At 55.0% G+C, this 45,556-nt stretch carries 33 protein-coding genes and 1 pseudogene; 18 read left to right on the plus strand and 16 right to left on the minus strand.

Translation table 11 applies throughout. The features are described 5' to 3' along the window. Positions 1-143: 143 nt before the first annotated feature. Positions 144-347, plus strand: a pseudogene (locus E1H13_RS17700) (DNA-3-methyladenine glycosylase I); the annotation flags it as partial. A 184-nt stretch (positions 348-531) separates the two neighbouring features. Here E1H13_RS17700 and E1H13_RS17705 read toward each other — a convergent pair. Together E1H13_RS17705 and E1H13_RS17710 are read right to left on the minus strand one after the other, a co-directional pair. Next, a complete protein-coding gene (locus E1H13_RS17705; protein WP_169615096.1) occupies positions 532-945 on the minus strand; it encodes a hypothetical protein in 414 nt (137 codons plus the stop codon). 390 nt (positions 946-1,335) lie between these two features. Then, positions 1,336-2,034: a Ycf66 family protein gene (locus E1H13_RS17710; protein ID WP_169615098.1), complete on the minus strand. Its 699-nt coding sequence runs from the start codon at positions 2,032-2,034 to the stop codon at positions 1,336-1,338. A 464-nt stretch (positions 2,035-2,498) separates the two neighbouring features. On the opposite strand from E1H13_RS17710, the gene E1H13_RS17715 reads away from it, so the two are divergent. Beyond that, a complete protein-coding gene (locus tag E1H13_RS17715; protein WP_169615101.1) occupies positions 2,499-5,378 on the plus strand; it encodes a tetratricopeptide repeat protein in 2,880 nt (959 codons plus the stop codon). Between the two features lie 153 nt (positions 5,379-5,531). Then, positions 5,532-6,440, plus strand: a complete 909-nt coding sequence (locus E1H13_RS17720; RefSeq protein ID WP_169615103.1) for an acyl-CoA desaturase — start codon at positions 5,532-5,534, stop codon at positions 6,438-6,440. Between the two features lie 198 nt (positions 6,441-6,638). On the opposite strand, the gene E1H13_RS17725 is transcribed toward E1H13_RS17720, so the two are convergent. Continuing rightward, positions 6,639-7,916 carry a class I SAM-dependent methyltransferase gene (locus E1H13_RS17725; RefSeq protein WP_169615105.1) on the minus strand — a complete coding sequence of 426 codons (1,278 nt, stop codon included), beginning with the start codon at positions 7,914-7,916 and terminating at the stop codon, positions 6,639-6,641. 845 nt (positions 7,917-8,761) lie between these two features. Here E1H13_RS17725 and E1H13_RS17730 point away from each other — a divergent pair. From E1H13_RS17730 to E1H13_RS17755, 6 genes are all read left to right on the plus strand, one after another. After that, positions 8,762-9,421 (plus strand): M23 family metallopeptidase, encoded by a 660-nt coding sequence (locus tag E1H13_RS17730; RefSeq protein ID WP_347404182.1) that lies wholly within the window; start codon positions 8,762-8,764, stop codon positions 9,419-9,421. Positions 9,422-9,426: 5 nt separating this feature from the next. Next, positions 9,427-11,598 carry a pentapeptide repeat-containing protein gene (locus tag E1H13_RS17735; RefSeq protein WP_347404183.1) on the plus strand — a complete coding sequence of 724 codons (2,172 nt, stop codon included), beginning with the start codon at positions 9,427-9,429 and terminating at the stop codon, positions 11,596-11,598. A 9-nt stretch (positions 11,599-11,607) separates the two neighbouring features. Next, positions 11,608-12,204, plus strand: a complete 597-nt coding sequence (locus E1H13_RS17740; RefSeq protein ID WP_169615109.1) for a 5-formyltetrahydrofolate cyclo-ligase — start codon at positions 11,608-11,610, stop codon at positions 12,202-12,204. Between the two features lie 356 nt (positions 12,205-12,560). Beyond that, positions 12,561-13,727 carry a serine hydrolase gene (locus E1H13_RS17745; RefSeq protein ID WP_240966707.1) on the plus strand — a complete coding sequence of 389 codons (1,167 nt, stop codon included), beginning with the start codon at positions 12,561-12,563 and terminating at the stop codon, positions 13,725-13,727. Between the two features lie 324 nt (positions 13,728-14,051). Next, positions 14,052-14,999, plus strand: a complete 948-nt coding sequence (locus E1H13_RS17750; RefSeq protein WP_169615111.1) for a glycosyltransferase family 2 protein — start codon at positions 14,052-14,054, stop codon at positions 14,997-14,999. A gap of 207 nt (positions 15,000-15,206) precedes the next feature. Next, positions 15,207-16,403 (plus strand): polysaccharide biosynthesis/export family protein, encoded by a 1,197-nt coding sequence (locus E1H13_RS17755; RefSeq protein ID WP_169615112.1) that lies wholly within the window; start codon positions 15,207-15,209, stop codon positions 16,401-16,403. Between the two features lie 112 nt (positions 16,404-16,515). Here the strand turns inward: E1H13_RS17755 and E1H13_RS17760 are convergent, their stop codons facing one another. Together E1H13_RS17760 and E1H13_RS17765 are read right to left on the minus strand one after the other, a co-directional pair. Beyond that, positions 16,516-17,625, minus strand: a complete 1,110-nt coding sequence (locus E1H13_RS17760) for a Gfo/Idh/MocA family oxidoreductase (RefSeq protein ID WP_169615114.1) — start codon at positions 17,623-17,625, stop codon at positions 16,516-16,518. A gap of 27 nt (positions 17,626-17,652) precedes the next feature. After that, on the minus strand, positions 17,653-18,789 hold the full coding sequence (locus E1H13_RS17765; RefSeq protein WP_169615116.1) for a Gfo/Idh/MocA family oxidoreductase: 1,137 nt from the start codon (positions 18,787-18,789) through the stop codon (positions 17,653-17,655). Positions 18,790-18,982: 193 nt separating this feature from the next. Between E1H13_RS17765 and cofH the strand changes: the two genes are divergently transcribed. Beyond that, positions 18,983-20,173 carry a 7,8-didemethyl-8-hydroxy-5-deazariboflavin synthase subunit CofH gene (gene cofH, locus E1H13_RS17770; protein WP_169615117.1) on the plus strand — a complete coding sequence of 397 codons (1,191 nt, stop codon included), beginning with the start codon at positions 18,983-18,985 and terminating at the stop codon, positions 20,171-20,173. Here the strand turns inward: cofH and E1H13_RS17775 are convergent. The 4 genes from E1H13_RS17775 to efp form a co-directional block, all read right to left on the minus strand. Beyond that, positions 20,095-20,679, minus strand: a complete 585-nt coding sequence (locus E1H13_RS17775) for a hypothetical protein (RefSeq protein WP_206070652.1) — start codon at positions 20,677-20,679, stop codon at positions 20,095-20,097. The genes cofH and E1H13_RS17775 overlap by 79 nt on opposite strands. Positions 20,680-20,868: 189 nt before the next feature. Next, the gene (gene pyrF, locus E1H13_RS17780) at positions 20,869-21,594 is read right to left on the minus strand and encodes an orotidine-5'-phosphate decarboxylase (RefSeq protein ID WP_169615119.1); all 726 of its coding nucleotides are present in this window, start codon (positions 21,592-21,594) and stop codon (positions 20,869-20,871) included. Between the two features lie 10 nt (positions 21,595-21,604). After that, on the minus strand, positions 21,605-22,108 hold the full coding sequence (accB, locus tag E1H13_RS17785) for an acetyl-CoA carboxylase biotin carboxyl carrier protein (RefSeq protein WP_169615121.1): 504 nt from the start codon (positions 22,106-22,108) through the stop codon (positions 21,605-21,607). Positions 22,109-22,220: 112 nt separating this feature from the next. Further along, on the minus strand, positions 22,221-22,778 hold the full coding sequence (gene efp / locus E1H13_RS17790; RefSeq protein ID WP_169615123.1) for an elongation factor P: 558 nt from the start codon (positions 22,776-22,778) through the stop codon (positions 22,221-22,223). Between the two features lie 279 nt (positions 22,779-23,057). Between efp and E1H13_RS17795 the strand changes: the two genes are divergently transcribed. Both E1H13_RS17795 and thiL read left to right on the plus strand, forming a co-directional pair. Further along, positions 23,058-24,206: a peptidylprolyl isomerase gene (locus tag E1H13_RS17795; protein WP_240966708.1), complete on the plus strand. Its 1,149-nt coding sequence runs from the start codon at positions 23,058-23,060 to the stop codon at positions 24,204-24,206. A 7-nt stretch (positions 24,207-24,213) separates the two neighbouring features. Then, positions 24,214-25,224, plus strand: a complete 1,011-nt coding sequence (thiL, locus tag E1H13_RS17800; protein WP_169615125.1) for a thiamine-phosphate kinase — start codon at positions 24,214-24,216, stop codon at positions 25,222-25,224. Here thiL and E1H13_RS17805 read toward each other — a convergent pair. Then, positions 25,211-26,677, minus strand: coding sequence for an FAD-dependent oxidoreductase (locus E1H13_RS17805; RefSeq protein WP_169615127.1), 1,467 nt, complete (start codon positions 26,675-26,677; stop codon positions 25,211-25,213). The genes thiL and E1H13_RS17805 overlap by 14 nt on opposite strands. 304 nt (positions 26,678-26,981) lie before the next feature. On the opposite strand from E1H13_RS17805, the gene E1H13_RS17810 reads away from it, so the two are divergent. Beyond that, entirely contained in the window at positions 26,982-28,637 is a 1,656-nt protein-coding gene (locus tag E1H13_RS17810) for a Ppx/GppA phosphatase family protein (protein ID WP_169615129.1), read from the plus strand. Positions 28,638-28,647: 10 nt separating this feature from the next. On the opposite strand, the gene E1H13_RS17815 is transcribed toward E1H13_RS17810, so the two are convergent. The 3 genes from E1H13_RS17815 to glgP form a co-directional block, all read right to left on the minus strand. Continuing rightward, positions 28,648-30,078: a glycosyltransferase gene (locus E1H13_RS17815; protein ID WP_278002527.1), complete on the minus strand. Its 1,431-nt coding sequence runs from the start codon at positions 30,076-30,078 to the stop codon at positions 28,648-28,650. A 481-nt stretch (positions 30,079-30,559) separates the two neighbouring features. Next, complete coding sequence (locus E1H13_RS17820) at positions 30,560-31,414, minus strand: Tab2/Atab2 family RNA-binding protein (protein ID WP_169615131.1); 855 nt, start codon at positions 31,412-31,414, stop codon at positions 30,560-30,562. A gap of 3 nt (positions 31,415-31,417) precedes the next feature. Next, positions 31,418-33,604, minus strand: coding sequence for an alpha-glucan family phosphorylase (gene glgP / locus E1H13_RS17825; protein WP_169615133.1), 2,187 nt, complete (start codon positions 33,602-33,604; stop codon positions 31,418-31,420). Between the two features lie 313 nt (positions 33,605-33,917). Here glgP and E1H13_RS17830 point away from each other — a divergent pair, with 313 nt between their 5' ends. From E1H13_RS17830 to E1H13_RS17850, 5 genes are all read left to right on the plus strand, one after another. Next, the gene (locus E1H13_RS17830) at positions 33,918-34,172 is read left to right on the plus strand and encodes a hypothetical protein (protein WP_169615135.1); all 255 of its coding nucleotides are present in this window, start codon (positions 33,918-33,920) and stop codon (positions 34,170-34,172) included. Between the two features lie 50 nt (positions 34,173-34,222). Then, entirely contained in the window at positions 34,223-35,440 is a 1,218-nt protein-coding gene (locus tag E1H13_RS17835) for an MltA domain-containing protein (RefSeq protein WP_169615137.1), read from the plus strand. Positions 35,441-35,484: 44 nt separating this feature from the next. Next, positions 35,485-37,491, plus strand: a complete 2,007-nt coding sequence (locus E1H13_RS17840) for a sodium:proton antiporter (RefSeq protein ID WP_169615139.1) — start codon at positions 35,485-35,487, stop codon at positions 37,489-37,491. Between the two features lie 280 nt (positions 37,492-37,771). Next, a complete protein-coding gene (locus E1H13_RS17845; RefSeq protein ID WP_169615141.1) occupies positions 37,772-38,929 on the plus strand; it encodes a hypothetical protein in 1,158 nt (385 codons plus the stop codon). A gap of 109 nt (positions 38,930-39,038) precedes the next feature. Next, on the plus strand, positions 39,039-39,788 hold the full coding sequence (locus E1H13_RS17850) for a DUF561 domain-containing protein (RefSeq protein ID WP_169615161.1): 750 nt from the start codon (positions 39,039-39,041) through the stop codon (positions 39,786-39,788). A 378-nt stretch (positions 39,789-40,166) separates the two neighbouring features. Here E1H13_RS17850 and E1H13_RS17855 read toward each other — a convergent pair whose 3' ends face one another. The 3 genes from E1H13_RS17855 to glyS form a co-directional block, all read right to left on the minus strand. After that, positions 40,167-41,126, minus strand: a complete 960-nt coding sequence (locus E1H13_RS17855) for a polysaccharide biosynthesis/export family protein (protein WP_169615143.1) — start codon at positions 41,124-41,126, stop codon at positions 40,167-40,169. 567 nt (positions 41,127-41,693) lie between these two features. Continuing rightward, positions 41,694-43,040, minus strand: coding sequence for a UDP-N-acetylmuramoyl-L-alanine--D-glutamate ligase (gene murD, locus E1H13_RS17860; RefSeq protein WP_169615145.1), 1,347 nt, complete (start codon positions 43,038-43,040; stop codon positions 41,694-41,696). 7 nt (positions 43,041-43,047) lie between these two features. Continuing rightward, entirely contained in the window at positions 43,048-45,204 is a 2,157-nt protein-coding gene (gene glyS / locus E1H13_RS17865; protein WP_169615148.1) for a glycine--tRNA ligase subunit beta, read from the minus strand. Positions 45,205-45,556: the final 352 nt, after the last annotated feature.

Genomic DNA, 45,556 nt, shown 5'->3' on the forward strand with positions numbered 1-45,556 from the left:
AGACTTCAACAATCTTTTTTCGAAAATCAAGAGAGTAAGCTTTCATGCTCAGCCATCACAAGGAAAATTCATTACAGACATGAATAATTCCCAGAGCCTCCTATAGTTCAATTGTACCTCACTCAACAAGGAACCGCTATAAACCGATTCAAAATGCCTGGGCGACCTTAGCCGAAGTCCCTACCCAGACTGCTATATCCGACGCCATCAGCCAAGACTTAAAACGGCGCGGTTTTAGATTCGTGGGCTCAACCATCTGCTACGCCTACATGCAGGCGGCAGGACTGGTGAATGATCACACTGTGGATTGCTTTCGCCACCAGGAGATCAAGGCCATGTCTGGATAGCAAAATATCGCCGTAGGAAGCATCTTTCTAACGATTCCCTGATCCCAGACTCTCTGAATCAGGTCAACACAATGCCTGGGGACGGTATGTCAAGATCCCAAGGTTCTTGGACTCACGGACCGCGAGTTTTAGCACACTCTAAGGCAAGCCTCTGGGGCAGAACCCTGGGATCTGTATCGGGGTTCTAGTCAGAGGCCTGACCCGCCTGGCGGCCTAATTCATAGACACCACAACCAACGCAGCTAATCAGCCCCAGGCTGACCGCCCAACTGGCCCCCAGGCTAATGGTCAGACCATAGTAGATCAAACCACCCACCAGTAGAAAAGGCACCACACTCACCAGGGAAGCTAACGCGGCAGTCTGGGCTTCACGCCCCTCTCCGGTGCGCTCAACCTCTGTCTCTGGCCTGTTTTCGGCCTCCTGGTCTTGTGATCCGCTTAAAGAGCTCTCGACCCGATGCAGCCAACCGTCAACGCGATCGATCGTCCATTGGGCCAGGGGAGAAAAGCCGAGGTACAGAGCCAATGCCCACAGGGCGGTACCAGCAATGACAGCCGTATCAAGGAAAACAGGGAAGGACAAAGATGCGATCGCCATACTAGTACCGCTACGCGGAATTCAAAATGCAAAGTTCAAGGTGAAAAATTGTTGCTGCGCAAGGATTTTAAGCGTTCTGAACAGTAGGTTGATTTCTGCCTTGGTGTACTAGTACCAGTCAGGATAGAAAAGAACGCTTACAGTCCCCCAGTAAAACCCCAGTACACCTTGACATCAAGTGACTTCTAGAGCATCGGTATAGTACGCCAAGATCCCAGGGTTCTGCCCTCGGATCCCCAAAAAATCCTGGCTAAGGTGATCTCTGGAAAACAATCTCCCAGTGGTGGGCCGAGCCCACCCTACCTTAGTGCTGGTCGGTGGATAACGTTGGGAACTTCCTTCCTAGAGATCTCCTAATACCTTCTGCCTTCTGCCTTCTGCCTTTCTATTCTAGTCTCGCTCAGGTCGGTAGTCAGGTCGGGGAGGCGCAGGCGGTGGGCCGGGGTCAAGGCGGTAGCGATCGTTATACTCGCTGCGACTTCTGGGGGGGCGTCGCCGCCGCACACGGTCGTCAGGGCGAGGGGTGGGGCCATAGTAGGGAGGCTCGTCGGGCCGTCCGCCCCGGTTATCTGGGGCGGCATCACTGCGGTAGCGATCGTCGTAGGTATCCCGGGGGTAGGGAGGCCGAGGCGGCACAGGTTCATCCCGCCCCCCTAGCATGGGTCGTGGGCGAGCATAGGGGTCGCTGGGTCCCATGTCCCGCATGTCTAGTTCGGCCCGCAGGTTTGTCCGAGCATCGGGAGTGTAGACTGGCCGACTGGGCCGACTAGGGCGGTAGCCACCCCCACCACCGTAACCATCCCAGCCATCGGTCTGGGTAGCGGGGCGATTCTGGGTTGGGGTGCGAGAATTGATGTTCTGAATGATGAGCGAGGTGAGTACACCTACCATGATCGACTGTTGCAGGGAGGACAACAGGGGCATGGTCCATTCAGACAGCAGAATCACCCCAGAAACGAGCAATAAAACTGAATAGATTTTGTCAGAATCGCGGCCATACCCAGGCTTCAGCCGATCCAGAAAAAATAGTGTAACGGCACCGAGGATCGTGGCAATACCAAGGAGTAGGGGGACAGGGGTAAAATTCACAGTGGATTCCTCGTTAGGATGGCGACTCTGCGCTTAGCCGCAAACGGCTAGAACCGATGCGTGGGAGATTATCGAGACCGCTTTACTCTAATACATATCCAGGCAGTTATACCACGTCTAGCTTCAGGTTAAGCGGCCTTCATGGGGACAGCGCTAGATCTGGTTTTAGACGAGGGGGCACCATATCTGGGGATTTCAGCCATAGCTATTAATTATCTTAACGAACTGTCAAGGATTCCATGGGTTACCTGGGCGGTAACGCTGGGCAGATAACCCGAAGGAAAGTTCCCAACCCTGCCCAATCCCTATGAAGTATCAGGTATCCTAGGCATATTCTGTCTGTCCTTCATGGTTCTGTCCTGACATGATCCGGTGGTCCGCTGGGGCCATTATTCTGTTAGGACTGAAAAATTACTCTTGTCGGCAGGAGTGTCGTCTTAAAAATTCCTTCTAGGATCGTCCTGATGAGGCAATCTATCCGTTCCCTGGCCACTGTTCCCCGCCCAATTTTGCTGCTGGTCCTGTGTGGGCTAAGTAGTGGTGGGGTCTTGATGGCTAACCCAGGGCAAGCCAATCAGGTAGAACAGAGGAGCGCTGATCAACCGGGGGCGGATCAGCCGGTGCTGATGGCCCAGGGGGCAACCACCGCCGAGCTAGAGCGGTTGCAGCGGGAAGCGGATTTGGCGTTTAGCCGGGCAACCACCCTATTTTTTGTGTTGCTAGGCACCCTAATCGTGTTGTTAGGGGTAGGGGTGGCCATGCTGTGGCTGATGCGGCGATCGGTGATTCAGGAAGTGTCGGAGGTGGTGCGTCAGCAAATCAACGCCATCACCGACCTGGAAACCAAGATCCAATCGGCGACCCGTGACCTTGACCACATCCTGGGCCAGGCCCAGGAACGGGCTACCGCGATTGAAAGCCGCACCAACCGGTTCCAGGAAGATGCGGTGACCAAGAAGCAGGTGCTTAACCGGCTGGTGGATGATCTAGCGGAGTTCAAGGCTCGTACCATCAACGACTGGCAGTCTACCCTGGCGGACCTACAGGTGAAGCTAGAGTCCACAGAGGCCAATTTTGTCGGCCATCTATCAGGGCTGCGGCAAACCGCAGATGACCAGGTCACCACCCTGCGCAAAGAAACCCAAATGCAGCGGGATGTGGTGTTTCGCACCCTGGAGGACAACCAGAGCAGTTTTTTACGGGACGTGAATCGGCTGCGCAGTGATGTGGAGGTGCAGCAGGATGCCGTACTGCAAAAGCTGAACAATACAGAGACCGCCTTTGTCGACCAGGTGGGGACCTTAACCCAGAGTGTGCAAGATGAGCGCGATCGCGTTATGGCCTCCTTAGTTGACCTGCGCCAGCAGTTGACTACCCAGGCCAGCGACCAGGTGGAGCGCCAGGCTACGGCCATTGCCGCTGCCCTGGAGGCCCAGGAGCAAGCCAGTCTGGACCAGCTCAGGGCTCAAGAGCAGGCGATGCGGCGTCAATTGGAAGAGTTGCAGGTGGCGGCCCTGGGGCAAAAGGATCTGGCCATTCAGAACATTGAGCGCTCGATCGATGAATTTACCCAGCGGTTTGCCAACCTGCGCAGCGAGGTAGAATCTCAACGCAATCGGATTTTGCAAGACCTGCGGCGCCAGGCGGATGAATTCTTGGCCCAGTTTACCGGGCTGCGAGGGGATATCGAGCAACGGCAAGAGGTGCTGCTCGCCGATCTGCGCCGGGCCGCTGACGATGCTCTGGATCGCTTTGCCACAGTGCGCACCGAGGTGGATGGCCGTCAGCGCAGTACCCTGGATGAGTTCCAGCAGATGGCCCAGGAGCTGCAAACCCAGTTGACCCAACTGGCCCTGGAGGCAGAGAGTCAAAAGTCAACCTTGCTCAGTGACCTGGATGAGTCAGCCAATGCCTTTGGTCAGCAGGTGCGATCGCTGCAAGATACCGCCGGGGAACAGCAGATTCAGGTACTAGATAGCCTGCGAGCCATGGAAGCCGCCTTTACCGAACAACTGGGACAGGTGCGGCAGGTGGTGTTTGCTAAGCGCGATCGCGTGCTCGACAAAATTGATAGCTTTGACCGCCGCCTGAGTGAAGACCTGGCCAACCTGGAAGCCACCGCCACCGAGCGAGAAACCCAGGTGAAAGCTCGCCTGGATGAGTTGATGACCGAAATGACCGAGCGGTTTAGCCAACTAAAGGCCGACATCGAAGCCGGGCGGGAGGTCACCCTGGGAAATCTCAACGACCTGAAACAAAGTTATCAGGTGCGTCTGGACGCGATTCAGGCCGAGGCCCAGCATCAAAAGGCCGACATTATGCAGCGGCTGGGAGAAGTCACCCCTCAATATCTGGCCGATTCGTTCATGAGTGAGGCCCGCCAGCAGTTTGCCACCATTGACGATAAGCTCCATCGCTTAGAGACCAACCGCCCTCAACTGTTCCTCACCGCCGACGAGTATATCGAACGGGGCGATCGCTACCTGGCTGATGCTGACTATCAGCTGGCCATCGGCGAATACGACAAAGCCCTGGAGATTCAGCCGATCAATACTCAAGTGTGGCTAAACCGGGCCAAGGCTCAGCAAGAACTGGAGCAGCTAGAAGCCGCCATTGACTCCCTTAATCGACTGCTCGGCCTGGAGCCCAAACACACCATCGCCCTGAGCCAAAAGGGGATGCTGCTGCGAGAGCTGCGCCGCCACGAAGAAGCCCTCACCGTGTTTGAGCGGTTAACCGAGTTGGCGGCTGACGATCCAAAAGCCTGGTTGAATCGGGGCATGGTACTCAGCCGTCTGAAGCGTCGAGAAGAGGCGATCGAAGCCTTTGACAAGGCCCTGGAACTCAACCCCGAATACCACGAAGCCTGGGTCAACCGGGGGGTCTCCTACGGTATCTTGCAGCAGCATGAGGAAGCTTTTAAGTCCTTTGATAAGGCAGTGGAGTACCAGGCCAATGACGCGATCGCCTGGCTGAATCGCGGCCTTTCCCTAATTGAGTTAGAACAATATGACGATGCCTTAGCCAGCTTCGACAAAGCTACTCGCTTTAACCCTGACTCTCCCAAAGCCTGGGACAATCGTGGACTGGCCCTGGTTAAGCTGGGCCGCGACGACGCAGCCATCAAAAGCTTCGACACCGCCATTTCCCTCGACCCCGACTATCCCAAAGCCCACTACCATAAAGCTCTCTGCTATGCCCTGCAACGTCAGTTTGATCCTGCCATGGAAGCCCTACAACAGGCGGTGCGCCTCGACCCTGACTATAAAGAAGAAGCCCGCACCGAACCGGCTTTCGACGAACTATGGAGCGATAACTGGTTTCGCGAACTAGTAGAAAAGTAAAATTACCTGTTAGTGCTCTGAGTCAGAAATAACCCACCTATTTCCGTCAGCTCAAACCTTTGCATGGAGCAGGATTTCCTTTCTACCTCCTGTCTTCTGACCTCTGACTGTCTGTACTAGTCCATTACAAAAAACCACTTGGAAGAAAACGAAATGAGGCAGTATTCTCAACTCACCTTAGTTACTTATCGAATTAGTCAAGTACTGCCAATTATTTATCACATTGGTTCATCCATTGTCTTGGTTACAGGTCTATCACTAGGATCAACCTTATGGATTTTTTTACTGTATCTCAGCCGAGTCATGGCAACTACTAGTATTTACCATCGACTACTGACCCATAAATCCTATCAGGCCCCAAAACTAGTTTTATATTTAGGATGTATTGTGGCAGCGTCAGCAGGGCAGATGGGACCAAGCTGGTGGAAAGCCCATCATCTAAATCATCATTACTATACCGAGCAAGAGCTAGATTCTCATTCCCCTCATACCCCTTTTCAAGGATTCTGGGGTTTTCTCTGGTCTCATGTGGGATGGCTATTATCGCCTCGGTTTTTACCGAAAAAACTGCCAAATGATGTTGAAAATGACAAGGTTTTAAGGATTATCGATCGATTACATTTTCTGCCCTTCATAGCGCTTGGGGCAATCTCATACTTTATTGGGGGACTCGAATATCTCGGTGCTTTTTTTCTCAGCACAACGCTTCTGTTTCATGCTACTCAAACAGTCAATTCCCTGGCACATATCTTTGGCGGTCAGCCCTTTGCTACCGAGGACCAGAGTCGGAATAATGGTCTTGTCGCTTTTCTAACGGTGGGTGAAGGCTGGCATAATCTCCATCATGCCTTTCAGGCATCCAGTCGCCATGGTATTACCGTTCAGAACGGTAAGGTTGTTTATTTACCCGATCCTACATTTAGCTTCCTCAAGATACTTGAACTCTTTGGATTAGCCTCAAAGCTTAGGGTCCCGACTGAAACCGAACTGCTGGCACGGGCTAGACACTCAAACAACTTGCAGCCATTAAATTCGGGACTACCGGCTACAGAAGACGCTTAAATTAAGTTACTTGACTCAATAGTCTGGACACTTACTTTTCTGAAAAAGCGCTGAAATTCTTGACTGCTCGCTGACTAAGCCGTTGAGTAAGAGAGTTGAGACTCCCATTCCACCACTGCTGACAAAAACTGTCCGGAGTATTGTTGGCTAAGACTTAATTTTTAAGTTGTTAAAAGCGATCAGTCTACATTTCTTGTCTCATGACAACTTGATAAAGAAATTAGGCCTTGCCGTAATTTGGTAAACCTGAGGGTACGTCCCTGTCGTAAAAGCCCCCATACACATTAGTAGATAAAATTCCCAGTGACGCTTCCACTCATCGACTGTTTGGAAGGGGGTGGAGTCAAGAATACGTTGGATATGGGGTTTGATATTCTCCCAATTTTGTTGAAAGTAGTGATTCCAGGAACGCAACGTTGCCGGGTAGTCTTCGAAAATGTTGTTCTCCTTGATCTTTACAAACTGCCGATTGCTCTCGATCGCCTTACCCAATTGCGATGGTGATCCCAGCGAAGCATGCTGAAATATATATCGATTGATATAAGGATCACAGACCAAAGTAGGGTGATCCGCTCCAATAGTTTGAATACCCAGTAGACCATCGGGACTGATCACCTCGCGCACATTTTTGAGAATGTGAGGTAGGTTTCGGGTACCGCCGTGTTCCAGGGTTTCAAGAAAAATACACTTTGTGATCTGCTCAACCCCCGCTTGAGCCAGAATATCTTGATGGCGATTGTGATAGCTATGGTTGAAGAAGTGGTAGTCCTTCATCCCCTCGAACTTGGCGCGACAGTAGTCGATCTGTACGTCTGAGATTGTGATTCCAATGTAGGTTATGTTGAACTGATGCTTTAAGTAGTCTGGTAGCGTCCCCCATCCGCAACCACAGTCTAGAATGACATCACCATCGCTAATGTTCAGCTCATTAACCCAATAGGCTAAGTTCTGATTCTGAGCAGCGGTCAGGTTTTCGGGTGTTTGAGCCAGACCGGTCCAATCCCCCGTCGTATATTTCATCGACTCTCCCAGAAAACCTTCGTACAATTCAGTTGGAAGGTCGTAGTGGGTCTTTGCGACATCCATTTGTCGAATCAGGGACAAATTAAAAGTTTTGTAAAGCAGCTGCTCTAAAAGCAAGGAAGGCGAATTTGGCAGCTCAAAAATAATAGAATTTGTTTTTGTTTCCAGGTTAAGAGCAAATAAGCGCTCAAACAACAGATCGATCCGTGAACAACGCCATAATCCCTTTATATAGGTATTGCCAAGTCCTAAAGTTTTGAATTTCTTGAACTGATTGATAACATTTCTAAGCTGATTATCTTGGCAAATAATATCCCAAGGATTCGCTCCACCTAAGACATCTTTTTCCTCAATTACTTGGATATTTTTGCTAAGCAAAATCTGGCTTATGGGCTCTTTTATCGCAAAGGCAGTATGAGAATTCGCTTGACTATGTTTTGACAACGAAGACATGATTTTTCTCCCATTTCAGTAGCAGAATAACCTGGCGCTCGATGACGAAAATTACTTACCTACACTTATCTACTTGGTAGAGCAGAAGCCTCCATTTGACAATGATTTTCCTCACCGTTCTGACTTCCTGTCATAGGGATTTTACACCCTAGTATCAACCATGAATGGATTAACAAAACTGATCAATGTCTGTGAAAAGTGACAGACGTTGATCTTAATAAGTCTATCTTTAATCTTTCTATATTAAAACCCCTCCCTTTTACTTAGAATTTCCTTAGAATTTCAGTCAATTTCAAAAAATCAATGAAATCCAAGTTTTATTGGACGTCATTTCTCTCTCACAAAATGATTTTTGCTCCTTTTGTTGTATGCTACCTTGCTTAACCTGCTGGATGGGTCTTGGAGCGTAAGTAAACGTATATTGTTCATGAGTCTTTACCAAACTTGACCACTCCTAAATATGGCTTCCGCTGTAACTCCAGATTTGCAGGGTGTGCGGGCAATATTAATAGCTTGAGAGGCTCATCCTCGATAGACTATTGATTCCGGGCAGGCCGTTATGACCCGCGACAGGGGGACGATGCAGGGCAATCAGTGCTACGCGACTCATGAGGTTGACGTTGCGGGGGGGTGGAACCTGAGGGGGCAAAATTCCCTCAGACAACTCATCTGGCTGGCTATCGCCTCAGGCTTGAACACACCTCCGTGCGGCATTTAAGGAAAATCTGGGAAAAAGTGATTCCAGTTTCTAGATCTGGGATAAGCTAATTGGCGATGTGTGCTGCCTATCAATCGGGCTTCCAGCTATGACTTGGCGACTCCGCAACGTTCCCTCCAGGTTTTCCGTGCGTGCTTTACAGGCTGAGGTATTTAGGGGGAGACAGCGTTGGCGACCAACCTTCAAGCTTTCTCGGCTATTTTGGCTAATGGTACTGGGGCTACTCACCCTCTATGCCACCCTGACGGTCTTTGCCACGCCCAACCTGGTCAAAGCTCAGGAGGTGGCGATCGCTGATACTGGCACAGCCGCCTTCTGGACTCAAGCGTCCTTCCCGGTGGAGGACTTTCAGACCTACACCTCTCCCTTTGGCTACCGCAGAGACCCGGTCAATGGTAACCAACGGTTTCACTATGGGCTTGATCTAGCCGCTCCAAACGGCAGCTACATCCGCAATTGGTGGGCCGGGGAAGTGGTTTGGGTGGAAGACCAGGGGGCTTGTGGCACCTCTGTGGGCATCAAGTCTGGGGATTGGACCCACATTTATTGTCATATGCACGGCCATGTGACTCGTGATTCCCGGGGGCGGGCTATGGTCGATCGCAATGGGGGAATTCAGTTACGAGTTGGTCAGCAGGTTCCAGCAGGAGCCCGCATTGGCCGTGTGGGCATGACCGGGCGCACCACTGGCCCCCACCTCCACTGGGGTATGAAATACCAGGACAACTGGATTGACCCGGCCCTGGTGCTGCAAGCCATGTATCTGGGCCAGCAGGCCGGTCGCTAGGGTTGGTGACCTGGCTTTTAGGGTTGCTGTTGGGGGTATGGCTGGTGGTAGGCCCAGCAGGTCCTGCCCTGGCGGTTTCTGGGGATGGGGATCATCCCCCCTTGACCCTAGAGATTTTGAGGCAACGGCTGGATAATCCTGGCCAACGGGAAGGGCGTCCAGTCATTGATTTGCGTAACTTTACCCTTGATCTGCGGTCCGACAGCGAGCTCAGTCAAGGGTTTTATCGATTGTTGAGCAATGGGTTGCAAAAACCAGCCACACCGCCTGCGCTGGATCTCAGCTATGCGGTGGTGCAGGGGGATCTGGATCTTCAACGATTGGGACAACGGCAGCCCCTATATAGCTCAGCCTTAGATGCCGCTGAGGCTCAGCAGGATGGTTTGGCGGCGTTGCTGAGTGAGGCGGCCAAGGCCCAACTAAAGCGCGATCGCAAGCGCCTATCTCAGCTCAGTCGGCTATCCCAGTCATTTTTGATTCAAGCCGGTGACACCCCCCAGCAGATCTATTTATTTAAAGGGCCGATGGTGGCCCTCCAAACCCACTTTCAGGGTCAGGTGTTGGGGGGCGACACCTTCTTCTTAGGCCGCATTTTGGCCCAGGGGGCCACCTTTGAGCAGGGGCTCTATCTGTCCGGAGCACGTTTTAGCCAGCCAGTAACCGTGTCGGGTGCAGACTTTCGTCAGACTGTCCAGGCCAAAAACGCAATTTTTTTCCAGCCCACCCGATTCGACCAGAGTCAATTTCGCAAAGGACTGAACTTTCAAGGGGCCGAGTTTAAAGCCGACGCCAACTTTAGCCGCAGCCAGTTTACCGGCAACCTGAACCTCAGCCGCATCCAGTGGCAGGGCACCGCTGATTTTGCCCGCACTGACTGGCAAAACACCGCCTTTTTTCTGCGCAATTACTTCGCTAAGGCCGTATTTTTTACCGAATCCCGGTTTGATGCGCCGCTAATCCTCCGCCAGGCCAGGTTTGGCGAGCCCGTGAACTTGCGCAATGTCATTCTGGGGGATGACATGGATTTGGGAGATGCGCTGATTCCTCCCCAGGCCTACATCAATGTGGCCGGGTTAGAGTTCAGTGTCGAGCAAACCAAGATTCTCGGCACCCCTGGGAAAATTGGTCGGGCCTTCTCGGTACCGCAGCTAACTGGCAATGAAACCCTGCTGCGAAATCTAGAGCGTAATTTTCGACAGCTAGAGCAAATTGGGGACGCCAATCACATCGCCTATACCACTGAGCGCTTGCGGCTCAAGGACTGGCATCGTCAGTTGTTGGGAGTCAACCTGAATACGGCCTCAGTTGCAGCCCTGGTCAACGCTGGCTTTACCGAAGCCCAGGCCCAAGCCGTAGTTCAGCAGCGACAGCAGCAGACCTTTATTGGGGTAGATGGCATCCTTAACGTAGAAGGGGTCGATCTGGCCACTTACCTCAAGGTACGAGACCATATTTTTGCCCGCAACACCTTTTCTCTCACCAAGCGTATCGCCCTAGGTTTGCGTTGGCTGATCCTGACTGGGCTGGTGGTCCTTAGCCACTATGGCACTAGTTTTGGCCTCACCTTTGGCCTGGGGTTGGTGGCCATTCCCACCTTTGCCCTGATGTTTTGGTTTATTGATCGCTATCGCCGTCGGCTGCCAACGCCGATCGTGCCCCCCCTGGCGGAAGGGCTATGGCTGGGGGGAGCTTGTGGTCTCTCTGGCAGCCTGGGGTTCAGCAATCTGTGGCGTCTGGCTGACTATCCAGGGCTAGCCTTAATCACTCTGGGGTTACTGATTTTACCCATCCCCGTGGGACTGATTGTTCTACTACTGAAGCGGGGTCGATTCCATGACCTGATGCATGAAAGCTATTTTGTCGAAGACGGTAGCCTGCGCCAATTGCGGCTGTTGATAGCCCGCCTGCCAGTGATTCCTAAATTTCCGTTTTTTCGCGATCGCTATACCCCTATCCTGCTCGACCGTCGCTGGAATTGGCTTAACTATCTAGATTTCAGCCTGAACAACTGGTTGAAATTTGGCTTCAATGACATTCGATTGCGAGATCAACAGGTGCCTGGGTTGATCACAGCTCTGGTGTGGTATCAATGGGGGTTGGGGTTGCTCTACGCTGCGCTATTGTTATGGACCCTGTCGCGCACCATTCCCGGTCTAAACCTACTGCTGTATTTCTAGCAATTCCCTGTGAGTCAACCGTCTTCTTCGTCCTCAGATTTAAACCAAGAGGCCAAAGCTGATCTACGTCGCCGCCTGATCAAAGCCCGCCAAAGCATTCCTCCCCAGTTGTGGCGGCAAAAGTGCGATCGCATCTGCGCTCATCTCCTGGCCTGGAATTACTTTCGCCAGTGTCGGGTAATTTTGGCCTACACCAGCTTTCGCCAAGAACCAGATCTGAGCCCCCTGACCCAGCACCATGCTCACTGGGGCTTACCCCGCTGCGTCGGTAAGCAAATGCAGTGGCACTACTGGTCCCCCCAGAGCAAATGGCCCCTGCGCAAAGGGGCCTACGGCATTACCGAACCCCACCCCAAGTCTCCCCTGGTGGATTTGGCCATGGTGGATTTGATGTTGGTCCCGGCGGTCGCCTGCGATGTGCGGGGCTATCGACTGGGATACGGCGGCGGCTACTACGATCGCCTGTTTAACCAACCCCAGTGGCAGCGGGTCCCCGCCATTGGCGTGGTGTTTGAATATGCCCGCCTGCCTAGCCTGCCCAAAGATGTGTGGGACCGCCCGATGACCGGGGTATGCTCTGAAAGTGGTCTGTTTTTAGCCCAGTAGCCCCTCCTCGATTCGCCTGATGTCATGCATCATGGAACCAGCCCGTGAGCATCGGTACAGATTCCAGGGCTCTATCCTGGGATGTTCCAAAAGTTGTGGCCCAAGACCCCCAAGACCCCCAAGACCCCCAAGACCCCCAAGGCCCCCAAGACCCCTAAGACCCCCAAGACCCTTAGAAGCTTGACATCCTATGCCGATGCTCTAAACCAAATTCAAGTCCAGACCTGGAGTTCTGCCTGTGGGAAAACTTCAGATCCCGAGCTGGACTTGGTATAGCTACATTTCTCGTTGAGTTGAGCGATCGCTTTATCAGACGTTTTTCCCACCAACGCCCAGGCCGCCGCCGTCAACTCGCCATGCTCAAACCCAACCGCCGCCGCTGGTTGATGGTGACCTTGGTGGGGTTACTGGGGCTGGCCTACAGCACCGTAGACTGGCGGCTACTCAGTCGGCCCATCACCTATCCCGACAACCCGATTACTAACGCCGACTGGTATCAACCTCAGCAGCGGGTAGTCGGGGGCCCCCGCGGCAGCGCTCCGATTCCCGCCAGCGATACCACCGTCATCCCCCCAGAGGCCTTGGGAACAGCGGTAGAGTTTGCCGAAGCCCAAAACTCGGTAGCCCTGCTGGTCATGCACCGCGATCGCCTGGTGCTCGAACAGTACTGGCACGATCACGCCGCCGACAGCCCGATCAATGGCATGTCCATGACCAAAACCCTGGTGGCCCTATTGATGGGCATCGCCATAGACGAAGGGCACATTACATCTCTCCAGGATCCGATAGCTACCTACATCGACGAATGGGCTGACGATGATCGGGGCCAAATTACCCTGGCCGATTTACTCTACATGCAGTCGGGGCTGCGCAACGACGACCGCACCACTACCCTCCAGTCTGACCTGGTGCAACTCTATGGGGGCTCTGATGTGCACCGTACCGCCCTGGCCATTCCAGCCGAGGATCCCCCTGGCCAGCAATTTGCCTATAACAATGTCAATTCTCAACTGGCCGCGATCGCCCTCGAACGAGCCACGGGCGAATCCTTCGGCGACTACCTATCAAGCCGGTTATGGCAGCCCTTAGGTAGCGACGATGGATTTCTCTGGCTAGACCGACCAGGGGGCAACGCCAAACCCTTTTGTTGCTTTTTTGCCACCGTCAGAGACTGGCTGCGGGTGGGCCAGATGATCCTGCATCAAGGGCGCGTCAACGACACCCAGGTGGTACCAGCCGCCTGGATCCAGCAAATGCAAGGCGCCTCTCCCCTGGAGCCCACCTTTGGCTTACATCTATGGATTAAAGCCCGAACACCCGCCTATCCCCAGGTTAACCAAGCCGCCTCAGCCCCCTTCGCCGCCCCTGACACCGTTTACCTGGATGGTCGCTATCATCAGCGGGTCTACGTAATTCCCTCCTACGATTTAGTGATTGTGCGCATTGGCGAGTATCCCCCCGCCTGGGATGATGCGGTCATCCCTAATGCCCTGGTCGACGGGCTACAACAAGCCAGTGAATAATATCGGCTGGCAGCAATGTGGCCACCTTTGCTTATGCCGCAGCATAGTAGCACCTGGTGACAACAACTGAGCTACCTCAGAGGCACCTCAATACCTGCTTTTACGTCCTGAGTTTTGTATATCTGCCCAAGGAGAGAGCCGTTAGACAAACCACTTGGGCAAAACTATGGGGCAAAGCCGCTTGCATGGGATAGATGATAAAGCTCTCGAGATGAAGATATCGTAAAGGTATCGTCTTAGGACCATACTTTGATAAAGTCTTCAAGATTGAAGCTTAAAATCAATGTTGTGCGCGCAACTACACCTTAATAATGATAATGAGCTATGCAAACTTGTGAGGATGCTGCCGATACTGATCTACAGCCGTTTGTCTCAGTGATCATTCCGGTTTACAACGATGCTGACAGACTAAACATTTGTTTAACCGCGTTGCATCAGCAAACCTATGATTCGGATCGCTATGAAATCATTATTATCGATAATGGCTCTGATTCAAGCCAGGCCATGGACAACCTTAAGGCTAAGTTTAACAACGTTGTTTATGAGCAGGAATTGATCCCAGGTTCCTATGCAGCTCGCAACAAAGGTATTATTATTGCCAAGGGTGACGTGATTGCGTTCACAGATTCAGATTGTATTCCAGTTAATGATTGGATAGAAAAAGGAGTGAAATACTTAACAAAAATGCCCAACTGTGGGTTGGTGGCAGGCAGAATTGAAATGTTCTTCAAAGATCCTAATCATCCTAATCTCTGCGAGTTGTATGATCGCTTTGTTATGGACTTTCCCCAAAAAGCGTTTCTAGAGAAGCGTGGCGCGGCATTCACAGCAAACATCTTTACATGGAAGCATGTTTTAGACAAGGTTGGCTATTTCTTAACCGATCTTAAATCCTTTGGCGATCAAGAGTGGGGTAAACGGGTTCATGGGGCTGGGTATGGACAGATCTATGCCGATGACGCCTGCGTTTATCATCCCACCCGCTATACCATGGCTGACTTACATCGGCGTACCCTTCGCTTGTCTGGGGGAATTTATGACATGTATGTCGCTAAGGAACCCCTATGGTGGAAGAGATACGGTCGAGTTGTGAAGTTAGTCATCAATGATTTATTCAAACAACCGATTAAAGTGACAAATCAGGTCATACAAGATGACCGAATCAACAATTTCAGCACTAAGCTCAAAATCGTGATGATCACTTACTTCATGCAATTTTTAAGTGCCTATGAAAAAGTCAGGCTTAAAGCGGGTGGTGAATCAGAGCGATGATAGACTTAAACCAGTTTCAAGTCCAGACCTGGAGTTCTGCCTGCGGGAAAACTTTAGATCAGATCCCGAGCTGGACTTGATGTAAATTAGGATTCAAGTGCAGACTTGGACTGTTGTTTATGGCAAAATGCTAGCTCCCAAGCTGGAATCGATCTGATAGAGCTTAGATTATTTTTATTTTTAGTGCTTAAGTATTAGGAGTAGGTTATGGCAAGTCGGTTCATTAAGTTATCGGTAAGTTCAATTACCCTCTCGGGACTACTTTTGTCGTATGTCACCCCCGTGCTTGCCCAGGCAGAAGTGAGGGAAGCCGAACCCAGTGGGGCACCCTCTGAGTCCTTCATTGATTTCTCTGAACCCTCCAGTCCAGGGCAACGAGACCTGCCCGTTCCATCCGATTTTGATGACGATGCCTATGTCCTTAACTCGGGCGACGTTGTGCAATTTGACATTTTTAATGTCCCTGAATTAGGCAACGGTGCTGAAACTTACAACGTTTTGGTGGATGGCACCATCAACCTTCCCTGGATCGGGCGCGTCTATGTCAGAGGGCTAAGTTTGGAGGAGGCCACCAGAGAGGTCGAACAGCGATACTCCCAGATGATTCTTGATCCGGTGGTCACCTTGACCCTAACCACAACTCGACCGTCTACCGTTGCTGTAGTCGGTGAGGTCAACCGACCGGGTTCTTTCACCACTCGTCCTCGGGATGGTGGTGGGGAAGGATTTGATGGAGATGATCCGAACCCCAGGGAAGTGCGGACTGTGGTGCAGGCGATTCGGCTAGCTGGCGGGATTACCCAGATGGCTGATATTCGTAACGTTCAGGTGCGTCGCCCCCAAGCTAACGGTCCGGACAGGGTGACAACAGTCGATTTCTTCGCCTTACTTAAGGATGGCAGCCAAACGCCCAATATACTGGTGCGCGATGGAGATACTATCTTTGTGCCCACGGCAACAGCTTTGCTACCGGAAGAATCCCAAACAATTGCTGCGGCTAACTTTTCCCCAAGTGCTATTGGCGTTGATGTCGTTGGTGAGGTTAAGGATCCAGGCCGTGTGGAAATTAAGCCTAATTCTACGCTGAACCAAGCCATCCTAGCCGCCGGTGGTTTTGATGACCCCCGAGCCCAGTCTGGAGAAGTGGCCTTTATTCGGCTGAACCAAGACGGTACTGTGACGAACCGAGTCATTCCAGTTGATTTATCGGCAGGCCTCAATGACGAAAATAACCCATCGCTGAGGGAAAATGATGTGGTAATCGTCTCCCGATCTGGGGTGACTCGCACCTCTGATTTTCTAGAGTTAATTGGCGGAGCGGCCAGCGCGATTATCAATCCAGTGTTAGGCATTACCAACATCATCAACTTGCTTGACCGCATTGGCAATCCCGATCGTGACTAGAACGCTGGTGCAGATCCCAGGGTTCTATCCTGGGATACTGCGAAATTCATCACCAATGAATCCAAGCACTCTGGACTCTTGACAGACTGTATCGATACTCTAGACATTAATACTAATCCTGTGGGTAATGCAGGCCCCAACTCTGGCGTAAACAATCCATGATTTCAAGCATCTGCACCGATTCATCAAGGGGCATCTTAGGGCTTTCGAGCTGCTGCTGCCTCAGACAGGCCATAACTTCCTCGGCTTCATAGTTAAACCCATTGCCCTGGATGGGGGTTGATAGAGTTTTGGTGTTGTCTCGCAATTTCGCAACCGCTGACTTGGCCAGGGGTATGCGCTTGCCCAGACTCACCAATTGGCGCTTGAAGGCCGATGGAGAAGCTGACGGTTGAGATGATCGGACCACCGGCTGTTCTGAATATGGGGTCACAGACAGGCGATCGGGCCGACAAAAGGGCGGATGCAGCGTAATTTTACCTGTTGTACCCGTAATTACCGCTGTATTGGAGGCGTAACCCCGAAGGGTAGCGGCCAACTGGGCCAGCTGACCATTGGTATAGCCCAGGATGAAGGCCGCTTGCTCATCCACTCCGGTCTCACCAAGACAGGCTTGTCCCACCACTGACTCTGGGACACCCAGCAGCTGGAAAGCCAGAGACAGCGGGTAGCTACCCCGATCTAATAGCGCTCCCCCCCCTAAGTCCAGATTAAAGAAGCGGCTTTTAGGGTCATATTCTGTGGGATAGCCAAAGTCAGCGGTTAAGGTCAACACCTCGCCAATGGTGCCCTCGGCAATTAAGGCTTGGGCTTGCTGTACCAGGGGCATAAACCGCATCCACATGGCTTCCATGCAGAACACCCCCTGACGGCGAGCGGTGTCAGCGATTTCCTTAGCCTCTTTGGCATTGAGGGCCAGGGGTTTCTCGCAAAGTACTGCTTTACCAGCGTTTAAGCACAACAGACAGTCTTGATAATGGCGAAAATGGGGAGTGGCAATGTAGATCACATCAACCGCAGGGTCCTCAGCTAGGGCTTGATAGCTGCCGTGCACCTGGGGAATGGCGTAAGCTTGGGCAAAGGATTGGGCTGAGCCCAAGGTGCGCGATCCCACAGCTACCAGTTTGGCATCGGGTAAACAACTCAGGCCGTAGGCAAACTCGCGGGCGATTGTTCCCGTTCCCAAAATGCCCCAGCGAATTGGGGAACCGGTCTGAACCATAGGAGTCAATTTCCTTATGTGTAACGATTAGGCCATGGCCCAGGGCATAGGCTGAATAGGCTCAAATGAGGTGGTTAGAGGATACGTACATCCTGTTTCTAAGGCATTTTGAATGGCGATCGCCAGTTCATTGTTATGCAATGAAAAATCGGTAGCCAAACGATTAGGACGCCCTTCAGTAATGGCCTCTGCCATTTCAGCTACCCCTCGGCAGAAGTCCATTTGCTGAGCTCCATTGTAGTTAAACTTGGGGGCACGGCGCACTAGCGGATACTTCTTTTTAACGGGGCTCATAAAGACTTTGCGCCGAATTTTGACCATCCGTTGCACATATACTGGATCCCCGTAGTACCAGCAATCATCAATACCGGCGATGCCCTGATCACCGATAATTCGCAGGGAATGGTCATGGGGAGCCACAATACTACAGGTTAAGCGGGCTACTACCCCAGAGACAAATTTGATACAGGCGACTGAGAAGTCTGGTGTATCAGATGGTGACAATGTCACCTCGGGGTGTTTGTCAGCAGCCGGGATCAGACACGAGGAAAATGCCGTGACTGAGGCGGCAGGACCAAAGAACATGGTCAACCAGGTCAGGTAATAGCCAGCATGTTCTAGGGTGCAGCCGACTTCAAACTCATCCTGAAATGGCCAAGGGATGCCTGAAGTACTCACCCATTGTTGGTAAGGCATCTTATGAACCAGGCCATCATCCATTTCGGCATAGACTAATCGCACTGGCCCCACAACCTCCTGCCGCAGCGCTTTCCACAGGGTTTGGGCTGATTCACTCAGACAACTGCACGGGGCACAGGAGAGCTGTAAGTTTTTTTGGTTAGCCAGGTCTGCTAGCTCTTTGGCCTCAGCCATGGTCATGGCGATCGGCTTTTCTGAGTAGACGTGCTTACCTGCCATGAGTGCGGCCTGGGTTATGCTGTAATGGCTGCGAGGATTTGTCAGGTTAACGACGATATCGACATTAGCATCCGCAAGCACGTCATCTAGAGAGTTGTAGGACTTGCTCCAGGTACGCTTAGCCAGGTGATCGGCGCGATCGCAGTCTTGGTCAAAGCAGCCAATCAGCTCCAGGTGAGGATGTAATGGAAGGGTCTTGAGATAGTAATCCGATACAAAGCCACAGCCCACAAAAACAATGCGCACGGGTATGCTCCCTTGGTTTACGAGATATGAGCCATTACAGCTAGAACGCAGGACGGATAAGCCTGACTATGCTAATCCTGATAGGTGATTTCTATTGATAATGACCCAGATCATCCCCCCTAAGAAAAATTACGGACTCAACTTTCGACAATCTTTAAGTTTTCTCAAAGCTATTGCCCAATCGAGGATCACCATGGACACTGCCGTTGGCCACATCTTGCAGCGTGCCTTGCAGGGGGATGATATCTCCCCTGAGCAGGGGTTGCAGCTCTTGCAGCAACGACAGGCATCGACGGTAGCCGCAATTCGGGCTGCCGCTGACCGCCTGCGGCGACAACAGGTGGGCGATGTGGTGACCTATGTGGTCAACCGCAATATCAACTACACCAACATTTGCGAGCAGCACTGTAGTTTTTGTGCCTTTCGCCGCGATCGCGACGACACCGGCGCCTACTGGTTAGACTTTGCCCCAATTCTAGATAAAGCCAAGGAAGCGGTCACCCTAGGGGCTACCGAAATCTGTATGCAGGGCGGCCTTAACCCCTATGCCAAGGTGAATGGCAGCACTTTGCAGTATTACCTGAAGCTGGTGGATACAATCAAGGGCTCCTTCCCAGCATTGCACCTGCATGCTTTTTCCCCCCAGGAGGTGCAGTTCATCGCCCGTGAAGATGACTTGAGTTTCCGCCATGTGCTGCAGGCGTTACGCGATGCCGGGGTGGGGTCTCTACCCGGAACAGCAGCAGAAGTCCTCGACGATCAGGTACGACAGGTGTTGTGTCCAGAGAAAATCAACACTGCCACCTGGCTGGAGATTGTGGGTTTGGCCCACGAGGTGGGCTTACCGACCACTAGCACCCTGCTATCTGGGCATATTGAAACCCCAGAGCACCAGATCACCCACCTGGAGCAACTCCGGCAGTTGCAGCGGCGCTCCCTAGAAGCGGGTAACGCCGCCATCACTGAATTTATTCTGCTGCCCTTTGTCGGGCAAGAAGCCCCAAAACCCCTGCGGCGACGGGTCGGGCAAGATCAACCCCTGTTGGCCGATGCCCTATTACTTACTGCAGTGGCCCGCATTTACCTGGGTAACTGGATTGTCAATCACCAACCCAGTTGGGTGAAGCTAGGGCTGGAGGGGGCAACGGCAGCACTGACCTGGGGCTGCAATGACATAGGGGGCACCCTGATGGAAGAGCACATTACCTCAATGGCGGGGGCCCAAGGGGGAACCTGTATGACGGTGGCTCAGCTACAGGGCGCGATCGCCAGCTTAGGCCGCCCCGCCCAACAACGGGATACCCTCTATGGTCCCATGGGATCTGCCTCTGGAAACGCGATCGCCCCAGCTCGACAGTCCCTGAGCCAGAGGGCGATGGCCTGACCCACTAAACCCTGGCTACTTTCTTGGGGAGGAGTGGCCCCCCGGCGGCCAGCAGGGTAGGCTCCTAAGCTGGAGTAAATCAGAGAGAGTCGCCAGCCATCATCCCCCTGCACCAGAAACAGCCAATGGTAGTGCTGCAGGGACACGGCCTGCTGTTGCCAGTACTGGCGCTCCAGGGTGGTAAAGAAGATCTGGTGCAGATTTTCCCTGGGGGCAGTCTCTCCCAGGGGTAGCGGGGTAAAATCGGGCTGACTAGCCACTAAGACCGTGCCAAAAGGACTGGAACGTTCCTCTGGATGGCCCAGGCTGCGGCTAGCCACCAAATTGCTGTAGGTGGGTAGATCGTTGAGCAGTTGGGCCACCAGGGGTTCGAGTTCTGCTGGGCAGGGATTGTGGGGTCTGATCGGGGTGCTAGGGCTGTTTACCTCCGACCGCAGGGATCCGAAGCCAGCCCAGGCCGAATGATCATGACTGAGTAGTAGCACCAGCAGTGCCAAGAGCCCCATCCCCCCCTTAACCATCCCTTTCAAACGCCCCTTAAAGACCATCGGTACCCACATCAAACTCCTGCCCCCTGGGGCGTTGGCTCAATTTACCTGTTACCTGTTACCTGTTACCTGTTACCTGTTACCTGTTACCTGGCATCTGGCACCTAAAACCCTCAGCAACGGTGGTCATATTTCTGCCAGGCCGTACTAGGAAGACAGGGCGGTTGAACATTCTGCGCAAATGCGATCGAACGCGGCGGCGGGTTCAGGCGCTGCCGTAATCGGCCGTCCGATCACCAGGTAGGTGGCCCCGGCCTGCAACGCCTGAGCTGGAGTCATGGTGCGCTGTTGATCATTGGCGTTTGCCCAGGTGGGCCGCACCCCCGGACAAACCAGCACAAAGTCAGCTGGTAAAAATCGCCGCAGTTGCCCTGCCTCTTGCGGCGAGCAAACAACCCCAGCCAAACCACTATCCTTGGCCAGCAGCGCCATTTGTAAGGCATAGTCAGGCAGATCTAGGGGAATCTTCAATTCCAAAGATAGCGCCTGGGGGGCAATGCTGGTCAACACTGTGACCGCCACCACCATGGGTGTGGGTACCCCTACCCCCGCCGCCCCTGCGATTACCCCAGCCTGGGCCTCCATCAGGGCAGTTTTGCCAGCCGCCCCGTGGATGGTGATCAAGTCAATCCCTTGCGCTGCCGCCATCCGACAAGCCCCGGCCATAGTGTTCGGGATGTCATGGAATTTCAAATCCAAGAAAATTCGCTTCTGGCGCGCTTTTAGCTCCTGCACAATAGCCGGTCCTGTGCTGACAAACAGCTCCAGCCCCACCTTCCAAAAACTGACTTGGGGTAGTTGGTCCACCAAGGCCAGTGCAGCCGAGAGGGAGGGTACATCCAACGGGACAATAATTCGCTCATCCACAGTCATCGGGATAGCCTCACCCTGGTTTGACCCACATCAACGTTTGGCCAAACTCTACGGGTTGGGCATTTTCTACCAGGATTTCGACAATTTCCCCAGAAACTTCCGCCTCTAGTTCATTCATCAATTTCATGGCTTCAATAATACAAACCGCCTGGCCAGGGGCAATCCGATCGCCAATATTGACGAAGGGGGGTTCATCAGGGGCTGGGGAGCGATAAAAGGTGCCTACCATTGGGGAACTCACCGCCACTAAATCGCTGGCTTTACCAGGCGGGGCAGCCGGAGCGGCAGATTGGGCGGTCGATTGGCTCACCTCGGGCACCGGGGCCACCAGCTCAGGGGCAGGTAGTGAGACCTCGGCTCCCGGAGGATTAACCATTACCCCAGCCGTAGCGGTCACAGCCCCTTGCTTACGTAGTACTAGCTCAAAATTGGCGCTCTTTAGCGTCAGCTCGGCAATGTCACTTTGGCTGAGGGCAGCCACTAACTCTCTCAATTCGTTGACGCTTAATTCCACTCTGTAAACCCTACTCCAACAGAAAGCGTCTTGATCGCAGACGCAGTGTGTGCCACAGAACACCGGGAAAAAGTAGCCTCAGTCAGCCTTGACATCCCAGACCCTAAGGGGGTTATTCCCGCCCTAGATAAGTATCGCTACGGGTGTCGACTTTAATTCTTTCCCCAATCGAAATAAACAGAGGCACCATTACCTGGGCACCGGTTTCGAGGATGGCGGGCTTGGTACCCCCCGTGGCGGTATCCCCTTTGACACCAGGATCAGTTTGGGCTACTTCAAGCACAATGGAGTTGGGTAATTCCACCTCTAGCACTTGACCGTTCCAGGTGACAACGTTAACGCTCATCTCCTCTTTCAAGTACTTGACTTGATCGCCCACTTGTTCAGCCGTGAGGCGCACCTCTTCGTAGGTTTCCATGTCCATGAACACCAGGTCTTCCCCATCCCGGTAGGTGTGTTGCATGTCCTTCTTTTCAATCACCGCTTGGGGAACGGTTTCGCCGGCTCGGAAGGTTTTTTCAACCGTGTTACCCGTTTGCACATTCTTGAGCTTTGTGCGTACAAAGGCCGACCCCTTGCCGGGTTTAACGTGAAGAAATTCAACCACGCGCCAGACTGAGCCATCGAGCTCGATGGACGTGCCGGTGCGAAAATCATTGCTGGAAATCATATCGCTGGCTTTAGTGGGCAGTTAACATTTGGCATCTCATTTTACCCCCCTGTGGCCATTTCCCACAGATTTTCCCATTCCCTCTGGGGGGTAGGCAGGAGCCAGAGATAATAGTTTCATCCATACATGCGGGTACGGATTGACGACGGTTTATCTGGAGCAATCATCAGGCAAAGTTTGGGTCAGGTCCGGCAGTGTGACAAGATTATAGGAGGCACTGCGCCTGTAGGCTGAGAGCAGCCCAATAAACATTCAGCCCAGTATATAGATGTGATGATTATGGTTCAAGCACTGATGGCAAACAGCAGTTGGGGGATGGTGGGTCTGCGCCTGCTGACCCGGTTCGGGGCAGGGATCCTGGTCATGGTTGGCCTGTGGTTGGGAACCGTAACGCCGGCTCAGGCGGTGACTCTGCCGTCGCCGACCATGGTGGCCTACTTACCCCCTGGCAACGCCATCACCGATGGTCGAGCCCTATTGCGATATTCCCTACCGATTGACAACGACGATATCCGCAGTGTCCAGGAAACCCTGGAGGGCTTGTCAGAGTGGCTGCGCAGTAAGCGCTGGGGACCCATCACTAAGGATTTGAATAAGGTGGAGCGGCTACTGAACCGTAAGCGAGAGACGATCTTAGCCGATATTCCGGACGGTAAGCGGGCCGCAGCTGTGAGCTACCTGGATGACATTCAAGCGCAGCTGCCGTCGGCCCGAGAGGCGGTGGACTTGCGCGATCGCGAGACGGTATGGATTAAACGATCGGCAATGCTCAATGACGTTAGCCGCATTGAAGAGCTAATGGTGGCAGGGTTCCCCTTTGACATCCCCGAGGAGTATAGCCATCTGCCCCAACTGAAGGGGCGGGCCACCGTCGAATTTACCACTAACAAGGGCACCATGCAGGCGGTGATTGATGGCTTTAGCGCGCCGGTCACTGGCGGCAACTTTGTGGACCTGGTGCAGCGGGGCTTCTATGACGGCATGGAATTTACCCGGGCAGAAGATAACTACGTGCTGCAAACCGGTGACCCCGACGGTCCAGAGGAGGGGTTCATTGATCCCAAGACCAAGGCCTATCGGGCCATTCCCTTAGAAATTTTGGTGAAGGGGGACGAAGCCCCGATCTATGGAGCCACCCTAGAGGAACTAGGGCGGTTTTTAGAGGCACCTGTGCTGCCATTCTCCGCCTTTGGCACCCTGGGTATGGCCCGGCCTAACACCGATCCCGATGGGGGATCGTCCCAGTTTTTCTTCTTCTTATTTGAGCCAGAGCTAACCCCAGCAGGGCTGAACTTGTTGGATGGCCGTTACGCGGTCTTTGGCTACGTGGTCGAGAACAAAGAACTGCTGGACAAACTTACCCAGGGGGACCGGATTGAGTCGGCTCGGGTGATCGCTGGGGCTGATAACCTGGTGCAGCCCACCTAGGCTGCCCATGGAAAATCCACAAACCGTTGAGCAGGCGGGGGAGTTGGGCCTGCTAGAGCGACTGTTCCAGTTCTGCCCTGGGGATGTAATTGGGGATGACGGAGCGGTGATTCCCCTAAACGCTGGACAGCAGCTGGTGGTGACGACGGATATATTGGTGGAGGGGGTGCATTTTAGCGATCGCACCACGCCCCCTGCATCCGTAGGTTGGCGAGCGGTGGCGGCCAATCTATCAGACCTGGCCGCCATGGGGGCTACCCCCATTGGTATTACCGTGGGCCTCAGTCTTCCCGGACCTACCCCTTTGACCTGGGTGGAAGCAATGTACCAGGGCATGGCCGCCTGTTTAGACATTTGGGGTGGTACCATTGTCGGCGGTGATCTCAGTCGTTCACCTACGGTGCAGGTGGCGATTACGGCCCTGGGTCAGGTAGCCCCCGAGCGCGCCTTATACCGCCATGGGGCTGTACCAGGGCAGGCGATCGTGGCCACGGGTTACCATGGTTTGTCTCGGGCTGGTCTAGAACTTTTACTGCACTCAGAGGCAGAGCAGAAGATTGAGCCCCAGGCAGCCCATCGCTGGGTACAGGCCCACCAACGCCCCCAGCCTCGCCTGGATGTGGTGGCGGCTTTGGCTGAGATTTTAGCGGATCAGAAACCCGTGGCCCTAGCCGCCATGGACTCCAGTGATGGCCTAGGGAACGCGATTTTACACCTGTGCCAGGCCAGCGGTGTGGGCGCTCGCTTGAGGGTTGATCAGTTACCGCTTGATCCCGCTTTGATCCAGTGGGTGGGGCTAGCCCAGGGGATTGATTGGTGTCTGTACGGCGGCGAAGATTTTGAGCTGGTGCTGTGCTTGCCTGACCCGGTGGCCCAAAGGCTGGTCCATCGCCTAGGGTCTCCCTGTACTATCATCGGTCACACCACCGACGACCCCGCCGTAGTGCTGGATTTGGGGGCAGGCCACAGCCAAACGATTAGCTTCAGTCAAGGGTTCCAGCATTTTACTGACCCCTAGATCGTCGCCAGTTAAACCAGTTTTCGGCCCAGTCTCGCCGCCAGGTGCCTGGCTGCCAACGGTGCTGCTGCCACCGGGTCGCCAACTGGGGTACGATGGCCGCCAGGGTGTGGGGTAACTGGGGCCAAGATTCCCATTGCTGAATACGACTCCCCTGCTGCATAAGGCTGGCCAGGGATTGAATCAGGTCGCTGGCGTTGGGGCTGCAAAGCTGTACCCCCAGCAATCGACCATCTCGATGCACAACCCAGCGGCAAAAGCCAGTGATATCCCCTAGGGTCTGGGCATTAGCCACCTGATCTAGAGAAATGTGTAATATCTGGGCATCGGCCCCATACCAGTGCTGAGCCTGGGTAGCCGTAAACCCTAACCGGCCATAGCCAGGCACCGTGGGCAGGTGGCCAATCCGGTGCAGGGACATGAGCTGACGCCGGGGCAAATACAGGGCGTTGCGTAGGGCGATCGCCACATCTTGATGGTCGGTGGTTTCGGCCCAGTAGCCCCCCAGGGCTGGACCACAGGCAAACACTCGGGGGTGGGTGGTCTGGAGGCGATCGTCTACGGGTATGTAGTTTCGATGGGTGATGATACCCACTCGGTCTAGGTCTAGGGATAAGACATCAGGCTGGCGAGCGGTGGCCAGCAGCAGATGCTCAAATCGCTGAGGTGCCCTATCGGTCCACTCGATTTCAATTCCAGCCCTGTCAGCCAGGGTTCGATCGCAAATCTGATCAATCTTTGCGCCCACCTGCACGGTCACCCCCGCCGCCCGCAGTAGACTCTCCACAAAGGTAGCCATGGCCGGATCTTCGGTGGGCAATAGGCGATCGCCCCGGCTAATCAGGGTCACCCGACTACCCAATAACGCCAGCGACTGGGCGATCGCAATGCCATCGGCACTGCCCCCCAAAACCACCATATCCTGAGGTTGGGTAGCGACATCAGCCAAGGTATCGGCCGTGAGGTAGGGGGTTTGAGCCAGTCCAGGAATTTGAGGCACCGTGGGGATGGTATCTGGGCAAAGTAGATAGCGGCGGCCCGTTAGCCGTCGTTTAGCCGTGGTCACCGCCAGCTGTGGCCGAGGGCTTAACTGCCCCTGGTCTAGCACCACATCGACCCCGGCTATAGCCAGCGCCCCCAAGCTGAGGTGAGGATAAGCCCTGGCGGCATACCCTGACACCCGTTGCCTTACCTCTGCCCACGGGACGGGGGTAGGGCGAGGGGGTAGAAACTGATGCCATTGACTGGCGGGTTTAGAGGCGGCCGCCGCCTGAGCCAGAATCTGGAGGGTCAGCTGTCGTCGTAGCTGTCTAAAGCCACTACCCGGCGGCTCCACTAGGGCCATACGCGCCCCTTCCCTGGCCCCCAATGCCGCCGCTTCTCGCCCCTGTAGGGTGCCGCCTATGATCACTCCATCGTAATCGACGGTCATGGTGTTCTCGGTTGATTGCATAACGAGTGTAGCGGGTTGGGGGAGTGGGGGAGATGGGGAGTGAAGGGGTGGGGGAGATGGGGAGGTTTTGGATTTTGGATTTTGGGTTTTGGATTCGTAGCGTGGGTTAGGCGGTCAGGGTTGGGGCGATCGCCAGGTCACTATAAATGCCGCTGTAACCCACGAGTGAGGGATGGCTCTGTCCACATGAACAGCCAGCAAGGAAGAAAATGGCGTAATTTATAGGGTGGGTAAAGTTTTTCAAACGCTTTGATGGCTGACAAAGAGCCAGGTAGAATCTGAAACAACGTGGTGTAGGTGGGTTATGACAAGCGCAACCCCGGTACAGGATTGGGGCAAAGCCAGGACAGCATCGGTAGCATTTACGCCGGAGGTGATTAACCGCGATCGCATCCTGGCGGCCATCGATGTCGGCACCAACTCCATTCACATGGTGGTGGCTAAAATCCAGCCTGAGTTACCCGCTTTCACCATGATTGATCGCGAAAAAGAAACCGTGCGCCTGGGCAACTTCAATGAAGACACCAAAGGGTTAACCGAAGACGCCATGGCGCGGGCGATTGAGGCCCTGAAACGCTGCTGTTCCATCGCCGCCAGCTATCAGGCCGAAGACGTGATTGCCGTGGCCACCAGTGCGGTACGGGAAGCCAGTAACGGCCAAGACTTTATCGATCGGGTCTACAACGACGTTGGGCTCGCCATCAACCTGATTTCCGGGAATGAAGAAGCCCGACGGATCTATCTAGGGGTGCTGTCGGGGGTAGAATTTAACGGCCAACCCCACGCCATTATTGACATTGGTGGCGGCTCTACGGAGCTGATTTTGGGAACTGGCGAGCTCCACCGCAGCCTCAGCAGTACCAAGGTGGGGGCGGTTCGGTTAACGGCCCAGTTTATTCACCATGACCCCATTACCGATATTGAGTTTGCCTCCCTGCGGGCCTATGTGCGGGGCATGCTAGAACCCCCCACCGAACAACTGCGCCGCCAATTGCAGCCAGATGAATCGATGCGGCTGATTGGCACCTCGGGCACCATCGAGTGTTTGGCCGCCATTATCGCCCATAAAAAGCTGGGTATGGTTCCGGAGCCGTTAAATGGCTATCGCATCACCTATGCAGATCTATCGAAGCTACTAGAGGAACTGCGCCAGGCTACCCACGCCGAACGGCTAGCCATGCCGGAAATGTCGGCTCGTCGGGCCGAGATCATCGTGGCTGGGGCAGTCGTACTCCATGAGGCGATGGGCTTATTGGGGGCCGATAGCATCACCATTTGTGAACGGGCTCTGCGGGAAGGGGTGGTGGTGGACTGGATGCTGGTCCACGGGCTGATTGAAGACCGGATGCAGTTTCAGCAGTCAGTGCGTCAGCGCAATGTGCTCAAAACGGCCCACAAATATAAGGTGCACCTAGATCGGGCGGAACGGGTGGCCGGATTTGCCATGGATGTGTTTGAGCAAACCCTTGGTAGTCTACATACCTGGGGTACCTTTGAAAAAGAACTACTCTGGGCCGCAGCCATTTTGCATAACTGCGGTCACTTTATTAGCCATTCGTCCCACCACAAGCATTCCTACTATCTGATTCGCCATGGGGAGCTACTGGGCTATACCGAAACTGAGCTGGAGGTGATTGCCAACATCGCCCGCTATCATCGCAAGAGCGCTCCCAAGAAAAAGCACGATAACTACCGCAATTTGCCCACCCGCTACCATCGCCAGGCAGTCACCCAACTCAGCGCCTTGCTGCGACTAGCGGTAGCCCTAGATCGCCGGGGCATTGGGGCGGTCCAAAGTATTCACTGTCACTTTGATAGCGACGCCCATGTGCTGCACATGGATGTGAAAGCCGCTAACCCTGGGGATGACTGCGTATCGGAAATGTGGAACCTGGAGTTTAAGAAGGAATTTTTTGAACAGGTGTTTGAGGCCAAGCTAGTGGCTCGATTGGTAACTTAAGTTGGTCCCCTTACCGAAACTTGAGTTTGCGGCAGGCGTAGAAGCACATGCGCAGCAGTACCAGTCCTTCTTTGAAATGGGCAATGTTAGATTCCCCGTAGTCTCGGGGTTGGTAGCGAATGGGTACCTCTACAATGTGCAAGTTGAGCTTGGCGGCCCCGAACAGCAGGTCAAAGTCGCCGAAGGGATCAAAGTCGCCAAAGTAGGCTCGGCCTGCGGCAAGCCGCTGGTAGTCGTCGCGCCACAGCACTTTGGTGCCGCAGAGGGTATCTTTGAGCGGCTGCTCTAGCAAAAAGGAAAAGATCTGGGCAAAGATCTTGTTGGCCAGGGTATTCAGCCAGGGCATGGCGGTGCGCGATCGCGGATACACCAGCCGCGATCCATTGATAAATTCCCCCCGCCCCGAGGCCATCACCGCCATAAATTGGGGCAGGTCTTCCGGGGGCACTGTCAGGTCAGCATCAAGGATCATCAGCACATCCCCCGTAGCCTGGCTAAAGCCTAACCGCACTGCATCGGCCTTGCCTTTGCCCTGCTGCTGAATGGCCTTCAGGGTAAAGGGACCCTGGTAATCTTGCACCAGGGCTTGAATCTCTGCCCAGGTGCGATCGCGGGAGTGTCCTTCGACAAAAATCACCTCTGTGTGGCGTCCCAATTGGGGCAACCGGGCCACTGCATTGCGAATATTGCCGGCCTCATTGCGAGCCGGAATAACCACCGAGCAGGTGGGCTCGACCGGGGACGGCAAACCCAGGGGGGCGGGGCGGGCGATCACATAGCTGGTTAAACAGGCATGCTTGACCAGAGGCAATGGAGCCAGATAGCGGTTGATGGCATCGCTCAGGAGCGGGATGCGCTTGGGCACCAGCAGTCGGGTGCCCCGCTTCAATACCGTAAACCCAGTAATCTCTAACAAGTTGATCACATCCTGGGTGGAGAGCCAGCTTTGGGGCGGCTGAGGTCGCCGCTGCCCCACCCGTTCCGCCAGTTGCAGCAGGGGTTCCCACAGATAGTTGTGAAAAGACAAAATCACCCGGGTGCGGGGATGGCAGAGGGGGGCCAACCGCTGCAGTACCGTTTGCACATCGCTGAGGTAGCCCAGCACCCCTGCCAGCACAATGTAGTCAAACGGCTGCTGGTCTGGCCCTAGGGCTTCTGGGGTCAGGGTTTCGGCATCCAGACAATAAAACTGGAGATGGGGGTGCCGCTGCCGGGCTAGGCCAACTACCGCTTCAGAAAAATCAATCCCAACCCCTACCGATGGGCTCACACTGGCGAGCAAATCCCCAAGGCCACAGCCAATTTCTAACACCCGAGCCCCAGGGGGAATCAAAAACTGGTGTAGCCGCTCTATATCGCGGTAGTAGTAACGGTTGCGGCGCTGCCAACCCTCTAGCTGGGGGGCTACCGCCTCAAAATGGGCGTGGTTCTGAGCCGACAGGTCGTGGCGATAGCTGGGTTTGGTCAGGGAAAGGGTAGGCGTATCCACAGGCGATCCAAGCAACTCCAAACAAAAAGGGACAGCGGGCAGCGGCTGACATCTATCCTAGGCGCTAGTGATCCAAGGAAAGGGGGGCAGATAGCAGCTATGCCGAAATCGCATTCGGTAGAAAGTATCTTATCGGATAGCGGCTATCTCAGGACAAGTAGAGCCCAACGGTCTCCTGCCCGTAACTAAGTGGGTGGACAAAAATAAAGGGCTTAACGTTGCTGGTTTCGACGCTGGTTTCGACTCCGCTCAACCAGCGAAGAGGCCTGAGCGAAGTCGAAGGCCGGATCACGGATCAGTCAGTCATTGTGTCCATGTACTTATCTCATTCGTCTGCCTGCTGCGCCCTACATCCTTCTGCCTGCTTCGCACGGGCTGCGCCCTACATCCTTCTGCCTGCTGCGCACGGGCTGCGCCCTACATCCTTCTGCCTTCATCCTTCTGCCTTTCCAGGCTGCTGCAACAGCCAGAGAGCAGTGGTTGTCATGCCTGAGTCATCAGGGCGCACCAGCAAAAAATGTAGGCCCTGGCTCGCCTGTTTACGTTGCTGAAATTGTTGACCGGACCTAGAAACATCTGGATCGTTAAAGGTGGTGATAATCCAGCGATCGCAGAGCCCTGCGTCCAGGATTAACCCATCCGGTTCCCCAGCAATTGCGTTGAGCCAAGCGGGGTGATTAGCCTGAAGCCATTGGGCCAGGGCCATGGCCTGACGCCCGGCATCGATCACAATCCCCGGCAAGGGGGTGGTGCTGGCCAGTCCCAGTCGACTGGGCATCAACTCAGCAGGTAAATGACGTAGGGGAATTGGTTCATAGGGCAGGGTCTGCTCAAAGTCCGCCGCTGCCAACGCTGTAAATCCCCAGCGATCGCCCCATAGTTGTTCTGGCAGAGGCACTGGCGGCGGTGACTCGATGTGCAATGGATTGTAAGCCACAGGAATGGCATTGGGCTGGCTAGGGTACCATTTGGCCCGCTGACGCAACCATTGATGTAGGGTAGAGGTCCGACGACTGGGCTCGACCCTAATTCCCAGGGGCTGACAACCGAGGGTCAGCAACGACAACGCCTGGGGCCGAAAGACGTGAATTACATCAGGGCTACCGCCAGCCCGTTGACTAGCAAGGCTGACTTGTTCGGTCACCCAGTGTTTGGTCACCGACGCCTGGGGCGTGGTAGCCCCATAACTAAACCTGAAGTCGGGGTCGCACAGCAGCAGCTCCCACAGGGGCTCACCGCTGGGGCTGGTCAGGGGAGGACGGTGCAGGTCGGCTTGCCAGATCGTCATAGGTTAGGGCATGGCACTGGCCATCACCAGCTCTGCAGTGGTTACGGCTTCTGGTAGGTACATCTGGGTCACATAGTCAGCCAACATCCGATCACTATTGTACCGAGGCCCACAGGAGCTAATGGAGGCCTTCATCATGGCGATCCAGCGGCGGGGTAAACCACTGCGATCGCGTTGATAGTACAACGGTGCAATCTGATGTTCGATCACCTCATACAGGGATTCAGCATCGCGGCGGGTTTGACTGTCGGGGTCATCCGTGGGGTTAGTGTCGCCAATCACCCAGCCATTGGGGCTTGCCCCCCCTGGGTGATATCCCTCAGCCCACCAACCATCCAGGATGCTGCAATTCAGCCCCCCATTCAGGCTCACCTTTTGGCCGCTGGTGCCACAGGCCTCCGGGCGGCGGGGATGGTTCAACCACACATCGACCCCCTGCACCAACAGCTTGGCCACATACATGTCGTAGTCATCAATAAACGCAATGCGATCGCGCAGGGCCGGGTGACGGCACCATTCGGTAATCCGCTGAATGATCCGCTTACCCTCATCGTCCTGGGGGTGGGCCTTGCCGCCAAACACAATTTGAATCGGCATCCTGGGATTGGCCAAAATCCGAATCGCCCGGTGCAGGTCATAAAACAACAGCTCTCCCCGTTTGTAGGGGCTAAATCGACGGGCAAACCCCAGGGTCAGCACCTTTGGATCCAAAAGACGACCGACCGCCTTAATATCGTCAGCCGCCTCCCCTCTTTCTTGGCGAGCCGTGAGGGTTTTGGAACGGGTATAGGCAATCAGCCGCTCTTTGAGAATGGAATGTCGCCGCCACAGTTCATCATCGGGGATGGCATTCACCTTCGTCCACAGGGCAGGGTCCGCCAGCTTAGTAGACCAATCGACACCCAGGTGTTGGCTATACAAATCCATAATCAGCGGCGCCGTCCAGGTGCGGGCATGGACCCCATTGGTGATGGCTTTAATCGGCCCTTGCCCCGCCTCAGGGTTGGGGTAAATGCCCTGCCACATCTCTCGACAAATGTCCCCATGGCGTTGGCTGACCCCATTGGTGCGCCCAGTTAACCGTAGGGCCAATACCGTCATGGAAAAGAAGTCCCAGGGGTCCTCAGGTCGACGATGTCCCAGGCTCAAAAACTCGTCTCGGGAGAGGCCCAGGCGCGGCCAGTAGTCGCCAAAGAATGATTCAATCAGATCTACCGAAAACACATTACTGACCGCCGATACCGGGGAGTGGGTGGTAAATACCCCCCGCTGGCGGACCCGCTCGGTCACCGCCCCAAACCCGTCCCCACTGTGTAACATCTCTAAATGGGCCACCTCCAGCAGGGCAAAAGCGCCATGGCTGTCGTTGAGGTGATACAGCATCGGGTCAATATCCAGGGAATGGAGCATGCGCACGCCACCAATCCCCAATAGGAGTTCTTGGGCAATGCGGGTTTCCTGATTGCCGCCATACAGGTGCCCGGTCAGCCAGCGATCCACTGGATCGTTGTCACTACGATTGGTATCCATCAAGTAGAGCTCGACTCGACCCACCTGAATTTTCCACACCTGCACCCGCACAATCCGCTGGCGAATCGTGACTTTGACCGTCACGGGCTGGCCAAACTCGTCCCGCACCAGTTCTAGGGGCATGTGCTCGAAAGGACTATCGACGTAGTAATCTTCTTGCCAACCGCTGCGGTTCAGCCGCTGATGAAAATATCCCTGGCGGTACAACAACCCTACCCCCACCAAGGGTACCCCCAAGTCTGACGCCGACTTTAAATAGTCGCCCGCCAGTACCCCTAACCCCCCGGCATAAACTGGCAGCGACTCATGCAGGCCAAACTCGAGCGAAAAGTAGGCAATGGGGCGATCGTAGTTCAGCTCTGGCGCTGTCCGCCCAGCCCAGGTGTCATAGTCGGCCATGTAGGCATCAAACTGCTGCGCCAGTTGGAGTAAGCGGTTTAAGTAGTGGGGGTCTTCAGCCACTTGCCATAACCGCTCGTCAGGCACGGACTCTAATAGGGCGACCGGGTTGTAACCACAGGACTGCCACAGGGCTGGATCAATGGTACTAAAGAGGGAGACCCGATCTTCTGTCCAACTCCACCAATAGTTATAGGCCAGGTCCGCCAGACGCACGAGGGGGGTGGGGAGTTTAGCCTTGAGACGCGACACAGAGTTCATGGGCGAAGATTACGACTGACACAGCGAAGCCCAGCCTCAGGTAAATTCGCCCCCTAATCTAGACAGAGTTAAGGATCCCCCCGATGGCCAGAGTCTTATCATTGCATTGTGAACGATCTATTGGCAGCGCATAGAGCCACATTTCCTAGTATTTTTACTAATTTTTCTGTCTTTGCAAACCTAACACCCAGGGATGATTGCGTGGGAGCGTTTCGCATTGAGGGGCAGTCAGGATAAATTCTGGACTGGGGTGCTATTTTTGCAGTCAAACAGCCCATAATGAGGGCTGTGAACTGAAGGACCGTGACGCCCTATGCCAAGAACACCTAGTGAGTATATTATTCATATGCTGTTTGATGGGGGCCACCGGGAAGAGGTGCGCTTTTCTTCCATCCAGGATTTTCAAAAGTGGTACAGCGGTGAACTGATGCCTAAGGCCACCTCTGAGGAATTTATTACGGTACCGTTACCCAAGATCAACCCCGGCGAGTACATGGTGATTCGCCCCTCCCGGTTGGCGGCGATTCGGGTTGAACCCGTCTTTAGCTCTAGTGTTGAACGATTTTAATGGGTTTGAAGCAATCATCTCGCCTTTTGATCGGGCTGGCATTAGCCAGTATGGTGGTTAGCGCTACGGTGGGCTGGGAAACCAGCGAGACGGGCACGCCTTCCCTGGCGGCGATCGCCTCTGATACGTCTGTGTCTGTATCAGCAACCTCTGAGACAGCAGCCTCTGAGACAGAGCTCCCCGATCAACCAACCCAGACACCACCGTTACGGCCCGTGGCTACCACCGAGGCCCAACCATTTTGGCAGTCGGTGGAACTCCCCGGCGATCGCGCCCCTTTGCTGCAAGCCATCGACCACAGCCTTCACTATCTGGCCAGCCCCAAAGCTGCGGCCGACTACCAAGATTATGGGGTACCGGGCATCAGCCGCGATCGCGTCTGGCGGAGTGTACAGCGGCTGCGTCAGCTGGTACAGACGAGCCCCAGCAGTGCCGCCTTCCGGGCAAGCCTGGCCCGAGACTTTGTGCTATATCAATCCATTGGCCATGACGGCGAGGGGACCGTCAGCTACACCGGCTACTTCGAGCCCTACTATGCCGCCAGTTCAGTGCCCACCGCTGAGTATCGCTATCCCCTCTACCGCCGTCCCCCGGACCTGGATACCTGGGCACAGCCTCACCCCACCCGCGAAGAGCTAGAAGGAACCGATGGCTTACAGGGCAGTCAGGGGCCGTTGGCGGGTCTCGAATTGGTGTGGCTGGCCAACCGCCTGGAGGCCTTTTTAGTCCAGGTGCAGGGGTCTGCCAAACTGGAACTTACCGATGGCCGGGTGATGTCCGTGGGCTATGCCGGGCGCACCGACTACCCCTACACCAGCATTGGCCGCGCCCTGGTCGAGGATGGCAAACTTGCCCCAGATGCCTTGTCGCTCCCCAACTTGATCGCTCACTTTGACGCCTATCCTCAGGATTTAGATCGTTACTTGCCCCAAAACCAGCGGTTTATTTTCTTCCGGGAAACTGCTGGTGGCCCACCCACAGGTAGCCTAAACGTGCCCGTTACCGCCGGTTACTCCATTGCCACCGACAAATCCCTGATGCCCCCTGGGGCCATGGCCTTGATCCAGTTTCCCCTACCCCAACCCACCCCTGAGGGAGAGTGGACCTATACCGATACCACCCGCCTGGTGCTAGACCAAGATACGGGGGGTGCCATTCTAGGGCCGGGGCGGGTCGATGTCTTTGTCGGCTCTGGCCCTGAAGCCGGGGATTTAGCCGGACGCGTCAACCATCCTGGACGCTTGTTTTACCTGCTATTGCGCCCTTAATTCAAGACCTTAAAGGGCTCTAGGCCGGGTGTTATCCTAAACAGATGGATACTTCCTTCGCGCTGACTCTGCAAATTGTAATCACAGTGCTGGCTGGGGTCACCGCCCAGGTGATTGGAGAGTACGCTAAGGTACCCAGCATTATTTTTCTGCTGATATTTGGCATCGGTCTAGGGCCCGATGGCCTGGGGCTGCTGCACCCCCAAGCGTTGGGGGTGGGGTTAGAGGTGATTGTGGCCCTGAGTGTGGCCCTGATTTTGTTTGAAGGGGGCCTGAGTCTAGAACTGAGTGAACTGGGGCAGGTTTCTACCAGCTTGCAAAACCTGGTTACCGTTGGCGTTTTCATCACTCTCTTAGGAGGGGGGCTAGCGGCCCACTGGCTGGGGGAATTTCCCTGGCCCTTAGCCTTTCTCTATGCTTCCCTGGTGGTCGTCACTGGCCCGACGGTGATTAACCCCCTGCTGCGCCAGGTGAAAGTCGATCGCAAGGTGGCCACCCTCCTGGAAGGGGAGGGGGTACTAATCGATCCGATTGGGGCGATCCTGGCGGTGGTAGTGCTGGATATTATTCTCAACGGCGATACCGGCCCTGGGGTGATCATCGGCGGGCTGATTGTGCGACTGGGCATTGGTACCCTGATTGGGGTGATTGGGGGCGGTGTGATTGGTCTGTTTCTGAAGCGGGCCAGCTTTTTAAGTGAGGATTTAAGAAATTTATTTGTACTGGCAGGGCTGTGGAGTCTGTTTGGCCTGGCTCAGCTGATTCGCAGTGAGTCAGGGCTGATGACTACTGTGGTGGCGGGCATGGTGGTGCGCTGGCTATCGGTACCGGACGAGCGCATGCTGCGGCGGTTTAAGGGCCAGTTAACGGTGCTGGCGGTGTCGGTGCTGTTTATTCTACTGGCGGCCGATCTGTCCATTGCCAGTGTGTTTGCCCTGGGCCGGGGGGCTGTGTTCACGGTGTTGACTTTGATGCTGGTGGTGCGACCCCTCAACGTCTGGGTCTGCACTGAATCCAGCGATCTTAACTGGCGACAAAAAATCTTTCTGGGCTGGGTTGCTCCCCGGGGGATTGTATCCGCTTCGGTGGCATCCCTGTTTGCCATCCTGCTGACCGATCGCGGCATCAGCGGTGGTGACGCCATCAAAGCCCTGGTATTTCTGACCATTATTATGACGGTGCTGGTGCAGGGGCTCAGTGCTGGACTGATGGCCCGCTGGCTAGGCATTGCCAAAGCCGATGCCGTGGGCGCTGTGATTGTTGGCTGCAACCCGTTGAGCTTGCTAATCGCCCGGCTGATGAAAGAAGCAGGGCAGCCAGTGGTGATGATTGACACCAATGAAGCGGCCTGTGAAGCCGCTGAGCGGGAAGGGATTCAGGTGCTGGTCAGCAGCGCCCTGGATAAAGACGCCTTGGAGACCGCCGGACTCGGCCAAGCGGGCACGTTTCTGGCCATCACTAAAAACGGTGAAGTGAATGCTGTGGTGACCCAACGGGCGATTGAAGAGTTTCAGCCCCCCCGGGTACTGGCGGTACTGCCTAAGGAAAAAGAGGTGGGGGATGTGCCCAACCAGGGCAAGCTGAAGGAAGCCAGTACCCCCAAGTTATCCCTGAAAAAGTGGAATACTTACTTGCAAGATGGGGAAGTGCGATTGGGGGAAACCTGGCTGCGACGGGCCGATACGGAACTGCAACAGGCCCACCTGGCAGCCCTCGTCCGCAGTGGCGAAATGGTGCCGATCTTGGTGGAGCGGGATGGAATTTTGCGGGTCGCTATCGGTAATGATGATTGGCAGGTAGGCGATCGCATTTTATACCTGCTTCACGATGCCAAACCTAAACTCTTGAAGCGCCTCTCTGGAGGAAACCAGTCCCCACGACTGACCGTCGAAACCCTACCCACCGTAGAAGCGGTACCTCTATCACCAATTAAAACAGACCCTGAGGCAGGCCCGACGACAACCAATGCCCAGGATCAAAATGGCGATGGTCAAAGGCCAGCCCCCCAGGGCGATCGCCCCAACCAAACTCAAGCCCCCCCCAGCCCCTAGAACGCCGGTACAGATCCCAGGGTTCTGTCCTGGGATGCCCCGAAACTCATGGCCAATCAGCCTAAGAACCCTAAGGTCTTGACATACTAAAGCCCCACCTGACCCTAGGGATTACCTGGCCCCAAGCCCCCTGGCTGCTACTGACTTCCCTTTGGGCCATCCCCCTTAAAGTTTTCCAAAAGCAGCTACGATTGACGCCAAATTCGCTAGGGTAGGACAGGAACTTACGTCACCTGAGTCAAGTCGGGAGGATAGATAGCAGGATGGGGGGCTTTAGGGCATGAAATCGCTCACGAACAACCAGTTAATCAACCGCGTGTCAGGCACCCTGCGTCAACCTCAATGGATCGCTGTGATTGCCTCAGTCGGTTTTCATGGAGCCCTTTTTGCGGTGGGGCCGTCATTCTCCGGCATGAATATGGCCGCATTGGGGGGCAATACCCCTGAGCTAGAGGAGCGGCGGGTGCCGCTGATCGAGCTCACAGCCGAAGAACAGAGCCGTTTACCAGACTTTTCCAGCCCTTCCCATTCACTGTTTCCAGAGGATGGGGATGATTTATTGAGCTTATTTCCATCCAATGGCAGCAGTCAGCCGCTTAACCCCGGCTCCCCCTTTGGCGGGGTACCGGATATCCCCTCGACCAGCCCCCCCTCAGCGACGACCATGCCGCCTATCTCCTCGACTCCCTGGCGGCCGTCTATCAACCTGCCAGCCCAGCGATCGCCTTTACCGTCGGTGTTAACCAGTCCAGGGGCGTCGGCCGCCCGGCCGACGCCCCCTGCAGCCACGCCAGGCGCGAGCGATTCGGCCACGAATGGTACTGAGGGGGCGGCTGAAGCAGGGAGCGATCGCCCCCAACCGTCACAACCCGGGGCTGCAGACCTGGAATTGGAACCGAGAAATGGAGATGATGCTGTTGCCTCTGCCCCGCTTAATCCCGAAACGGCGGAGTCCCCCTCAGAGGAGACCAATAACCTATTGGCTCGGGTAGAGCACAGCTCTGAGCTGACTTCCACTGAAGATGCTGAAACGGCCAAACAGGCCTGGATAGAAGGGCTAACAGCCCGTTTGGGGGAAGACATTCCTCAAGCTGAAGACCCAATCACTATGGATATTCCTTACACGCAGCGGATTTGTTTGTCTCCAGAACCCAGTCAGGGCTTGTTGGGTATGGCGATTGTGCCCACAGACTCAGGGAATTCCCTGGAACTATCGACTACCCTGCTGAAAAGCACAGGCTACCCATTTCTCAACCAAGCGGCCCTGCAGTCCCTGCGGGACTTGGCTAACTCCGATGACGCTAGCACCCTAGAACCTGGCGTGTTGTATCAGGTGCAGGTGAATGTGGACTACGACAGTGAAAACTGCGTGAGCGGCGAATCCCTGCTAAAGTCGCGCACCGCCGCCCAAGAGGAGCGTGAGTCGGCTGAGGAGTGAGCGGCCATGGCTATGCGACAATGGGGCACATTAACCCTTGCTTAGGGTGGACGGTACGCTGTTACCGACATCGCCACCCTAAGCAACCATCGACCAGCAATTGAGAGACATACCTATGCGTTCTGACTTGCAACGGGCTTTTGAGACCCACTCTGCCCTCAAAATCATTAGTGGTCTGACCAACACCGATGCCCAACGGGTGGCTGCGGTGGTCAAGGCCGCCGACCAGGGCGGTGCCACCCTGGTGGATATTGCCGCCGATGCCGATCTGGTCCGCCTCGCCAAGGCCGAAACCGCTCTACCAGTCTGTGTCTCTGCGGTAGAGCCAGAAGCATTCCTGGCCCCTGTTGCCGCTGGGGCTGATCTGATCGAAATTGGCAACTTTGACGCCTTCTATGCCCAGGGGCGCCGGTTTGAAGCACCCGAAGTGCTGGCCCTGACCCGACGCACCCGCGAGTTGCTGCCATCGATCACCCTGTCGGTGACCGTGCCCCACATTTTGGCGCTGGACGAGCAAGTTTCCCTGGCCGAGGCGTTAGTGGCCGCTGGTGCCGACATCATTCAAACCGAAGGCGGCACCTCCAGTCAGCCTGCCCATGGTGGCACCCTGGGCTTGATTGAAAAAGCCGCCCCCACCCTGGCAGCCGCCTACGAAATTTCCCGAGCAGTTTCTGTGCCAGTGTTGTGTGCCTCTGGCCTATCTGATGTGACGGCTCCCATGGCGATCGCCGCCGGGGCCGCTGGGGTTGGTGTGGGCTCTGCCGTCAACAAGCTGGATAACCCCCTGGCCATGGTGGCAGTGGTACGTAAGCTGGCGGAAAGCCTCAAGGCAGTAGAGGTCTCGGCGACAGCCCGGTAGATCGCCATTTCCGCGCAGATGGTCTGATATCACTAGTGATCTGTCAAGGCTAAAAATTTGGGTAAGTGCTTTGCAAAAGCATTTGAATCTTCAGGGAGGTTGCTTCAACACATCAGGACCTTTCATCCCCTCCCACGGAGGGGTGCCCGTTCGCGTTCGCGAAGCGTTCCGAGGAAAAGCGTTCCGCAGGAAAGGGCGGGGTGGGTTCCTTCGGGCTTGTTTGACCCACCCCTACCCCTCCAAAGGAGGGGATTTCGGACCTTGATGCCACCAAATCTCTACATCTGGAAACCCTAAATTCAAGTCTTGACGCTGCACTAGAAGTGCGCCTTCTACGCAAAAAAGGAGAGCCAGCTTAACCCGCTGACTCTCCTTTTTTTAATCGTTATCAAAGATTCCGAAGATATTGAGGATTCCCAAAATACCGCCTACAGGGCCAAGAATCGGCGCCAGGGCCCGGTTAAAGCGATCAATCCCCACCAGTGACCCTCGCTTGGGCACAAAGACAACATCTCCATCCTGAATCTGGTAGTTATCCACCAAACTAGACAGGTCGACCTGCTGCTCTTCCACCTGCCCCTCTTCCGAGAGTCTCACGAGTCGGACTTCGCCTAGGGCCGCATCCGCATTGGGTCCCCCAGCGGCAGCTAAGGCGCTAGAGACAGAACTATCTGGCTGAATTTCAACTTCCCCAGGGTTGACGACTCCCTCACCGATGACCCGGACCCTAACGTTGGCGGGCGACATACTGGACCGAGCCAGCAAGCCCTGATCAATGCCCGAGTCTGCGGTGGCTTTTGGCACCACCACTGAATCGCCATCAAACATCACCAGCACCCCGGGATCACTCTGCCCCTGCAACGCATCCCACAGATTCACGTTATATTCAGCCACCTGTCCATTGGGCAGACGCCGCTTGATGGTGACCTCCCGAATATCGGCTGTGCGGCGAATGCCACCAGCGGCAGCTAAGGCCGCTGTCAGGGTTGGCGTAGTGGTAGTGGTCGTGAGGCTGTTCCCTCCAGCGATATTGGTCTGAGCCTGGGTTAAGCTACCCAACTGGACAGGGCCAGGGCGATAGACATCGCCAGCAATATTCACCACAACTGGCCGCAGCACAACCAGGCTCATATTTACCTCCGGGTCAACCAACTGTCGGCTCAGCAGCCTGGTGACTTCTGCCTCCAAAGCCTCTAGGGTCAGGCCTGCAGCGGTGATGGTGCCAATCAAGGGCAAACGTAACTTGCCGTCGGACAGGACGACGCGATCGCTCGCAGCCCAGTCAAAGTTTTCATACCCTAAGATCTCAACCCTAATCTGGTCCCCAGGTCCGAGCAAATACTCACTGAATAAGCCATGATTAGGGTGTGTCGGGGGGACCTCAGTCCTTCTAGATTCTAAGGGTAGAAAGTCTGAGCCTCTATCCAGATCATTCTCAATGATCTCTTGAGTGTTCCTGGCAGATGCATAACCGTCCAGTAAGCTCTGATCATCAACATTAGCAGAGCCATTTGTTGCCACTTCTGCTCTATACCCAGCCTCTAAATCTTGAGCCCTCCCAGGCGCAACTAGTAAGGCAAAATTCAAGGAGAGCACTGTAGCGGAAACAATAGAAATAGAGCGTTTACAGGAATTAATAATCATTATCATAACGACTTGCAAAATAATTGTCGCCACACAGCTTGATTGGCGTATTTCTTAAGCTGGGATACTATGTCCGTAATAGAACTATGCCCGTAATAGGATTTAGAATATAAACCAGGTCCAAGTCCAGGCCTGGAATTCTGCCTGTGGGAAAACTCCAGATCCCGAGCTGGGCTTGGTATAAGACGCTTGACTTTAAAACCTTTACCGGTTCATATCATAAGGCGGTTTTGATCACTATAGCCCTACCCTAGGACTACACTAAGCAAATTGGCTGAGGCAGAGTTGGCGAAAGTGGTTGCCTCGTTCTTCAAAGTTGGGGTACTGGTCAAAGCTAGCGCAGGCGGGGGAGAGGAGGACCACAGATGCCTCTTGGGTTTGGGCTAGAGCGGCTCCTTGTCTAACGGCTCGATCCATGGTTTCGACGATCTCGTAGTGGCTATAGCCCACCTGATCCAAACGCTGGGCAAATTGGGGGGCAGCGGCGCCAATCAGCAGTACAGTGGCAGCCTTGGCCTGGATTTGCTGTAACCAGGCGGTGTCGTCTCCAGCTTTGGCTTCTCCGCCAGCGATCAAGATGACCGGGGCTGATACTGACCGGAGTCCGACCTCGGCAGCGTCATAGTTAGTGGCTTTGGAGTCGTTGATAAAGTCTATGCCTTGCCAGGTGCAAATATGTTCAAGCCTGTGAGGTACACCCGGAAACTGGCTGACCCCTGCGGTAATGGCTTCTGGGGGCAAATCGGCTAAACAGGCGGCGGTAACTGCCATCAGCAGGTTTTGCTGGTTGTGGTCTCCAACCATGTTCAGGGCTGTGGCCGGAACAATGGGCAGCGATTCAAACTTAACCCAGTCGTCTTCGATGTAGGTGCTGGGTCGCAAACCAGGAAAGGCGGACTTCCTTTGGGTACTGGTCCAGTAGGCATCAGGGAAGGTTTCGGCCAAATGCTGACGCAGATAGGGATCATCACCATTGAGGATCGCCAAATCAGATCGGTGGAGCAAGGTGGCTTTGATTTGAGAGTAGTTTTCTAGGGTGTGGTGGCGTTGTAGGTGATCGGGGGTTAGGGTTGTCCAAATGCCAATTTTGGGAGCCAGGGTGGCGGAGGCTTCAATTTGATAACTGCTGAGTTCAGCCACAATCCAATCCGGTACAGTGGGCTGAAGGGCCAGTTCGCAGGTAGCGTGGCCAATGTTGCCGCAGGCAGGGGCGTCATAACCAGCGGCCTGAAAAATAGCGGCGGTTAGGGCGGTGACGGTGGTTTTGCCGTTGGTGCCGGTAATCCCGATCCAGGGGCGATCTTGTAAAAACCGCCAGGCTAATTCAGTTTCCCCAATCACTTCTAGACCGTTGGCCCGGGCTGCGACTAGGGGAGAGGCATCCCAAGGCACACCGGGACTGACCACCACCAGGTCGGTGCCACTATCGGGCACAAAGCTGTAATCCAGGAGAACGGTGATGCCCTCTTGCTGGAGCTGGAGCTGGGCTTGGCCTAGGTGAGGAGCAGGGTGGCGATCGCTGAGTACCACCGTCCAGCCATGTTGTCGCAGCAGCCGCGCCGCCGCAATACCAGACTTACCAAGACCAATCACATGGGCATTTTTCATGGTTTGGCTACCCCTTAACGATAGCCCCAAAGTCAGCCAATACCAGGGCGTGGTTACGGAGTAGCCCTAGCAAGTTCAGGCGATTTTGACGAATATCTGGATCGTCATCCATGACCAGCACACTATCGGGGCCATCAAAGAAACCGCTCACCACCGGGGCAATTTGCTCAAGGCCAGCCAATAACTGGTCATAGTTACGGCTGGCCTGGGCAGCTTGGGTCTGGGGCAGCAAGGTTTGCAGGGCCTGGTGGAAGTCCATTTCGGACTGGGCCGTGAGATGGGCCGGAACAATGACTCCGGTAGGATTCAGAACGTCGGTCGCTAGGGTTCCCTGGGCGGCCAGACGGGTAGCCCGGTTCACCGTTTCATAAACTCGATCCAGACGACCATCGTCGCGAATCGCTTGTAAAAAGAGTGCCCGGTCTTTCCCATCCAGCAGGTTTACCAGGACCCGCTCGGCATAGGGGGAGTTAGCTTCCCCCAGGATCGCATTCACCAGATCGTAGTCAATCGATTTCTCATCCTGTAGCAGGGTCTGCACCCGCTGTAAGAAGAAGTCTCGCAGCTGCACCTGGAGAGACTCTGGAGCCGCAACCGTGAGGCTTGGATCGTTAACAAAATCTTGGATAACGGTGTCCAGGAGAGCCAGCAGGTTAATGGATAGGGACGCCGCCCAGGTAATGTTGACCACAGCATTGGCGGCCCGGCGCAGGGCAAAGGGGTCAGAGGAACCACTGGGGATCTGGCCAATACTGAAAATACCCACCAGAGTATCCAAACGGTCGGCCAGGCCAACCACCTGACCAGCCAGGGCCTGGGGCAATTGGTCGTGGGCCCCTCGGGGTAAGTAATGTTCAAAAATGGCATTGGCGACTGCCTCTGGCTCACCGCTGTGGAGGGCATACTTTTGCCCCATCACCCCTTGCAACTCGGGGAATTCCCCCACCATTTGGGAGACCAGGTCGGCCTTGCACAGGTAAGCGGCCCGCTGAATCTGCTGCCGCTGGCTGGCATCCACCTGGAGTTGATCGGCAATGTGACTGGCAATGCGGCCGATGCGCTGCACTTTGGCGGCCATCGACCCCAACCGTTCCTCAAAGGTAACGGTCTCTAACTTGGTGACAAAGGCATCCAGGGGCTGGATGCGATCGGCGTCAAAGAAAAACTTACCGTCCGACAGCCGCGCTCGAATCACCCGGGCATTGCCCTCGGCGATGATCGCCTCTTTTTTGGGGTCGCCGTTGGAAATGGTGATGAAGTAGGGCATCAACGCGGCTGAGGCGGGATCTGGTCGCACCGGAAAGTAACGCTGGTGGCTCTCCATTTCAATAATCGTGACTTCCGCAGGCAAGTCTAGAAATTCGGGGTCAAATTTGCCCACGACGGCGGTGGGCCACTCGACTAAGTTGGTGACCTCTGCCAAGAGACTTTCGGAGATGATCGGCACCCCCCCTAGGGTTTGGGCCGCGGCTTCCACTTGCTTTTGAATCAGTAGCCGCCGCGCCGTCGGATCGATTTCGACAAAGGCGTCTCGCAGGGCATCCCCATAGTCCTGAGCCCGCTTCAGCGATACTGGCTCGGGATGTAAGACCCGGTGTCCCTGGGAGATGCGATCGCTATGGCAGGTAATCGACCCATTCTTCAGGGTGATGGGCAGCACCTCGCTGTCCATCAACGCCACCAGCCAGCGAATCGGCCGGGGAAAGCGTAAATCCCCGTCTCCCCAGCGCATAAATCGCTTGCCCTCTAGCTCTAAAATCCAGCGGGGAATGAGCTCGGTCAGGATATCTCCAGCCGGTCGCCCGGTAATGGCTTGATTGACAAAGACAAAAGCCCCTTTGTCCGTCTCTCGCACCTCCAGGGCCTCTACGGCAACCCCCCGAGAGCGGGCAAACCCCTCTGCTGCCTTGGTGGGCTGACCATCTTTGAAAGCCGCCTGGGCTGGGGGACCTTTCACCTCTTCCTGGCGATCCGGCTGGCGGTCCGGCAGCCCCTCCAAGATCACCGCCAGCCGCCGGGGGGTGCCATAGAGCTGTATGGCCTCGGGATCTAAAATTTGGTCCTTAAGATCGGCGGCAATCCGAGTTTGCCATTGGTTAAGGGCATCGCTTACAAAACTGGCGGGCAGTTCTTCAGTGCCAACTTCCAGTAAAAATGTCGCCATAGGGTGAAGATCAAGGGTAACCGTGCAGTTGCGAGCCAGATTGCTGTCCAGCCCTAGCTATGTCTGTGATTGAACGTCTTTAGCTGTTGGGCCAGCACTGCGTTTACAGTTTTCTGCGTTTGCAGCTTCAACAGTCTACCAATCTACCGCAAGTCTAGATATGACGATGCCAAATTTTCCCATCCCTCACCCGTGGGTTACGGCGGTACTTAAGACCGGTGCATTGCGGCCCCAGGTTGACCGCCAATACCCAGACCCCGACCGCTAATGCACCCTACGAATCCAAAATCCAAAATCCAAAATCCCCCCACCCTCCCCATCTCCCCCACCCTCCCCATCTCCCCCACCTCCT

Origin of the sequence: Nodosilinea sp. P-1105, from assembly GCF_012911975.1 — a bacterium.
Taxonomy (GTDB): domain Bacteria; phylum Cyanobacteriota; class Cyanobacteriia; order Phormidesmidales; family Phormidesmidaceae; genus Nodosilinea.

Bases quoted from the DNA above. Each gene is read 5' to 3' on its own strand.
- E1H13_RS17705 (WP_169615096.1), bottom strand. From the start codon at position 945: ATGGCGATCGCATCTTTGTCCTTCCCTGTTTTCCTTGATACGGCTGTC.
- E1H13_RS17715 (WP_169615101.1), top strand. From the start codon at position 2,499: ATGAGGCAATCTATCCGTTCCCTGGCCACTGTTCCCCGCCCAATTTTG.
- E1H13_RS17720 (WP_169615103.1), top strand. From the start codon at position 5,532: ATGAGGCAGTATTCTCAACTCACCTTAGTTACTTATCGAATTAGTCAA.
- E1H13_RS17725 (WP_169615105.1), bottom strand. From the start codon at position 7,916: ATGTCTTCGTTGTCAAAACATAGTCAAGCGAATTCTCATACTGCCTTT.
- E1H13_RS17745 (WP_240966707.1), top strand. From the start codon at position 12,561: ATGCTCAAACCCAACCGCCGCCGCTGGTTGATGGTGACCTTGGTGGGG.
- E1H13_RS17750 (WP_169615111.1), top strand. From the start codon at position 14,052: ATGCAAACTTGTGAGGATGCTGCCGATACTGATCTACAGCCGTTTGTC.
- E1H13_RS17755 (WP_169615112.1), top strand. From the start codon at position 15,207: ATGGCAAGTCGGTTCATTAAGTTATCGGTAAGTTCAATTACCCTCTCG.
- E1H13_RS17760 (WP_169615114.1), bottom strand. From the start codon at position 17,625: ATGGTTCAGACCGGTTCCCCAATTCGCTGGGGCATTTTGGGAACGGGA.
- cofH (WP_169615117.1), top strand. From the start codon at position 18,983: ATGGACACTGCCGTTGGCCACATCTTGCAGCGTGCCTTGCAGGGGGAT.
- E1H13_RS17775 (WP_206070652.1), bottom strand. From the start codon at position 20,679: ATGGGGCTCTTGGCACTGCTGGTGCTACTACTCAGTCATGATCATTCG.
- pyrF (WP_169615119.1), bottom strand. From the start codon at position 21,594: ATGACTGTGGATGAGCGAATTATTGTCCCGTTGGATGTACCCTCCCTC.
- efp (WP_169615123.1), bottom strand. From the start codon at position 22,778: ATGATTTCCAGCAATGATTTTCGCACCGGCACGTCCATCGAGCTCGAT.
- E1H13_RS17795 (WP_240966708.1), top strand. From the start codon at position 23,058: ATGGTTCAAGCACTGATGGCAAACAGCAGTTGGGGGATGGTGGGTCTG.
- thiL (WP_169615125.1), top strand. From the start codon at position 24,214: ATGGAAAATCCACAAACCGTTGAGCAGGCGGGGGAGTTGGGCCTGCTA.
- E1H13_RS17805 (WP_169615127.1), bottom strand. From the start codon at position 26,677: ATGCAATCAACCGAGAACACCATGACCGTCGATTACGATGGAGTGATC.
- E1H13_RS17810 (WP_169615129.1), top strand. From the start codon at position 26,982: ATGACAAGCGCAACCCCGGTACAGGATTGGGGCAAAGCCAGGACAGCA.
- E1H13_RS17820 (WP_169615131.1), bottom strand. From the start codon at position 31,414: ATGACGATCTGGCAAGCCGACCTGCACCGTCCTCCCCTGACCAGCCCC.
- glgP (WP_169615133.1), bottom strand. From the start codon at position 33,604: ATGAACTCTGTGTCGCGTCTCAAGGCTAAACTCCCCACCCCCCTCGTG.
- E1H13_RS17830 (WP_169615135.1), top strand. From the start codon at position 33,918: ATGCCAAGAACACCTAGTGAGTATATTATTCATATGCTGTTTGATGGG.
- E1H13_RS17835 (WP_169615137.1), top strand. From the start codon at position 34,223: ATGGTGGTTAGCGCTACGGTGGGCTGGGAAACCAGCGAGACGGGCACG.
- E1H13_RS17840 (WP_169615139.1), top strand. From the start codon at position 35,485: ATGGATACTTCCTTCGCGCTGACTCTGCAAATTGTAATCACAGTGCTG.
- E1H13_RS17845 (WP_169615141.1), top strand. From the start codon at position 37,772: ATGAAATCGCTCACGAACAACCAGTTAATCAACCGCGTGTCAGGCACC.
- murD (WP_169615145.1), bottom strand. From the start codon at position 43,040: ATGAAAAATGCCCATGTGATTGGTCTTGGTAAGTCTGGTATTGCGGCG.
- glyS (WP_169615148.1), bottom strand. From the start codon at position 45,204: ATGGCGACATTTTTACTGGAAGTTGGCACTGAAGAACTGCCCGCCAGT.